The following is a 57,671-nucleotide window of genomic DNA, read 5'->3' as shown; positions in this document are numbered from 1 at the left end:
TTCCGGCAACAATAACACATCCAAGGAAAAACAAAGCGATATTTCTGGACCAGATCTCATCAGATATCAACAGTGACCAGATTAATCCGGCTGCCAGAAATCCATTGTATAAACCCTGGTTTGCAGCCATGCTTTTGGTCGGAGTAAAAAGTTCTGCGTTCAATAAACCTTTGAATGTTTTTTTACCCAAAGTTTCCCACGCGAACATTTCCATATACAAAATGTAAAGATGCTCTATTGCGACAAGTACGATTAATAGTTTGGAGATTATTTCTATCATTTTTTTTCGTTTTTATTTCCCTAAAAGATCAAATGCTTCGGTAAATTATGAAGCAGTTCTGTATTGATGATTTCCGCACAAATGCTTGGCTTTTCCCAATGTCCATTATGTCCACAATCTACAATGTAAGATTTAATATTCGTTTTATCCGGAAGATTTTGGATAGTTTTTTCGCCGGTCATCGCGGTGTCGTGTTTTCCGGTAAGCATTAAGATTTTTCCTTCAAAATTTTCGATTACCGATGCTTTGTCGGTTCTTTCGATCATGCCTTTCACGGCCGCTAAAACTCCGTCGATCTTTGTAGAAAGAGCGATTTCTTTTGCGAGATTTATCTTGCCTTCTAAAATATCCTTTTCGTTTGCGCTGAATAAATTAGGAACTCCCGCACTTACATACTTTGGAAACGCCTCTCTTATAACTCTGAAACTTTTTCTGCGCTGGTCTTTTTTTTCCTCGTCATCTTCTAAATAAGTAGAGAAAAATAAAGTTAGACTTTTTAAAACCGACGGGAATTTTTCTGCAAAAACCAAAGAGACATAACCGCCCATTGAATGACCGAGTAAATGAAAATTCTTAAGCTTTAAATGATCAGTTACTTTTTTTACTTCCTCAGCCATAAATTCCATGGTATGAATTTCATTATAGATTTTTGATAAACCATGTCCGGGAAGATCAATTTTTATTAAAGTAAAATCTTCGGAAAGGTGAGGTTCCATTTCTTCCCAGATCAGTAAATTCTCCATAAATCCGTGGAGCATAACGAGATTTTCTTTTCCTTTTCCGGATATTTCGTAGTTCAGCATATTGTTTCTTTTAGTGATCCATTTTCTTGAGTTCGGACTTTGAAGTAATTTTTACTTAAAGATATCAATATTATCTGCAAAACCAGAAGAATTGACCCTGTTTTGTAATCTCCAGAAATTTGCGCTCCCTTTTTTCGCAAAACTTGTTTTCTTTGATCGAATATCAATTTTACCGTTTTCATTTTCTTGAAGACTTTGCGTGATATTTCCCGTGAAATTGAGATAATCTGCTGAAACCATCTTTATCTCACCTTCGATCTTAACATAATTTTTTCCAGATTTTATACTGCCGGAAACTTCATACAGATCTTTACCGATATTTTTGAAGTTTACACTTCCGTTATTAGAAATGGAACTATGAGTGAACTTGTGTTTCCCGCTAAGATCTGGGAAATGATTTCTGGAATTTAAAACTGTAATGCTGTCGTTGTATTTAGTCCGTACAGAATTAACTGAATCAATTCTTTTTTCGCTGTCGGTTTTTATTTTTTCGGAATTTTTCTCGTTTTCACTGCAGGAAAATAGCGCAGTAAAAAATAAAAGTAAAAGTATTTTTTTCATAGAATTTTATTGAGTCGGTCAAAAATAAAAAATGAGCGTCAAATCACGCTCATTTTTCAACTATTATTATACAATTATTTGCTCGCTGCCATATAAATCTGCTCTTCCGCAGGCTTTAGATCAGAGATGCCGTATCTTTCATTTTTTGTGAGGGTCATTTCATCCAGCATATCTACAAAGTTCTTGTAATTGGCGTCATCTGTGGGTTTAATAATTACCGTGAATTTATCTGGACTCGGTGCAGAATTCTTGTAGGAAGAAATAAGCTTTGAAACGTTGGTTCCCGACATGTTGGTTTCTCGCAGATCGGATGCAGAAAGATCTTTTAAATCCTTTTGATAATAAAAAACCCGGTTGTCTTTTCCCAAAACAAACGTCATCTGATTTTTAAAATTAATTTCAGTCCCGCCTTCACCAGCCGGAAGTCCCAGATCAATAATGTGAGGCTTGCTAAAAGTAGTCGTAAACATAAAAAAGGTGATAAGTAAAAATCCTAAATCCACCATCGGGGTCATATCTACGTGAATAGATTTTTTAGAAACTAATTTCTTGCCTTTGTTCGGTTGGTTCTCAGATAGATTTTCCATAACGGTATTTTTGAAAATTAAATGAATTAGCGAAATTGATAAGAAAACATCAATAAATTAAATTCAGAAATACAAAATACATACCGATATTACGGATTAGATTATAAATTAACAATGTTGCGAATATCAAAGTCTTCACTTTAAACTAAAAACGCTACTGTTTGGTTTTTGAATCCATTACGATGGTCACAGGACCATCATTCAGTAGAGAAACTTTCATGTCTGCACCAAATATTCCGCTTTCTGTTTTTAGTGCAGATCGGGATAATTCCGCTTTAAAAAATTCAAATAATGGAATTGCTTTGTCGGGCTTTGCAGCTTTAATGAAAGAAGGTCGATTTCCTTTTTTATAATCGGCAATTAAAGTAAATTGGCTGATACACAGGATCTCTCCTGAAATATCTAATACAGAAAGGTTCAATTTCCCATCCTCATCTCCAAAAATCCTCAGATTAAAGATTTTTTGAACAAGCCAGGTTGCGTCGGTCTGCTCATCTTCTTCATCAATACCAATAAGCAAAAGCAAGCCTTGCTTTATTGCACCTACGATTTCACCATCAACTTTTACGTGGGCTTCGGATACTCTTTGAATTACGACTTTCATTCAGAAAAAAGATTAAATATTATTGATGTATTTCTAATCAAAAATAGAAAGAGTATTAGAATTTGAGTCGAAATTATACCGATAGGTTTTAGGTGCAATTTGCGAGATTTTGGTAGGTTCACCTGTAATAAGGATCCATTCTGCACCGTCTTTCGGACAAACGACTTTAATGTTGCCTTCCACCACTAAAGTTGTGTTTGTATCTGGGCAAATATGAGGTGCGTTTCTGTCGTAAATTTTAAATCCATTCGTAGTTTTCACCACAATTAATCCCCGTGTTCCAGATTCCTGCTGATCAACATAAATCCATCCATTTACACTTTGCAAATCGTAATAAGCCGGAAGGTTTAAGTTTAAAACAACATTAATGGGAACCTTGGGGAAACAACTTACGGTTTCTTCGCGATTATTGCATGAATTAAGATTTAAGGTACTGAAAATGAGGAATATTGACCAAAGTAAGATTGAAAGATTTCTTTTCATCTAAAATAAATTTATATATTTGTAAAACAAACTAACGAATAATCATTGTCCGACAAATGTCGGATTATTTTTTTATACTAACGATAAATACAAGAACTTATGGCAAGCTTTATTACCCAAGATGGTTTAAATAAAAAGAAAGCTGAACTGGAATTGCTGGAAACCATCGAAAGACCAAAAATTACACAGCAAATTGCTGAAGCTAGAGATAAAGGTGACCTTTCTGAAAACGCAGAATATGATGCTGCAAAAGAAGCACAGGGAATGTTAGAAATGAGAATTTCTAAAATCAAGAATTTAATCGCAGACTCAAAAGTTATTGATGAAACGAATTTAGATACTTCAAAAGTTTCCATTTTAACCACGGTGCGTTTAAAGAATATGGCAACAAAAGGGGAACAAAAATTTACCTTGGTTCCCGATAATGAAAGTGACTTAAAAGCCGGAAAAATTTCAATAAATACGCCAATCGCAAAAGGTTTGCTGGGGAAAGTCATTGGCGACACTGCGGATATTGTTCTTCCAAACGGAAATAAACTGTCATTCGAGGTTTTAGAAATTTCTATATAAATATTTGAGAATAGAGAATTGAAGTTTTAGGACTTTTTTAACATCCACTTTTTTAATTATATTGTAAATTTGCACCTTCAAATAGGACCGAACATTTTCTGAAGATTCTGGTCTTGCAGATGAATGTTTTCAAATACTAAAATCATGAGTTCCATCTTCACGAAAATTATAAATAACGAAATTAAGGCTTACAAAGTTTCAGAAGACGACAAGTTTGTCGCTTTTCTAGATGCGATGCCTCTGGTGAAAGGTCACACTTTAGTGATTCCGAAAGAGGAAACAGATCTTATTTTTGATTTAGAAAACGAGGATTTCAAAAACCTCTGGAGTTTCGCACAAATGGTGGCAAAAAAAATGCAAAAAGCATTTCCAGATAAAAGAATTGCAGTTGCGGTGATTGGTTTAGAAGTCCCGCATGCCCACATTCATCTGATTCCTATTACTAAAATGGAAGATATGAATTTTAAAAATGTTCGTTTGAAATTTTCAGATGACGAGTATAAAAAAATTCAAAACGCCATTCAAAATTCCTAAAAAATACTATTTTGTCAGAGTTTTATACTTTGACAAAATTTTTTAAAATAACGCATAACTTATTATTACGATATGAATTCAAACGAATGTTCTTTCTGTGGAAGAAAACGAACTGAAGTTCAAATGCTGATCTCTGGAAACAATGGATTTATCTGCGAAAACTGCATAGAGCAGGCGCATGCTATTGTGAAAGAAGGAGATTCAGATTCAGGATTTTCCCCCGCGGAAAGTATGGAAGATTTAAAGAAACCGAAAGAGATCAAAAAGTTTTTAGATACTTATGTTATTGGCCAGGATCAGGCAAAAAAGCAGCTTTCGATCGCCGTTTATAATCATTATAAAAGAATTTTACACGCCAAGATCGAAAACCGCGATGTAGAAATTGAAAAGTCCAATATCATCATGATCGGTGAAACGGGAACCGGAAAAACACTCCTTGCAAAAACGATTGCCAAAGAATTGAATGTACCCTTTTGTATTGTTGATGCTACTATTTTGACGGAAGCTGGTTATGTTGGTGAAGATGTAGAAAGTATTCTTTCGAGATTATTGATGGTTGCAGATTACGATGTAGAAAAAGCGGAAAAAGGCATTGTTTTTATAGACGAGATCGACAAAATTGCCAGAAAATCCGATAATCCAAGTATCACTCGTGATGTTTCCGGTGAGGGAGTTCAGCAAGGTCTTTTAAAATTGCTGGAAGGAAGCATTGTGAATGTTCCGCCACAGGGAGGCAGAAAGCATCCGGATCAAAAATATATTCAGGTTAATACTCAGAATATTCTATTTATTGCAGGTGGTGCTTTTGATGGCATTAAAGAAATTATTGAAAGGCGTTTGAATAAGCAAGCAATTGGTTTCAGTATGGACAAACTGAATAAAGTTGATGAAGATGACTATATTCTAAGACAGATCAATGCGATCGATTTAAGAAAATTTGGTTTAATTCCAGAACTTTTAGGACGGTTTCCAATTGTAACTTATTTAGAAAAACTCACCAAAGATACTATGATCCGGATTATGAAAGAGCCTAAGAACTCCATCATCAATCAATTCGTAGAATTATTTAAGATGGATGAGGTTTCTTTAAAATTTACAGATGAAGCCATTGAGAAAATCGTGGAGGAAACCATGGACAAAGGTCTCGGAGCTAGAGGATTGCGGGGAACAACTGAAAAAGTTCTGGAAGATTATATGTTTAATATCACTGCAAAAAAGAAGATTGTTTTAAATAACGAAAATATAAAATTTTAGGATTTAGGTCAGTTTTCTTTTTATATAAAAAAAATTGTGATACATTTGTGCGTGAATTAATTTTCACAAAAACACAAAACACACAATAATGAAAAGAAATCTACTAACTGTAGCGCTCCTCGCGCTGAGTTTATTTATTGATGCCCAAAACGTTATCTGTCATCTTGATCCCAATGCCATATTTTATGTTGGGGAAAATGCCTTGGTCTATAACGGTGGTGGAGTCGAAACGAAGGGTAACGGAGTAATTGATATCCGTGGAAATGTAATGGTTGTTGGAACTTCTTCGGATGGTTTCAGAACTTTGAATGCTTCTGGAGTAGGAACCAAAACAGATGGTGGTAACTTTATTTTAAGATTAAATACCCCTGCGAGTTTTGCCTCTTCAACATACGGTCAGCTATTCATTACGGGCCTAAGCCAAGCAAATATTTCTGGGGTGGTTGACAAAGAATTTCGTGCAAAAAAACACGGAACTTATCAGCAAATCGCCTTACCTTTTTATAATAAAACAATTTCAAGTCTTTCAGGTACTCCTTCTACTATTGGAACATTCGGAAAAACTTTTTCCAATTCCCGATATTCTAAAAATGAGGTTTTAACCTGGAACAATACTACGGCTGTTTCCGATAATTTAAGTACGGCGTCGCTAACACCAAAAAATTCCACCTATTATATGTTGGGTTCTTCTGGTCTTGATACCAGCTTGCCTCCAGCATCAATGCCCGCAAATTCTCCTTCCGCAAACGGAACTGTTTATACGTTGAAGGGTACGCCTTTCACTAATGGAGGTTCGGAATTGCTAAGAAATGCTGCGAACGGTGTAACTTTCGGAACTGGCGGAAATGCTACTAATTCTTACAACGAACGGTATAATACTTATCTTCAAGACGATTGGGATTATGCAACAAATCCTACAAATCCGTGGTCTCAAACAACATTCGGTAGAAATATTTATCAGTTTGGTAATCCTTATTTTACGAATCTAGATCTTAGTTTAATTGGTATTACTGAAAGTGGAACGATAACCGATAACAATGCAATTTCATCTATTCAGGGAATTCGATATGATCCGGGAACAGTAGTTTCTTCAAATACAGCAGGTACCTATTCTGTTGCTGCACAATTTATAAACTTTACTGCAGGTTCACCTGTACCAGTTGGCGATGTTGGTTTAATCATTAAGCCAATGCAGACTTTTGTTATTAAGCTTAGAGATAATGCCGCACAAGTGGGTACAAATAAAACGCTAAGTTTTGATAATTTAAGAAGATTTAAATCGACTCCGAGAGCAAACGGTACTAATTACTCCGTAACTGCTGCAAGATATGCGAGTGAAAATAATGGTACCGTAAAACAATTGGGTATTATCGGATTAGATGAAAATGGAGAAGAACTGGCAAGAACTTATTATGCCGTTTATCCTACTGCAACAACAGGTCAAACTACACAGCCGACGGTACAATCAATATTAGGAAGCGGGAATATATTAGGAACGTACGAGGAAGATATTAATGGTGGCGTTGATGCTAACTATGCAAATGCTTATTGGTTGTATATTAATGAAGCTAACGAAAATGACTTTTTCGGAAAGGCAATTCCTTTGGCGTTGTATAGTAGCGGAATTAAATCTTTGAAATTTGAAGTAAGAGAAAATACAGACCTCATTGAAGACGGGGCACATAATTTGTCAACAGGAATTGGATTTTACTATAAGGCACAGAATGGAGCGATCTCCGAAATTGCCCAAAACCAAGTAATTCCGGTAACTGGTGATCAATATAGTTTATATTATGGAAAAACGCTTGTATTAGGTACGGATGCAGCTACGAAACTTTCCCGAACCATGGTTGTTTACAACAGCGGTATCGATAAGTTCGTTGTGAGATTTGATCCTTTATGGAAAAAATCAGACGTCAATGTTTATGATATGAGTGGAAAACTAATCGTTTCGCAGAAAAATGTTTCAACGGATCAGGATTTTGAAATAAATCTTTCCAAAATGAATTCTGCATATATCGTGACTGCGGTTTCTGAAAAAGGCGAAAAAATTAGTTCCAAAATCATTAGATAATATTAAAAACACAAATTATGAGACTTATAAATAAAACTTTATTATTTGCATTCCTGATTATAGGCGCATTTTTACGGGCTCAACAGGGTCCACCATCTCCTCCGCCAGGTGGCGGTGGCGGCGGTACAGGTCCTGGACTTCCCGCTTCTCCGATTGATATGTATGTTTATGTTCTTGCTCTTATAGGATTTATTTTCATTATCTATTTTAGCAGAAAACAACAGCGAAAAATTATTTAAGCAATTATTAAATTGATACAAAACCCGTCAAAATTCGATGGGTTTTTTTATATTTACATTATGAATAAAATTTTAGGAATAGTAGGTTTACTTATGTTAAATTCACTATCGGCACAATTTAAAGTAGAGATCGAAGCTCCGGCAACTTTTACCCCGAAAGAGGTGTATTTATATACCTTAAATGGTTCTAAAGATTTATTGGAAACCAAAGAGGTCAGAAAAGGCAATTCCTGGTCAATTAATGTGGCCAAGCCCTACACTGGAATGATGAAACTATACTTCCCGGAAAATAACATTTCCATCAACTTCATATCAGAGAATAAGAATGTCAAGTTGAAGTTTGATATGGAAGAGAATAAGATTGCGAATGTTCAATATCTTGATGAAAGTAATTTTGTGATGAATAATTTGCAGGATGTTCAACAGAAAAAAGAATATATTCTGCCCGCACTTTATCAGATGAAAGAGTATTATAAAGGCAATACCGAGTTTGGAAAATCACTGGATACTGAAATCCTTCGATTATCAAATGGTTCGGAGTCGCTTGCCAAATATCCTTTCGTTAATTTTTACAGCACAAATTATGCGAAATATCTGGAAAAAAATGCCACCAAAAAAACCTTAACCCATGCGGAAATCATAGATTTTCTAACGAAATCGAACGATATGCTGGAAACTTCTTCACTTCTTAAGCCGATCCTGATCGCCTATCTTAATGTTGGACCAAGCAGCAATGTTTCAGCTGATATTGATACGCTGTTAAAAGCGGTTAATGTTGAAACTCCTCGTGGACAAACCGTCCTTTCCGAGCTTATTGAAATCTTTGATACGTACGATATGAAGGATTTGAAAAACAAATACCTCACGGAAGCCAGTAATTTAAAATGCACGATAAACGACAGGCTTTCATCAACGATCGCAACGAACAAAAACACCGAAGTTGGAGCAATGTTTCCCAATCAAATCTTTACTCAGGCTACAAACACTAAAGCGAAGTCTTTAACAGAAGTTAAGGCAGATAAAAAAGTTATTATCTTCTGGTCCTCAACCTGTTCTCATTGTGAAGCAGAACTGCCAAAAATTCTGGAGAAATACAACGCTATGAAAGCTCAGAATATTCAGATAATTGGTCTTTCTTTAGATAATGAAAAAGCACCGTACGAAAATAAAGTTAAGAATCTACCCTGGATCAATGATTCAGAGTTAAAAGGGTGGTACAGCTCTTATGTAGACAAATACAACGTGCATGCGACACCAACTTATTTTGTTTTGGACGCTAATAATAAGATCATCGCAAAGCCGGATCATGCTGCTGATGTAATTTCTTATTTAAATCTGAATTAATTTTTGCTGCGTTACAAAATATTTCTATCTTTGCACCACCAAAAAGGCGAGGTAGCTCAGTTGGTTAGAGCGCAGGATTCATAACCCTGAGGTCACGGGTTCAATTCCCGTCTTCGCTACTCGAAAAAACCCAAATTATATTTGGGTTTTTTTTGTGCTCTTTACGGAATTTTTTCAATCAAGTAGTTCATTTGTGCTTGAATAAATACTAAACTTTATTAATATTCAAGACATAACATTAAATAATTGTTAATGATTTGAGTAAATCTATATGAACTTAAAAATTATTAATTATTATATTTGTTGATCTGTTAATCATAATCAAGAAAATAGATTTGTTTAGCTTTTTCTTGTCGGATTAAAATATTAGTATTACTTTTACAGTGTTGAAATGATAGCGAAAGTTATCACTTTAGCAATAAATTTTTTTTCATCATTTGTGTTGAGAATCGCATTGCAAAATGCGATTCTTTTTTTATGTCTAATCCTGAGTTCTTTCGAAACGAATCAGTAAATCAATGAAGTAGGAGTAGGTGACACTACCTTCCTGTTGGTTGCTCTTTAAGAATAAATCATTTGTAAAACCAAACACTACATCTAAAAAGCCTTCGTGTTCCTTCACAAACTGCTTTTCAGCCAAACGGTCTCTTTTCATACCTGCAGAATAATTTTGAACGATTTTCCGCACAAATTCGGGATTTTTTTCTGCCAAAGCGTTTAATAGCGACTTTAACACAAAATATTGCGTGCTGTATTTCAAGTCTGCGTTGAGCGCATTTTTGCCAACCAGGTAACCAGTAAAGTTGGCTTCCTGTTCACGGGCAAATCCGAACTGATGCATGCTCTCGTGAGCCAAAGTAAAGGGAAGGTAAGTTGCAGGTAATTCGGAATTGTACTGTGCTTCTGCGGTAAAGGGATTATAATATCCCAAGATTCCCGAATAACTCATTGCTCCTTTGTATAAACTTGGTTTGAAAGCATTAATATTTGAACCTTTTTTTGAACCGATCAATACAGGAAGATCGTTTTGGTTTTTTAGAATTTCTTTTTGGATGACTTTTACATCTACGATCTTAAAAACTCCGTTCCTATCTTCCTCAACAAGATCGCGGGTTTGTTTGCATAGATCAAGATATTTTATTGCGAGGTTTTTCGTCTCCTTTAGCGTAATTTCCTCCTTAGACAGTTTTGCAATAATAGGTTCCTGAAAGTACAGCATTCCCCAAAAAATTTGATAAATAAAATATAAGATATTGAATAAAATCAAAAATCGAAATATTGCTGAATTTCGGGTCTGCTTCCTGAAAATTTTTAATGTTAAATAAAGCATGCCGCTTCCAAGCAATATATAAAATACATCTCCGGCTGAAAAGGGAACAAATGAAAAGATCTTTTGATGAATTCCTTTCTGAACTTCAAAAAACCTTTCAAACAAATTCACAACATGATCTATTTTAGAGAAAATGAAGAACAAAAGAAATTGGGCAAGTAAAATACCTGCCCAAAATCTTTTTTTTCTATAAAAATTCAGTTTATTAGTGTCCACTTTTGCTTTTCACTTGATCTAATTCAATTCCCTGAGCTTTTAGAATTCCGCTTACCCGAACAGCGTAGAACGCGAGGTATGCAAAACAAATTACTCCAACGATATAACTGACATGAATATTCGTCATGTCTGCTAAGGTTCCCTGCAGCCAGGAGATAATTCCACCACCCATGATCATCATAATTAAATATCCGGATCCTTGATTGGTATGTCTCCCTAAACCATTTATAGCTAATGCAAAAATACACGGCCAAAGAGTAGAACAGAATAATCCAACACTTGTAAAAGCATAAACCGAAGTCATTCCAGAAGTCATCATCCCAAATATTAAAGCTAAAATTCCCATACAGGAGAAGATCAGAAGCATCCGAGCTGGATTTCCTTTACTTGCGATATCGCAGGCGATCATTACCAAAATTATCAGACCATAAATGTAAAAATGCGACAGATCATGTTTCGCAATGGCGTTCACCAAAAGGAAAACTCCAAAGGCAAGATAGGGTGCTAAAAATCTCAAAATCTTCTTGTATCCAGCACTAATATCGAACGCATCAACAGCACCGGTCCATCGACCGATCATTAACGAAGCCCAATATAACGAAACGTACGGTGCGATATCTTTTGTAGTAAAGCCCAGAGATTTTTCCATGTAAGCCGGTAAATTACTTGCTGTAGAAACTTCAACACCAACATAAACAAAAATTGCGATCATTCCCAAAACCAACTGTGGATATTTTAATGCAGAATCTCTATGTTCTCCAACAATAACTTCATCAGTGTTTTCAATAATTGTAGGTGTTATTTGGGGTAGTGACGAAAACTTTAATAAAATTGCTACTAAAATAAATGCTCCACCCAAAACCATATACGGGATTTTAACGGATTCAATGCTTGCTTCGGTGTTGGAAGCTGTGGCAGATCCAAAAATTGCAAACGCTACGATCAAAGGTCCTATTGTGGTACCCAAATTATTAATTCCGCCTGCCATTGTAAGTCTTTGGGATCCAGTTTCTGTTGGTCCAACTTCGATTGCAAGCGGATTCGCTACAATTTGCTGTAAAGAAAATCCTAATCCTAAAATAAATAATCCCGTGATCATCAAAGGAAATGAGCCCAAATTGGCGGCTGGATAAAAAAGTAATGTTCCGGAAGCGGAAATTAGAAGTCCTACAATTAAACCGTTTTTGTAACCGATCTTGTTAACCAGATCCTGTTTGATCGCTTTTGATATAAACATGTAAATAAGCGATCCAACGGTGTAAGCCACATAAAATGCAACAGATACCAACTGACTTTGACTTTGCGTGAGATCAAAAGCTTTTTTAAAAACCGGAATTAAAATATCGTTGCTGGCCGCAACAAATCCCCAGAAGAAAAATACAGTGACCAAAGGAACGAACTGACCCCAATTGGTTTGTTTTGTATAAATTGTAGACATTTGTTAATAATTTCTTAAAAACAAATATAACTATTTATTTACTCAAATGGGGTTTTCCAAAATCTTTTTTATTTCAGCGTGAGACGCCTTTTTTAAATCATTCATGGCCTGTTTAGGCTCCAAAATATCATTAAAATAAACCTTCACTTTTCCGGGATATCCTTTAGAATAATTGAAGGGAAACATCTCCTTTAGTCCCACAAAAGTAAAAATTAATATGGGCGAGTTATGTTTTGCTGCCAAAATAAATGCGCCGTCTTTAAAATCATCTAAAATTACAGATTCATCATCGGGAACACCACCTTCCGGGAAAATTACAATACTTTGCCCTTCCTCCATTCTTTCCTCACATCTTCGGTAAACATCGGCTCGACTTTTTGCAGAACTTCTGTCCACCATCACGCAGATCCTTTTATAGATTGTACCGAAAATAGGAATTTTCACCAGTTCTTTTTTACCAACGTAACAAAGCGGATGATTGGGCATCAAAATGCATGGTAACATAACGTCCATTATTGAAGTGTGGTTAGAAATAAAGACGTATTGGATATTCTTATCGATTTTTTTATCTGTCAGATTCTTCAGTTCATACCGAAATCCCATTCCATAGAACATTCCGATACACCAAAACCGAATAAACTTATAAGCATATTTATAATGCTCTTTTTTAATGCAGAATAACATTACCGGAATTCCCATTACGATCGTAAGAACAGTTCCCAGAAGCATCATCCAGCCACGCCATATATAATTGAGGATTTTTTTCATTTAATTTTTTAGAAGTTAAGTTGATCAGCTCCAGTATTATCCATTAAAAATAACTCTCTTTTTTACGGTATAATTAAGGACAGAAACCAAAACGATCGCAGAAATTTTACTCAGCATTTCCTGACTGAAGACGAAGAATCCAACATTTATATGATCCACGAAAACAAAACGGAAAAAAATCTGAAAAATACTTAAACTCACAATGGTCGATAAAAAGGAGACAATCATAAAGTAAGCGAATTCTTTTTTCTTCGAATGTTTACCTCTCTCAAAAACAAACCAAATACTTAAGAAGTAGTTTGTGAATATCCCGCAGCTTGTCGAGAAAATATTACTTAGCGGAAAGTGGATACCGTGATAATTTGTTTCCTGTAAAAAAAAATGAGGCAACTGGACACTAAATATTTTAAATGATCCGATTTCGACCACAGCACTTAGTGCTCCGGCAAATGCGAAAAGTAAAATCTGTTTTTGTTTGAGTAAAAGTTCTTTCATCGTAAGTAAGATGCAAATTTAAAATTATATGTTAAACAATCAGAAAAACTTGTTAAAATATTTTTTTGTCTCATTTTATTGTCTACATTTATTTTCTCTTAGCATAGTCCTTTAACATAATAATTTCATTTTCAGAAAGTTACGCAGATTTTTTCACCGTAATTTATATTGATTTCATTTATTTTCATAATGTATTTTTTAAACAAAAGAAAAGAATCATGACCACAAACAGACCTTTCAGAAAATTTATTCCGCAGCAGCAAAAAATTGAAGAGTTAGAAAAGAAAAGTCCCAGGTTCAAAAGAATTTATTCTGAATATGAATTGATGTCTGATGAATTATGGAATTTAGAAAATAACGGTGCCTCAAATGTTCCCGATGATTTTATCGAAGCCGTAAAGATCCAGACCGAATATTTGGAAGTTGAGATCGATAATTGGCTTTTAGGGGGAAATAATAATTCGAATTAAAATATTTACGGAAATCTTCGTCAACCAAGTTTTAAATAACCAAGGTAAATTATCAAAACAGAAAATTAATTCAGCAGAACTTCGCGCCAACGTTCTGTAACATTCCCATTATTTAGGCAGTTGAGATCGCAGTTCGTATTTTTTTTATTAATGATAATTCCGGGTTCAGCCGCAATAACTTCCGTGATATTTTCATGCATTCTTTCCAAGGGTAAGGCCACAAAACGTAAGCTGTTCCTAAATGGTTTCCGGTAGCAAAATCATAAGTTCGTTGTTCGCAATTATAATAGAGAAGATGACCTTTAGAAACCGGAAGGTGATCGATGTGATTTTGTAATAACCCGTAAATCCGGATTTGGACGAAAAAGATTCTGGCACAGAGTCAACTTTTTAAGATCTTTAAAAGCATTGGGATTTTTCTGTAAGATCTGCTTTCTGTTTTGGTCATTCTCATCGTTGAGTTGCAAACGCTGTCCTTCGGTCAAGCAATCTCATTTCTTAAATTTCACCGAAGTAAAAACATTCTTATGTGGAATCACTTTGGTGTCCGAGCTCAGTGTTGATTTTGAATGTCGAATTTTTCTTATGTCTGTTGAGAAACCATCGTAGCTGGAAGAAAGAGCCAAAGAACTATATTTTTAGTTTTCATGATTGTAGTTTTGCTTGTCAAAATTAAGAAAGGTTGTGGTAAAAGGTCGTGATAAATGTTGTCGCAATTATTGACACGTATTTTTTTGAATTAAAACCTCCAAATCGCAGAAAGTATTTTCGCTAACTACTATTTAACTCGAAAGTGGCTTTTCTGATTACGTTTTTCATTTTTCCCAACTGCTCTTTTCCTTATCTTTGCAAAAATAAAATCCGGTCTTCGAATTTCGGACTTATCGCTTATGAACATTAATCTTACCCAAAATAAAAATCTTAAACTTTTCAAACTTATTTCAGAAGTTGCGGAAAAAAATGACCAGACCGCTTTTATTGTTGGAGGTTACGTTCGCGATCTGTTGATGAAGAGAAAAGCGCCTACCGACATCGATTTCGTTACAGAGGGAAATGGAATTGATCTGGCCAAAGCAGTCGCGCAGGAAATTAATTCCGGTTTAAAGGTTTCAGTTTTTAAAAATTATGGAACCGCCATGTTTAAAAATGACGGATTAGATCTTGAATTTGTAGGAGCAAGAAAAGAAAGTTATGCAGAAGATTCCCGTAAACCTTCCGTGGAAACTGGAACTTTGGAAGATGATCAAAAACGCCGTGATTTTACCATCAATGCTTTAGCGATCTCTTTAAACAAAGAAACTTTTGGCGATTTGATCGATCCTTTCGACGGAGTTTTGGATATTAAAAACAGAATCTTGCGCACGCCTTTAGAACCGAGTCAGACTTATTCCGACGATCCGTTGCGAATGATGCGTGCGATTCGTTTTGCCTCGACTCTAAACTTTAAAATTGAAGCAAATTCTTTAGAATCCATTAGAAAAGAAAACGAACGAATAAAGATCGTTTCTCTGGAGCGCATCATGGTGGAGTTTAACAAAATCATGCTTTCGGAAAAACCTTCGATTGGTCTAAAATTAATGGAAGATACAGGACTGATGCAGTTAATTATGCCCGAACTCACGGCTTTAAAAGGCATTGAAGAAGTAGAAGGACAAACGCACAAAGACAATTTTTGGCACACTTTGGAGGTTGTAGATAATATTTCCCAAAACACGAATGATCTTTGGCTTCGATGGGCAGCTTTGTTACACGATGTCGGAAAAGCACCAACGAAGAAATTTGTGGATGGAATTGGCTGGACTTTTTACGGACACGAATTTTTAGGATCCAAAATGGTGAAAAATATTTTTTACCGCCTAAAACTTCCTCTTGGAACCGATATGAAATATGTGCAGAAATTAGTTAAACTTTCTTCCCGACCGATTGCTTTGGTTGACGATGGAACTTCTGATTCTGCGCTTCGCAGGCTTTTATTTGATGCAGGTGAAGATCTGGAAGACCTGTTTATTTTGAACAAAGCCGATATCACGACCAAAAACTCCTCAAAACAGACGAAATTCAAACGAAATTTTGAAGAAGTTGCTATAAAAATTAAAGAAGTTGAAGAGAAAGATCAGGTCCGTAATTTTCAACCACCGATTTCCGGCGAAGAAATTATGGAGCTTTTCAATTTAAAACCCGGCAGAGAAATCGGGATTTTAAAAGAGAAAGTCAAGGAAGCTATTTTAGAAGGTGAAATTGGCAACGATAAGGATGAAGCCAGAAACTTCGTTATTGAAGAAGGAAAAGCACTTGGGCTTATCTTAGCATAAAAATGGTTTTAAAAAAGTAAAAACCCTTTTAAATGTAATATTTAAAAGGGTTTTTTAATGAAAAATTTTCTTCTTTTAATTCTTATAGAAACCGTTTGTAGCGATTCCTGTAGCTAATGTTTTTACAACAGTTCCGGTTGCATTGTAAATTTTTACGGTGCTGTCTCCGGAGAATGAAGCATCGGAAATATATACCTTTCCATCAATTACATTAAATCCGTAGGCATAGCTTGCAGTTGCTGTAAACATAGAGTTTGGCGTATTTCCCGTCATATTATAAACCTTATTTTCCGACGTTAAGAAATACAGTTTATTGTTTTCTATGGCTAATTTTTGTGCGCCACCAACTCCTGGCAATATTATTTTTTCTACCGTTCCGTTTGCCGAATTAATTTTATATAAGTTAGAATTCGTAAAATCTGATGTTACAACGTAAACATTAGTTGCATCTGCAATCATATCACGAATAACCAAATTATCATCAAGCGTAATGGTTTTGTCAACATTGTTTGTCGCTGGATTAATTCTTGTGATCGTATGACCTGTTGCTAATTCATTGTAAGCGGCATCATAAGTTAAACCATCGGTTTGTACATAAACAAAGCCATTAGAAGTGGAGATTTTTTCTGCATAGCGGTCGAAATCGATGCTTTTAACGAAATTATTAGCATTATCGTAGATGTTTACTTTTCTTACGCTGAAGAAGTCATGATTCGTGATATAGGTATTCGTTCCAGAAAAAGCAATATATCTCGGCGTACTTAAATTTGAGGTAATCGTTCCGGTTTTTTTGAAAGTATAACGGTTTACTACTTCTACTTTATTTGGAACATTCAACACAAGGTAAGCCAAATCACCTTTGAAACCGATAGACTGGAAAACATTTCCTAATACATCACCACTATTATTTTGTCCGAAAACATTATTTTCCTGTTTAGAAAAATCGTTGCTCAAAAAAGAAACGGAAGAGGTTGGCGTTGAGAATCCACCTTCATTGGCGATGATGATTCCGTTTTCGTAAGCCCCTTTTGGTAATTCCGGCTCAATAGGATCGTCGTTTGTTCGGCAAGAAATGTTGAATAATAAAGTCAGCGCAAAAGCTGAAGCAAGGATTTTTGAAAATTTCATAATTTATTTTTAAAAGTTAATTAAAAGGTTGGCGCTGTAATTTCGTTTCGGTAAAGGATAAAACGCGGTGGTCTCATAGATCTGGTCAAAAATATTATTGACTTTAAAGCCGATTTTATAATGTTTAAATACCGAAATGTTGATTCCTGAATTCGCAACAAAGTATGATTTGATGGCGGTGTCTAATTTTTCGTAATCGTTGGTATAAGTCAATCCGTTATACATTCCCTGTACAAATAATTCTATAAAATCATAACGGTAAGTTGCATTTCCATAGATTTTATGTTGTGGAACGTAAGCTAAGAATTTATTGGTTTCCTGATTTTTAGATTGCGTGAAAATATAACTTAAAGAGAATTTTGCTTTGTTTTTGCCGAAATATTTTTCCCAGTCCAGCTGCGATTCTAATCCGTAAGATTCAACTTTGTTCGTGTTGATCGGTGACCAGATTCCTTTCGAGTTCGGCAACCAACGAATCATATCTTTAATATTGATATAATAAGGAGTCAGATTTAATTTAAAGTTTCTGTATTTAAAGCGGTTTCCTAATTCTGCCTGATGAGAAATTTCTGGTCTTAAATCTAAATTTCCGCCAGGTTGCCAGTACAGATCGTTGAAAGAAGGATATCGGAAGTTCTTAGAAATATTAAAAACCGTTTCGTACCAATTGCTCACCTTCATCTTTCCAGAGAAAGAAAAGAGAATTGGAGCTTGAATTCCTTCTACAAAATCTTGTTTAATACCGCCTTCAAAGTTAAATGTCTGCGTAGGATTCCATCGCAAAAGACCTGCTACAGACCCTGCATTTCTTTGAACAGAGGTAATTCCAGATTTGTAGCCTTCTCCTTTATTCAATTGATATTCACCGATAACGTTCAGCGCGATCTTATCATTAAAAACAAAATTGAGATCATTTTTTGCTAAATAAGTTTCTGCAGTTCCGCCACTGCTTTTCGGTCTGTCGATGTTATCGAAATATTGAAATTCATCTTGAAAATAGGCCAGTTTAAAGCTATTTTGAACTTTTTTGTTCTTAAAATCCCACGCAACTAAACTCCGGAAAGTATCGGAAAAATATTTTGTTTTCGTAAAAAGTTCAGAGGTAACAGGAAAGTGTTGAATGCCATCGTATATCTGGGTTTGCCAGGAAACCGTGTTAAGATGATTGATCTTATATGCAGCTCCTAAATTAGTAGTTCGGTTGTCGTATTCACCGTTTAAATTAATGTATTTTTTTTCTGGAACTTCGTAGTAATTGTCGCTTTTCACAAAATTTCCGGAAACTTTTACAGAGAGCTTCTCGTCACTGTAAGAAGTTTTTAGAAAAGAATTATAAGTGTCGAATGAACCGCCTTCTAAAAATAAAGTCGTCTTAAAGCCTTTGTTAAATGAAAGTTCGTTATTTAGATGAATCGTTCCACCAATTGCGCCACTGCCGTAAATTACGCTCCCGCCACCGGATTTTACTTCGAGTTGATCGTATCCGAGAAGATTCAAATTATTCACGTCTCCTTGGCCTAGAAAAATCGAATTGATATTAATTCCGTTCCAGATGAAAGCCGTTTGTTGTGCGGAAGTTCCACGAAATGAAGGGGATGAAACCATTCCCCGTCCATTTTCTTTGATATAAACTGGCGATTGAAAACGCAGAACTTCGGAAAGATTGGTGGTGTTTTTTAGCAGATCTTCCTCTTTTAAAGTCTCAATTTTTTGGAATTTTTTGGAGGTCTTCAACTGATTATCGAAGATGTAAACCGTGTCGATCTCTTTTTCCTGAGCGAAACTCAAAAAAAAGCAAAAAAACAATGCCGACGAAAAGTGGTATTTTAGTTTCATTATTCAGGCTCTTCCTCCGAAAGCGATTTTAAAGTTAAAGCTCTCAGCAAGGTCTCCTGACTTTCACAAAACTGCACCTTCCCGATTTCTCAGTGGTTGTATTGCAGTTTCCTTATGGTGATTTACAGTTGCGGGGACAGTCCGTGATTTGCACACGATTCCCTTTTCTAAAAGCACTGCAAAGATAGACAATAATTGTGAATGGGTGAACGGTAAATTTTGTTTCCTGGAGAATTCCAAAATAAAAAAGTCTCCTATTATGGATAAGTCGATGAGTTTTCAAATTGGCTCTTTTTACTTTTTCATTGGCTCTTTAAATCTTTTCCTTGGCTCTTAAATACCGGTAAGTTTCGATCTGGGAACGATTCTTTCCATCGCCTTTAACATATAGATTGCTTAGTTTCTTGTCTAAGATCCGCGCTTTTACATTATCGCTTAACTGAATATCGAGCAGGTCTTTAATTTCTTTCTTCAGATTTTTCTGAGTGATCTGTGCCGCAACTTCAATGCGGTAATCAAGGTTTCTCGTCATCCAGTCTGCGGAAGAAATATAAGTGTTTTCACTGCCTTTATTGTAAAAATACATAACTCGTGCATGCTCTAAATATTCATCAATGATACTGATGGCCGTAATTTTTTGCTTGAATTCTTTTTGATTCACCGCGCAATAAATTCCACGAATAATTAATTTCACCACAACTCCAGCTTTTGCAGCATCATAAATTTTTTCGATCAGAGCTCGGTCGCTTAATGAATTTGATTTGATGATCATTAAAGCTTTTCTGCCGGCTTTTGCTTCTTCGATTTCTTTATCAATGTGACTCATGATTTTCTCCCGCATAAATTGCGGACAAACCAAAAGATTTTTACAAGATTTGAGTGCTGGCAAAAAATCATCTTTCGGTTTCCTTAAAACATTAAAGATCTTATTAATGTCTGCCATAATTCCGCGGTCAGAAGTCATAAGCAAATGATCGCCATAAATTTTTGCAGTTTTCTCATTAAAATTTCCGGTGCTTACAAAACCATATTGAACCGTTTTGTTGTGCACTCTTTTTTTGATGATGCATATTTTTGCGTGTACTTTTTTATTCGGAATTCCGAGCAGGACTTTTACGCCTTCCTGTTCCAGAATTTCTTTCCAGCCCAGATTACTCTCTTCATCAAATCTTGCCCGAAGCTCCAGCATTACCGTAACGTCTTTTCCATTTCGCACGGCATTGATCAAGGCATTAATTACCTTTGAATTACTGGCAAGGCGATAAGCCGTAATTTGGATGGATTTAACATCGGGATCCATCGCAGATTCCCGCAGAAGATCAATTACAGGAGTGTAATTATGATACGGAAAAGAGAGAAGAATATCGGTATTTTGAATAACGTCGGTCACTCTTTTTCCGATAAAGTCGGGATGATCAAAAGAAGTTCTTTCTTCCGGTTTTTGGTAGGCTTTAAACACATCAGGAAATTCCATAAAATGCCGGAAATTATGAATTTTACCGCCCGGAATAATGCTGTCTTTTTTTGATAAATGCAGCTTTCTGATGAGAAATTCCAGCAGCGCTTTATCCATTTCCTTATCGAAAACAAAACGCGTCGGTTTCCCTTTTCTTCGGGATTTAATGCCTTTTTCAATTTTTTCTGCAAGTGTCGTTTTAATGTCGTTATCAAGATCAAACTCTGCATCTTTAGTGACTTTAAAGCAATGCGCTTCATATTCATCATAACCAAAATAGGAAAAGATATGCGGCAGATTATAAATAATCACATCCTCCAGAAGCATTACGTTTTTGGAATCATCTTGCGAGGGCAGCAAAACAAACCGGCCAATAACCCGCGACGGAATTTCGATGATGGCAAATTTACTTTCGTACTGCCAAAGTTTTTTTCGCATCGCTACGCCAAGATAAAGTGATTTATCCCGCAAATAAGGCATTGGTGAATTTTCGTTCAGCAAAATTGGAATCACGCTGCTTTCTACCACTTCATCAAAATAACTGATGACGAAGGCTTTTTGCTCTTCCGTTAAATTTTTCGCCGTTCGGATAAAAACGTTTTCTTCAGCCATTTCGATCTGAATTTTTTTCCAGGTTTTATCGAAATTTTGCTGTTGTTTGATAACGACTTCATTGATATTCTGTAAGATCTTTGTTGGTGGCTGATAAAAAGATTCCGTGATATATTTATCTTTAAAATCCATGGCGCGTTTTAATCCTGCAACCCGCACCCGAAAAAATTCATCTAAATTATTTGAGAAAATTCCGAGAAACCGAATCCGAATATGAAGCGGAACTGCTACATCCATTGCTTCCTGTAAAACCCGTTCGTTAAAAGCCAGCCAAGTAATATCTCTTGGATTAAATAGATTCGCCATTATGAATTAATTATTCTTCCTCAAAATTAAGAAATTTTGAGCAGTTGTTTATGATCGGAATCATAGGTTTCATGATAAATTATCGTTAAATTTGAGACAAAGTTAAAATATGTTCTCCAAAGAAATTTTGCTGAAAAATAAAGTTCCGAGTCTCCTTTTCAAGAAAAAAGATACGCTTTTTCGGGAAGATCAAATCGCTCTAAATCTTTATTATTTGTTAGAAGGCGAAATTAAAATTTACAACACCGATTCGGAGGGCAAAGAATTTTTGATCAGCACTGTAAATGATCATACATGTTTAGGTGAACCTCCATTTTTACTTGGTGAAAGATATCCGGCAAATGCCATTATTACAAGTGAAACTGCAAAAGTTTTCAGTTTTAACAACGAACTTTTTGAAAAATTCATGTATGGTAATCCCGAGATTTTAATTGAATTTACAAAACAGATCGCACGAAAAGCGTATGAAAAAACGATGAAGCTTAAATCCATCGTTCATTTAAATCCCAACGAAAGAATTCTGAATTTTCTTAAGATTTACAAAAGAGGTCTAGGATTAGAGATGGAACAAAAAACAATCATCGATGTGACCCGAAAAGAAATGGCCAATTCAACTGGTTTAGCGATAGAAACCGTGATACGCGCGGTTAAAAAAATGGAGCGCGAAGAGAAATTAGAATTAATTAACCATAAAATTTACTACTAAATGCAACGGAGCTTTTTGCTGAAATTTTCAGTATTCAATTTTTTTATTGTCGCACTTCTTGGAGTGATCATGCGTTACAAAATAATATATTCGTTGCCATTTTTGGATCAGAAACATTTGCAGGAAGGTCATTCCCATTTTGCTTTTTATGCCTGGATCACGAATGCGATCTATGTTCTTATTCTGCATTATTTGAGCAAAGTAAATCCAGAGATCAAGCTGAAAAAGTATGAGAGTTTGATCATCATCAATCTGATAGCCTCCTTTTTTATGCTGGCTACTTTTATTTATGGTGGTTATTTTTGGGCTTCCATTGCAGGATCTACAACAGCTTTGCTTTGCAGTTTTGTTTTCTTTTATTTTTTCCTTCGGGATTCGAAAAAAATTCAGGATGGTTCGAAAATATGGTTTCAGGCAGGATTATTCTTTGCAGTGATTTCTTCGCTTGGCGTTTTTAATTTAGGATATATGATGATGTCTAAAAATATATCGCAGGATATGTATTTAGCATCAGAATATTATTATCTGCATTTTCAATACAATGGGTTTTTCATATTTTCCTGTATCGGCTTGCTTTTATTTTCTTTGAAAGAAGCCGGTTCCATGATCTCAGAACAGAAAAATAAGTTGATCTTTTGGCTCATGTTTTTCGGCTGTTTGATCGGTTTTGGACTTTCCGTTCTCTGGCTGAAATTGCCCGTTTATATTTTCGCAGCGATTGTACTCGCAACTTTGGCGCAAACCGCAGGTGCTGTAATGCTTTACGGTTTCGTAAAACAAAGCTGGACAAATGTAGTTTTGAAATGGTCGCCGATGCAAAGATTTGTGCTCATGTTCGCAGGATTTGCTTTTGCGGTGAAGATTGCGTTGCAGTTAGGATCTAATATTCCGGCACTGAATCAGTTTGCGTTTGGCTTTAGAAATGTCGTGATCGCTTACTTACACTTGGTATTATTAATGTGCATCGCTACTTTTTTAATTAACCAGATTTTAGCCACGAATTTTTTTACGATCACAAAACAACTTTTATTGGGAGTGAAATTATTGCTTCTCGGGATTTTTCTTAATGAATTTATTTTGGGTTTGATGGGCGTTTTTTCTATTAAATATATTGCGATCCCGTACGCGAATCACATGTTGTTGTATGTTTCTTTATTGATGTTTTTCTCCATTTTCTGGATCTTCTTTAATATGAAGACAAAGAAAAAGCTTTAAAATTTTTTGAATTAGAAGAATAATTTGTTCTCTACAAATCCAGTTTATCAGCAAAAAAACGACTTTCAAAAATATTTTTGAAAGCCGTTTCAACACTAAATTCAATAAACTTTTAACTCTATTTTCCCGGCAGAAGTACTTCGTCGAGTACATAAACAATTCCGTTAGAAGCAGGAACCGTTGCTACGATTTTTGCTTTTCCATTGATGATCGGTTTGCCGTCGACCATTGTAATTGTAATGTTTTTTCCGTTCACCATTCCGAGGGTTTGTCCATCGCTCATTTGATCTTCTTTAATAACACCAACATAAGTGTGATAACCCAGAATTTCGGATAAATCATCGACTTTTTCCGGTTTTAAAAGTTCGTCAACCGTTCCGGCAGGTAGTTTATCAAAAGCCGAATTTAAAGGAGCGAAAACTGTAAAAGGTCCGGCGTTACTCAAAGATGTGGCTAAACCGGCGGCTTTAACTGCCGTAACCAAAGTAGAAAGATCTGGATTTTTGGAAGCCAATTGCACGACATTTGGACTTGATTCATCATCTTGAACTCCCTCCTGACCATGGCCAGCTTCTTCTGAGATTGCACCCGAATCTGCGCGGGTAATTGTTTCGCTTTTTGTGCAGGAAACAAGGGCAAATCCAATGATGCCCATCATGAGGAATACTTTTTTCATATGCTTTAATTTTATATAAAGCTACGCCGGAAGCGGTTAGTTTTTTATGACGAGAGTCATATTCAAGATGTTGATTCATTGATATTTATCACCACCAAAAAATTCAAACAAAAGCTTTATTTTGGAATTTATCGGATCTTAAAAATCGTAGATTTTCGTAAATTTTTAGAAATAGCTTTCTATTAAAGATCTTTCTTATTGAACTTAATTAAAGAAAGTATGAAAGGAATGATCGCCCAGATAAGCAGGATCAGCATAGAAATTCCCATTCCGCCACCGGAACCGAAAACCTGCTGGAAAACCGCTCCCGAATATCCCAACATCGCAGAAATATTCAACTGTAACAAAACAAAAATTCGTGATAATCCGACAGGATTTAATCCCGCTAAAGTTGCCATAATCCCTTCAATAGGATAATCTGCAAACTGAAACATCAGAATTAAAAGAATACCGTCATAAATAATACTGAAGAAGAGCCAGATGAAAATTGAAATTCCAATTCCTTTCGCACGGTCTCGCGTCAAAATTGCCGAAAGCATCGCAAATGAAGTGAAAATCACAGAAAGCAAAATTCCAATAATTATAAGAGAGAATCCGGTTTCAATGGAAGAGTAGAGCAGGATCGGAATTCCACAACCGATCAAAAAAGCCAGAACTAAAGCCGTCGAAAGTCCCAGAAAAATATTAAACCAAACCTTCACTCTCGGAACGGGCTGACTTAAAAGTAATTCGATGAACTGACTGCTGTTGTAGGCGTAGATCGTCGAAAATATGATGCTTACCAAAGGAACGACGAGTAAAACGACATTCAGCAAACTCAAAGTTGCTTTCGTATAATTGCTTTCGAGGCCGAGAACCGACCAGGAAATGATGAAAAGGAGGATCGTATAAAAAATAACGATCTTGTTTTTTAAAATATCAAAAAGGATAAAGCGTGCTATCTTGTTCATTGTTCCTATTTTTTGGCTGGTGCCACACGATTTCTATATTATTACAAGTTTCGGTTTCTATTTTCGAAGAAATTATTTGGAATTATTTTTCATTTCCTTTAAAATGCTCACAATAGAATCTGAAATTTTTTCGGATTTTCTTTCGGTCATCAAATCTGTAACCGATTGGTGCACGATGATCTTACCTTCATTGATGAAAACGATCTCACTTATGATCTCGTCGAGTTCACTTAATAGATGCGAAGTAATGATGATGAGTTTGCCTTTATTCTTCTCCTGAATAATTTTATTTTTTAAAATTTCTGAAGCCAAAGGATCAAGACCTGCCGTCGGTTCATCGAGAATAATAATCTTGGGATCGAACATAAATGCTAAAACGGCGCTCACTTTCTGCGTGGTTCCGCCGGAAAGATTGCCCATTTTTTTGTCGTATATTTTTTCGAGTTCGAAAGCTTCAAGAAGTTCATTATCTAAATGCGTTTCCGAAATTTTCCGGGTGTCCTTGATCATTTTAATGGTTTGCCCGATCGTCATATTCTCCGGATAGCGACCGATTTGCGGCATATAGCCGATTTCTTTCCGGTAGAGATAATCGTCTTTTACACTTTTACCATCAACCAGAATATCGCCGGTTTCAATAACATTTAAGCCTAAGATACATTTGATCAAAGTGGTTTTTCCGCAACCGTTTGGGCCGATTAATGCGATGGATTTTCCGTCGGTAAACGATAAATTTAAATCATCTAAAGCCGTAAACCGATCGAATTTTTTTGTTAAATTTTTTACTTCTATCATAATACTGTCGAGAAAAAGTTTTGAGAAGAGGAAAGCGTTTTTTAAATCGTTACTTTCCGCATGAGTGGCTGTTTATCCACGAAGTTTTCCGGTGTTAGACTCGGAATGATCTTTTCTGTTTTATCTAAAAGATCGACAAAGAATGTCCTGAAGAGAAGCATAACGGAAGGATTATTTTCAACCAAGACCGCATATAAACTCAAAGGATGAAAAGGCACGTCGCCAATTTTATCCCTGTTCAGATCGTAACCTTCGTATTTGTCCCAGTAATTTTTTTTGAAATCATTCATCGCCATTGTTCCCGTTGTACTCACATCAAAAACATTGTTGATGAAATTATTATTGATGATCTTATTTTCCATGCAGTTGGAACTGATTTTCATTCCCCAGCCGTTGTTTTCGAAATCATTTTTAAAGAAATCAATTTTACTTACGCCATCTAATAAAATTCCGGTCGTATTATTATCAAATCGATTGTGTTTAATTTTGCTGAAACTTATGTCCTTCAAAAGTAAACCATAACTCGCGTCGCCCCAATTGTTGATGAAATTATTGCCGACCATTCCCACGTTATTGCTGTACATTACGGCAACTCCGGCGTTATTGTTATCGAAAGTATTATCCACATAAACGTTGTTATCGGCAAACATAAAATGCAAACCATACCTTAGATTTTTCTTGGAGTAATTGTGGTAAACATAAGTATTGATGACTTTTTCGAGGTAAATTCCATCCTTGTGACCTTCTATATAATTATTTTTGATCCAAAGTTCTTCGCTCACCCAGGCGTGAATTCCATCGCCGCTGCGTTCCTGAGAAGTTGCTCTGGTTGAGGTAATTCTATTATTTTGAATCAAACATCGGTAACCTCTCTGAATGTAAATTCCGAAATAATTATTCTCGAAAATGTTATTTTCAATGGTGGAAAAATGACTGTCGTACATGCGAACTGCGCCGATATTTACGATTTCATCTTCTCCGGAATTAATGATTTTAAAACCTTTCATTAAAATATGATCCGCCCGAAAAGACAGGATCTCATATTTCATTTCGCCATCTAAAACCGGTCTTCCAATCCCAATTAGTGATAAAGGTTTGTCGATACTAATGTTGCCTTCTTTATAAATGCCACTTTCAACAAAAATACTATCGCCACTTTTGCAGGCGGCGACAGCTTGTTTGATAGTGGTGTACTGTTCGTTTTTTCCAACTTTTAAAACATTTGAAAATACAAAAAGAGGAAAAAAGAAAAGAATGAATTTGAACATGAAATAGTTAGTTAATTAAAGTAGCTCCCAAAGTTGTCGCCGCTTTCTGAGCTTCATCTTTGTTTGCAAAAGCTTGAGTATTACCGCCCATTGGGGATTTTATACTTCCGCCTTTTATTAAAGTTGCTTTGGGTAATTCCACAAATTTTCCGGTTGGAACATCGATGACATATTTTTTTGCATTCTTCACTTTGTCAGCTTCGGAGCCTTCATACATCGTCATGCAGCTAATGTCATCAAATTTATAAACTCTGCCTTTCTCTGTAATCAATTCTGTGGCGTAATTAATATCGGCAATAGTCATTTTACAGTTATCGCACTGATCTTTTTCGAGAAGAAAATCTTTTGGACCACTTTCCTGACAAGACATCAAGGCGAAAAATGGAAGAGCGAGAAGAATGTTTTTTAGAAATTTCATACTTTTTAAAATTTGATATTTTAATAATTTTTATTGAATATTCTGGATAATTTTAGGCTTCCGAAACTCAATAAATGCTAAGATAGCCAAAATTACAGCGACGCCAATCATAATGCCACCGCCAATATTGGGATAGGAATAGGCGACAAAATTAAGAAGTTGTTTAGAACCAAGTAATGGAGGTTGGTAAGACATTCCTGGTACGATGATCGCAGCATGAGGATCTAAATTATGACCATAATTATATTCCCACATATAGAAATCGACCATAAATGCAACCCCAAAAATGAGAAACAAAACAGTAGTAATATAAAGCCAAATCTTCTTATCCAAGTAGGCTGCAAGTAAACATAATACGGCGAAAAACCCAAGTGCATACGGTAAAATTTTAAATTCCCAGAAATCTTCTTCGTGAATGGTCTTCATGCCGATGTAGTGATTCAGTCCGTTGATGATCGAATAATCTCCTGTAATTTTGTTAGACCATAAAAACATGGCTAAACCTTCCGGATACTGTGGCGCCTGGAGATAAATGGACCACATGGGAACAAAGATAGAAACGCCTAAGGCAAGACCACAAAAGAGGAGTGTAAATCTTGTCAATTTTTTTAACGAATTAGTTTTCATTGTTTTGGAATTAAAAAGGGCAGAAAAATCTGCCCTTATTTTTAATTATTTAGTTTCTGCTGCTTTCACAGGGCTTTGTGCATTGTCTTTTTTATTATTCAAAGAATAAATAAGCGGAGTATTGCTACCGGCGGGGGAAACTCTTACATAACCCTGCATTTCCTGGTGAAGTGCACTACAGAAATCGGTACAGTACATTGGATACATTCCGGCTTTTTTCGGAACCCATTTCAAGGTGCAGGTTTCTCCGGGCATAATAAGGAGTTCTGCATTTTGATTTCCTTTAATGGCAAATCCATGTGGTACGTCCCAATCCTGCTCGAGGTTTGTTACGTGGAAGTACACTTCGTCACCAACTTTTACGCCTTCAATATTATCCGGCGCAAAGTGAGATCGGATGGAAGTCATGTAAACATGAATTTTATTTCCTTCCCGGACGACTTTACTTTCTTTTTCTCCTTTGGTTACATACGGGTGTTTGTTATCTTCAATTTTGAAGAATTTAACCTGATTTTTTGAGAGCATTTCTGCAGGTAAAGCCTGAGCATAATGCGGCTCCCCAAAGGTTGGGAAATCTAAGAGCAGTTTCATTTTGTCTCCTGTAATGTCGAAGAGTTGTGCAGACTGTGCTAATTCCGGGCCTGTTGGCAGGTATCGGTCTTTCGTGATTTTATTGTAGGCAACTACATATTTTCCGTAAGGTTTTTTAGTATCTCCTCCTGGGATCATTAAGTGACCTGTGGAGTAATAAGTAGGAACCCTGTCGATAACTTTTAAATCTTTAATATTCCATCTTACCAATTCAGAGGAAACAAACATCGAAGTAATTGCATTTCCCTGACCATCAAATTCTGTATGCAAAGGTCCTAAACCTGGTTTTGGAACTTCACCATAAAGTGCTGCTTCATATTTAATTACTTTTACGCCGTCATATTCTCCGCTGAAAGCTTTGTCAGCGATCGCTTTCTGAATTTTTGAAAAACTGAAAACAGGAATTAAGGCTGCTAATTTTCCGGATCCTACAATATATTCTCCAGTTGGATCAACGTTGCAACCGTGTGGAGATTTAGGACAAGGAATAAAATACATAGCATCTTTCATATCTTCAACAGAAAGAACCAAAACTTCTTTCTTCATGGTTGAAGTTGCAGAGTGCGTACTTTCATCCCATTTATTATGAACGTATTCTGTGGCAACTTTTCTGCCTTTTCCGGCTTTTGCTAATTCTGCAGCTTTTTTCCAGTTCACTGCCATAATAAAATCTTTGTCATTTTGTGACGCGTTCACTTCAAGCAAAGTATTGGCTTTTTCAGAATTATAGCAGGAGAAGAAGAACCAGTCTGCGGATTTTCCTTTACCAGCGTGAGAAAGATCAAAGTTAATTCCCGGTGCTTCAATTTGGAAAGAAATATCCATCTCGCCACTTTTCTGATCAATTCCAATAAAAGAAATTACTCCTTTGAAATTTTCTTTGAAAGAATCAATTGGAACATCACCGTTTTGGTCGTCTGTTGGAACTGCAAATCGAGTTCCCGCAACTACATATTCGGTATTCTCCGTTAAGAAAGGAGAGGAGTGATTGCCGGCAGAATTTGGAATCTCCAAAATTTCTACCGTTTTGAAAGTTTTTAAATCCAAACGGGCAACTCTGGGAGTATTGTTTGCATTTGCGAATAACCATCTTCCATCTATTTCGCCGTTTGTTTGCGAAAGTGAAAGGTGATGCTGATCATCCCACGGAATAAAACCATGAGAAGTTTCTAACATCGGTTTTGTTTCTTCGCTGTAGCCGTAACCGTTTTCTGGGTTTACTGAAAATACAGGAAGTACTTTTAATAATCTACCACTCGGCAATCCGTACACATTTACTTGTCCGTTGAAACCTCCGCTGACAAAGTTGTAAAACTCGTCATATTTACCGGGTGCAACGTAGACTTTTTGTGCGGCGTCCCCGCTCACGGCGGTTTCGGTACCTTTTGGCTTACAACCTGTTAGCGCAATTAAGGCAACAATGGTAGTGAGTCCGAATAATTTGAGACTTTTCATTATAAATATTGATTAAATTTTTGCTAAAGAAGCTTACTTCGCGCCGTCGATTTCTCGCATGTATTCAAGTACTTCTCTTCCTTCAGTATCAGTTAAACCCTGGTTCGGCATTCTTACCAAACAAAGTTCTAATTGTTTTTGTAATTCCGGATCAACATCGATCATTGGATCTGGATTAGAGATGAAATTCATGATCCATTCCGCTGGATGTCTTTTAGTAACTCCTAACCAACCTGGACCAACTAATTTTTCGTCTGTAGGTTTGTGACAGGAAGTACATTTAACTTCAGCAACTTTTTTACCTGCTGCAGCCATTGTTGGATCAAATTTGCTTACATCGATGTTCTCATGTTTTCCAAGGCCTCTGTTTGGATCATATTTTGCTGCAGTAGCCTCCATTTCAGCGGTGCTTGGATCTGTGGTTGTAGCCGTAGTTTCGGTTGAACCTGTTGGGATAGAATCTGTTTTTTTGTCACCACCACAAGAGAAGAGTGTGAAAGCCAATGTTGCAAGACCTAACGTTTTTAGTGTTTTCATAATTTTAACTATTTTTAGTACTCAAATGTACCACATCTCAAAGTTCTTTTAGTATGATCGCAATCATAAGGTTAATATGACATATATCTTCATATTTGTTCAAGAAATTGTATAGTTTTGTAGAAAATAAAATCAATGAATAAATATTTGTTAATCTGTTCGATGTTGGCAGTCGTTTCTTGTGGAAAAAACCAAGTTGATCCCAATAAAGAAAGTAATGTAATGTTACCAGAACCGGTAGTAACAGTAGTGGATTCTGCCGCTGCAGGAAAGCATGCAGGTCTAGTCCTTATAGAAGGAGCAGACTGTTTAACCTGTCATAAAATGGACGCCCGGTTAGTGGGACCTTCTTACCAGGAGGTTGCAGATAAATATTCAGAAGGTGATGTTGAAATGTTAGCCAGTAAAATTATTGAAGGCGGTAAAGGCAACTGGGGAGAAATTCCGATGACGCCACACGCTGGAATGAGTAAAGATAACGCGAAGAAAATGGTAGAGTATATTCTTACCATGAAAAAATAAAAGCATTTTAATTGTTTAAGAAGGCATCCTGTATTTTACAGGGTGCCTTTTTTTTATAACTGAAATTTACCGTCAATTATGAATGTTGATGTTTTTTTAGACATTCTGTCAATTTGTCACAAATTTTTACTTGGTATATTTTTGGAGAAAGTCATACCAATAAGTTTAAAACTAAAAATATACATACTATGAGTAAAATAATTGGAATTGATTTAGGAACAACAAACTCTTGTGTTTCTGTAATGGAAGGTAAAGATCCGGTTGTGATCCCAAATTCAGAAGGCAAAAGAACAACACCTTCAATCGTTGCATTCACCGAAGATGGTGAAAGAAAAGTAGGTGATCCTGCAAAAAGACAAGCAGTTACGAATCCTACGAAAACTGTTTATTCGATCAAAAGATTTATCGGAACGCATTTTAAAGATGATGCGAAAGAAGTTTCCCGTGTTCCTTATAAAGTAGTGAGCGGACCAAACGACACCATCAAAGTAAAAATTGACGACAGAGAATATACGCCACAGGAAATTTCTGCAATGATCCTTCAGAAAATGAAGAAAACTGCGGAAGATTATTTGGGTCAGGAAGTAACAAGAGCAGTAATTACTGTTCCGGCTTACTTTAATGATGCTCAAAGACAGGCGACAAAAGAGGCTGGTGAAATCGCAGGTTTAACCGTAGAAAGAATTATTAATGAGCCTACAGCAGCAGCTTTGGCTTATGGAATGGATAAAGCACATAAAGATCAAAAAATTGCAGTTTACGATTTAGGTGGTGGTACGTTCGACGTTTCGATCCTTGATTTAGGAGACGGCGTTTTTGAAGTGTTATCTACAAACGGAGATACGCATTTAGGTGGTGATGATTTCGATGATGTGATCATTAACTGGATGGCAGACGAATTTAAAGCGGAAGAAGGCGTTGATCTAAAAACAGATCCTATCGCTTTACAAAGATTAAAAGAAGCTGCAGAAAAAGCAAAAATTGAATTGTCTTCAGCTCCACAAACAGAAATTAATTTACCTTATGTAACAGCGACTGCAACCGGTCCGAAACACATGGTAAAAACTTTGACAAGAGCAAAATTTGAGCAACTGGCTGCTGATTTAGTAAGACGTTCTATGGAGCCTTGTAAAAAAGCGCTTTCAGATGCAGGACTTGCAATTACTGATATTGATGAGGTAATTTTGGTAGGTGGTTCCACAAGAATCCCGATCATTCAGGAAGAAGTTGAAAAATTCTTCGGTAAAAAACCTTCTAAAGGAGTGAATCCAGATGAGGTTGTTGCCATTGGAGCAGCGATTCAGGGTGGAGTTTTAACCGGTGATGTAAAAGACGTTCTTTTATTAGACGTTACGCCACTTTCTTTAGGAATTGAAACCATGGGTTCTGTATTCACTAAATTAATTGATGCGAATACAACCATTCCAACTAAAAAATCAGAGGTATTCTCTACCGCAAGTGACAACCAGCCTGCAGTTTCTATTAGAGTAGGACAGGGAGAACGACCAATGTTTAATGATAATAAAGAGATCGGAAGATTCGATCTTGCTGATATTCCACCGGCACAAAGAGGAGTTCCTCAAATTGAAGTAACCTTCGATATTGACGCAAACGGAATCTTGAGTGTTTCTGCAAAAGATAAAGGAACAGGAAAAGAGCAAACGATCAAAATTCAGGCAAGTTCAGGACTTTCAGATGATGAAATCCAAAGAATGAAAAGAGAAGCTGAAGAAAATGCTTCTTCTGATGCTAAGAAAAAAGAAGAAGTAGAAATTTTCAATAAAGCGGACGGATTGCTTTTCCAGACAGAAAAACAATTAAAAGAGTTCGGTGAGAAACTATCTGCAGATAAAAAAGCAGCTGTTGAAACCGCTCATGCTGAATTGAAAACAGCTTTCGAAGCAAAAGATATGGATACTGTGAAAACAAAAACTGAAGCATTAGATGCTGCTTGGATGGCTGCTTCAGAAGAAATGTACGCTGCAGGAAACCAAGGACAACCTGGAGCTGATCAAGCACAGGGAAATCCAGAAGCTAATTCAGGAACAGAAGATGTTCAGGACGCTGATTTCGAAGAAGTGAAATAATTAGCAATTATCATCGATTAACATCGATTGAAATAAAGTAGTAAATCGCTGTAAACGTAATGTTTGCAGCGATTTTTTTGTTTATAACTTTTTTCTATAATATTCGATTTTAATCAATTTTTATCGTATTATTGTATCTTAATTGTACCGCGTCTTAATAGCAGACAATCTGCTTCTTATTATGTCTTATTTAGGCTAATTTGATTTTTATTTATTTAAAATAGTGGAATTATGGGCTTTAGTAATCTTAGGATACCAAAACTTTGTGAATTTTGTGAGAAACCATTTGAAGCAAAAACAGTTACTACAAGATTTTGTAGCAAACTTTGTTCGGAAAAATCTATAAAAAGACAAAAAAGACTAGTTCAGGAAGTAGAAGCGAAACAAGTTTTATTAGAAAAGTCAATAAATAAAATTGCGGAAATTCAAACTCGACCCTATCTTTCTGTAGGTGAAGCTGCTGTATTTTTTGGAATGTCGAAGGATACAATTTATAGATTAATCAAAAGCAATAGAATTTCAGCACATAATTTTGGTGAAAGATTAACCCGAGTTTGTAAGTCGGATTTGGAATCAATATTTACTGAGGTAAAAATTGCGCCGGAAAAAGAAAAGATTGAGGAAAAACAAGTTTTTGAAATAGGTACTTGCTATACAATTTCAGAAATTAGTGCAAAATACCATGCTGATCCGGGAACGGTAAATAGTGTCATTAAAAGAAACAAAATCCCAACTAAAAAGGTGGGAAGTTTTGTGTACGCACCTAAAAATTTAATTGATAAAATTTTTGACGGAAAATGAAAGAGTTATTAAAAACCAAAGTTACCGTACGATTGCGAAAAGCCGAATTCCGAAAAGAGTGGTTTATTTATTTGGAAAGTTACCCCGTGATGATTCCTGGTAAAAATGACGTTCAAAGAATTCGGGAATATTTGAACCGAAGCGTCACAACCGTAGATTTTGACAAGAAAAGACCTGCGCGAACAACACAAAATTCAGTTTCATTCAAACCCAAGCGAGATGATAATGGAATTATTGTTTGCAAAAGTGAAAACGACCGCGAAACAATGTTTTACGCAGATTCCATGCGTAAATTACGTCAGAGAGAATACGATAATATTGAACTTTATAGTGAACTCGACAAAATTCAAGTAGAACAGAAAGAGAAATCTGAAGAGAATTTTGTTAGGTATTTTGACCTGCTTACTAGCAAACGACATAAAAATAATTCCGAATCTATTCAGGTAAATTGGTATCGCTCCATAGAATTTCTAAAAGATTTCGGAGGTGATGAAATTATGTTTTCACAGATTAACACAAAATTCTGTGAAAATTTCAAATCGTATTTGTTGACTGCAAAAAGTGGTAGCAATAAAGAAGCGATGATTTCTCAAAATACAGCTTCAACCTATTTTTCTGTTTTCAAAGCTGCATTGAAAGAAGCGTTTATCGATGGATATTTTACAACTGATATCTCCGCAAAAATAAAAGCAATTCCGCACGAGGAATCGAGGCGAGAATATTTAACGCTGGAAGAACTTAATACTTTAGTGGAAACACCTTGCGAACTCGATGTTCTAAAACGTGCAGCACTTTTTTCTGCGTTAACAGGTCTGCGACATTCCGATATTCAAAAATTAACGTGGAATGAAATCAATATTGAAAACGATCAAGCAAGAATAAACTTCACTCAAAAAAAGACAAAAGGTGTGGAATATATGCCGATGTCTAAACAAGCTTTACAACTTTGCGGTGAAGCAGGAGTTCCAACTGATTTGGTTTTTAAAGATTTGACGAACCCAGCTTGGATTTCCCGACCACTTAAAAAATGGATTGAAAGTGCAGGTATAACCAAGAAAATAACTTTCCATAACTTCCGTCATACTTTCGCTACATTACAACTTTCGAGTGGAACTGATATTTACACCGTCAGTAAAATGCTTGGTCATACCAACGTAAAAACTACGCAGGTTTACGCAAAGGTTGTTGACGAAAAGAAGAATAAAGCTTCGAAGGCTATTCATTTGAAAAATTTATAAAATGAATTTTAAATATTTTGAACATATAGTAAAACATTTACCGGTAATTTCTGCATGCTTATTAGTAGGTGCTTTAGCAAGATTGGCTTTTCTTGATAAAGGTGTCGATGATTACACTGCAAATATTATCTTCTGGTGCGTGACTGCATTAGGTATAATCCTTTATGCATTAATAGTTTTATTTTTAGACGGAATTATTAAAAATAGAAAAATACTACCTCAAAAAAACAGTTCTATAAATTCTACTAAAGATGATATTCCAACTGAAAATCTTGAAAATATAAAACAAGAGCAACAAAGCATAATTGATCAAAATGAACAAGGCAAAAAAGATATTGCGATAAAATATACCCAAAATCAGTTTGCATTGTACACTTCGGAAGATGATTTAAAATCACTTTGTAATTACGTTGTGCTCTATTCTGAGAAAAATAAATTGGACAACATTAAACCAATCAAAATCGAGAAATTATCCAACCTAGATTTATATCATTTCGGGTGGAATATATGGAAACATTTTAATGTGCGAAACCAATTCGAAACTGCTGTGTTTCTAAAAAATATATTTTCAGAATCTTTGAAAGACGTCGAACCTGAAAGTATCAAACGACATTTAAAAGACGATGAAATGAAAGGAATAATTACCATCAAGGAATCTCTTTCTGATTAGAAAAAATTACTAAACGCTGTGTTTTTAAAGTGTTTTCTCCGTGTACCATGCGACACAGGGAAAACACTTTTTTTATTTGCACCATAACAATTATAAACGATAAAGTTATGGAAGTAAATGAAATTTCATTTGAAAACCTGCCTAGAGCAGTTGCGCATCTGGTTAGCGAAATAGCCGAAATTAAATTTCTTGTAGAACGGAAAGAAATCCCTCCAATTCCTCAAAAAAGAATTCCAATAGATATTGTAGAAGCTTGCCGAATAATCGGTAAAGCGAAACCTACAGTTTACACACTTGTGCGGAAAAGATTGATTCCCTGCTATAAAAATGGTAAGAAACTCTATTTTTTTGAAGACGAGTTATTGGAATGGATTACTAAGGGGAAGAAGAAAACACTTCAGGAAATTCAATCTGAAGCCGAAGTTAATTTTAAAAAAAATTGTAAAAAGGTAGTAGGGGAGTTTAATCAAAATCTACAAAAATGAGTAAAAAAATCCCCTATATAAGAGTTGGAACCACTTACTATAAAATAATAGAACGGCCACTGATTTCTGGAGATAAGACCTCTGTTTTGGTTCGCTGGAATAGAGAAACGATCGTTGCTGATCATGGAAAATCTTTTCTTTCATCCATCCCAAAATATGATGGCTTTTGCTGTATTCCTGAACATTTAGATTATCAACAGATAGTACAAAGTTTCTATAATATTTACAATGAAATTCCATTTTCTCCTTCATCTGACAATGGAAACTTGAAAAACTCAATCCCTTTTTCTTTGAATTTTGTGGAGCATATTTTCGGCGAACAATTTCAGTTGGGTTTGGATTATTTGAAAATTCTATTGCAATATCCTACTCAAATCCTCCCAATTCTCTGTCTGGTTAGTAAAGAAAGATCTACAGGGAAATCAACTTTCATAAAATGGTTGAGAGAGATTTTCGGGTTGAATATGACTTATATCAAAGGAGATTCATTCGGAAGTCAATTTAATTCTGATTGGGCAGCAATGTTGGTTGTAGCAATAGACGAAGTGTTCTTTGATAAAAAAGAAATTACGGAAAGATTAAAATACCTGTCCACAACCAACAAGGACAAATTGGAAGCAAAAGGAAAAGACCGGGAAGAGATTGATTTTTTCGCCAAGTTTATTTTGTGTTCCAATAACGAAGAAAATTTCATTCAAATTGATGAAAATGAAATCAGGTTCTGGATTCTAAAAATTAATCCTATAAAAACTGAAAATACCGAGTTTCTAAATAATCTTATTTCAGAAATCCCTCATTTCCTTCAGTTTTTAATTGAAAGACCGTTTTCAACTCATAAAAAAACAAGAATGTGGTTTTCTGCGGAGGAGATCAGAACAAAAGCACTTCAAAAATTAGTTTTCAAGAATAACAATAAGTTAGAATCGAAGATTATTGAATTGCTGTATGAGTTTTTTGAAAGCAACGACGACGAAGAAATTAATGTGGTTCCGCAAGATTTACTGAATATGATGAACAGAATGTTCAGACCAACATACTGGACGAGAAATGACATTCGAAATGTTTTAAAAGAGACCTGGAAATTAAATCCACAAAATAATGGCTTAACCTACATCAGATACGACATTGATTTTGCGGGAATATTTTATCAAAATAATTCAGTTGGACGCTATTTCACTATAAAAAAGAATTTTATCCTTAATAAATATGTTGAATTGTTGAATTGATTGATAATGAAAAGAAAATCAAATACTTAGCTCTCAACAAAGTTCTCAACAAACTTTTATACCCTCAATTTTGTTGAGCGTTTGTTGAGCAATAATACTCAAGTTTGTTGAATTGTTGAGCGTTTGTTGAGGAAGTAAATGTAATACAATCAATAAGTTATATAGTTTTCTCAACAATTCAACAAAAAATCTCTCACCTAAAACCCGGAAATTTCACAACTATGAATTGCAAACAATTTAATACAATATTGTTGGAAGAAGTCCTGCTTTCTCTCGGACACCTTCCCACAAGACAATCGGAAAAAGAAGCGTGGTATCTTAATCCATTTTCCAAAGAAAACCACGCCTCTTTTAAACTCAATAAACGTCTAAACATTTGGTATTTATTTTCCGAAGGAATCGGTGGAAACAATATCGATTTTATGAAGAAATATTTCAATGCTTCTATAAGTGAAGTTTTAACATGGGCAGAAAATCAAAATTTTTCTTGTTTTCAACATCAAAGAATTCCCAACCGAAAATTAGAAAATCTTGATAGAACTTATGATATAACTGAAGTAAAAAATATTCAACATCCTGCACTTTTTGAATATTTGAAAGAAAGGAGAGTAGAAAATCAAACTGAATTTTTAAATGAAATTCATTACCGAATGAACGATAAAAATTATTTTGGAATAGGTTTTAAAAATGATTCTGATGGATACGAAATCCGGAACGCTTATTCTAAAATCTGTTTGGGTAAAAAAGACATTTCAACTATAAATAATGGCTCCAATTCAATCCGAATATTCGAAGGCTTCTTTGACTTTCTTTCCTTTAAAAATGTAGAAAAATTTTTAGAAAAAGAACGTTCAGATTATATCATTTTGAATTCAGTTTCAATGGTTAATAAAATAAAAAATAATCTAGGTAATTATCAAAATATTGAACTTTATTTTGATAATGATGGAGCAGGAAATCATGCCGTTGAAATGATAAAAAGTAAAAATGAAAAGGTAAAAGATTGTCGGATTTTATATTCAAGTTTTAAAGATTTGAATGATTGGTTAATTCATAAAAAGCCGTCGAATGAAAGGCAATTGAAATGCAGGAGAAGGTGATTTTAATAATAGCAGATAAAAATGATTTTTAAAAATTGTATGAGGTTTAAACCTGTGTTCTTTTTACTCAGGTGCAACCTACAATAACCTGCGTAAAACAAATTCTGGTGAAATATGGTAGGATGGTAGTGCAAAAAGTACCCAATGTTTACAAAAAGCGTAGGACGCTATTTTGCAAAAATTGGATTTTTTGATTTCTTCCTGTCGTCAGAAATACAATTGAAATAAAATAATAAAAACATAAAATGGAAAATAGGAATAATGATTTTTTAAAGAATATAATCACAAAATCAACGGAGCAAAAAATGCAAAAAGTTGCTGCTGAAAAAAGAAAAAAATACTTCCAGGATTTAGGTCGAAAAGGTGGTTTGAAAAAGAAAAATAATTCCCAATTGGGGAAAATAATTTCATTTAGATTGAGTGATTTTGAATATGAGGAAAGCTTAAAAAAAGCTCAAAAATACAACCTAAAATTATCGACTTATTCAAGAATGGTTCACCTTGAAAAGGAACTAAAAATAAAGGAATATCAGACGGATGAAATATTACTTCAATATGCAAATAACTCCAAAAAGATAACCAATCTTTTGCGTCATCGAGAGTGGAGTGTGTTCAAAAATAAGAAAGAAATTTTAGATAAAATTGAAACTACAAATGATTTAATGTATCAATATTTATATTCAAAAATGCATACAAATGAATAATTCCGCAACAACTAGAGCCATTTCAAAAATTGCTTTAGAATATAATGGGAATGATAAAGGAATGGCGATTGGTGCAGCATCTAATTTTCTTTTGAGCAGCAATCCGGAACATCAATACCAGGAAATGAAAACGGTAGCCGATAGAAATTCTAAAGTGAGAAAATGGGCTTTAACGGGGTATATTTCACCACCTACTGAAAACACAAAGCAATTATCAGATGAGGAACTAACAGATGTTGCAATTGAAGCATTGCAGAAGATTGGAGTTACAGACAGAAATCAATACCGCTTGGACATCCACAACAGCACGAAGCAGAAACATATTCATTTCATTGCGAATCGGATTGACATCAATGGAAAATGTACTGTAAAAGCGCACGATGTTGGAAAGCGATTCGGTGATGCGATTCGGCAAATTTGCAAGGAGAGAAATCTAAAAACTGACGTTGAGATTGGAATTGAAAAGAAAGCATTTATGATGAAAAATCTTACTGCTAGTTTGAAATGCTCCAATAATTTTGATGAACTAATTTCAGAAATGAAGAAAAGAGGTTTTTTAACTGAACTTTCTAAAAATGAAAAAATTGGAATTTCGGGAATGCGAATCATTTTGGAGAGCGATATCAATGGTCAGACACAAAGACAATACAAACCAGGATATAAACTTTCGGAAATTTCTTCAACACTCAAAATTGCTGAAATCAAGAATATTTTTGATTTAAAAAATATCGTGGATCAGGAATTAAAAGCATCTTCTATTTTGAAAGAACTCCGGGAAAGGTTGTATCGAGAAGGATGGGCAATAAAAGTTCAGTATAAAACCGAATTCAGATCAAATCAAAAGAATGAAGTTCAGGATATCTGGATCAAAAGAAGGGAAGTTACAACTGGAAGCAAAGATAAAGTTGGCTTTTTTTATAATAAATACGATGGTTTTTCTCTTTCTGCAATTGGTGTCGATTATCAAAACATTGAAAATTTAGTAAATGCTGTCGCACAATCATCAGTTTTTTCCGCCAATAACAAGAATGAAAATGTATTAGAAATTGCTTTGGATGCAGTCGAAGACGTTCTAAAGCCAAATTATGTTTCACAAGCGGAAGATGAATGGTGGAAAAAGAAGAAAAAATTTAAACGATAAATCAAAATAAAATTTAATAACAATGGAAAACAATAATCTTATTGAAGAATCTAAATCGGATGGATTGGAGCTTTTAGAAAATGTAATCAGATCAAACGAAGAGAACATAAAATCGAATAACGATAAAATTGAAATCTATACAAAATTGGCATTTATGTTTGAAGATCATTTAAATATAATGGGTCAGACACAATTAGATTTTTATGCAGTGGGCGAAATATACAAGGATGCAATGAAATTTCATGAATTAGAATCTGTAAAAAGAACTGAATTTTTACAAAATATTCCAACGAAAATCGAAGCATTTCTTGCGCCAGAAACTGTAGAACATTTGGAAGTGATAGATTCAAAAATAAAAGAAATGAAGATCTTAACATGGTCAGGATTAGGAACGATGGTTTTAGGAATTATGATTTTAGTTATTTCTATCAACTTTGCTACGAACTGGTATAAGGAAAGCATTAAAGCGAAAAGTGAACTTCGTCAAAATATTTTAACAGAAATTGCTGGTGAAGGAAAAAAAATCTATGATGAAAATGAGGTGAAAGCTTTGAGTGAAAATACTAAATTGATGCAATTATGGATTAAGAATAATCCTAAAAAAGCAGAAGATTTTTTGAGATTTAAAGATGGGTATGAGGCGAATACGAAGTAGATTAGAAAAGTAGCTTAAGTATTGATTGTTATTTCATACAAATAATGTATTTTTGTATGAAATAACAAACGTTATGAATAAAAGGCAACAAATAATCCTTCCGAAATTCACACAGTTACTTGAAGAAATGGGCGAAAATATTAAGCTTGCAAGAAAGCGACGAAAACTCACCGCAATTCAAGTGGCAGAAAGGGCAGGAATTGCACGTTCGACATTATATTTGGTTGAGAAAGGGGATGCAAGTGTTTCTATGGGAGCATATTTTAATGTTTTAAGAGTTCTAGGACTGCAAAATGATTTTCTGAAATTGGCTGCAGATGATGAGTTTGGCAGAAAACTTCAGGATTTGGATTTACTTAAATAATTGAATAATGAAATCGCTATTAACCAACTTGGTTAGCAAACACTAATGAAGATTTCGCGATACCATATGGCCTTAAAAAATATAAATAACTACATATGAAAAAAGGAAAATTTGATATTTATGTTTTCGCAGACTGGAAAAGCCTTTCTGAGCCAAAATTAATGGGGATTTTATCTGCACATTATGGAAAAGGAAAAAAGGCATTCAGTTTTGAGTATGACCAAAATTGGTTAAGTACAGAAAGTCAACGCTTGATCGATCCAGATATTCAGTTTTTTTCTGGTGTGCAATTTCCAAATAATAAAGAAAACTTTGGAGTCTTTCTCGATAGTATGCCCGATACTTGGGGACGAACTTTAATGAAAAGAAAAGCCGCTCAACAAGCAAGAGAGAGAGATGAAAAGCCACAAATGCTTTATGATATTGATTACCTTTTAGGCGTTTATGACAAAACGAGAATGGGTGCTTTGAGATTCAAAACTTCTTTAGATGGTTTGTTTCTCGATGATGATGAAAATAATTCAACCCCACCTTGGTCGTCTATCCGGGAACTGCAATCCGCAGCAAAAAACCTTGAAGATGACGAAAATGCTAATGTGAAAAAATGGTTAGCGATTCTCATGGCTCCAGGATCTTCCTTAGGTGGAGCGAGACCAAAAGCCAATATTGAGGATGAAAATGGTGAATTATGGATTGCAAAATTCCCTTCAAAAAGCGACACCATAGATAAAGGAGCATGGGAATTTTTAGCCTATCAATTGGCAATTAATTGTGGAGTTGAAATGGCTGAATGTAAAATCGAGAAAATTGCAGGAAAATATCATACTTTTTTTACGAAAAGATTTGATAGAGAGGGCAATCAAAGAGTTCACTTTTCTTCTGCGATGACGATGACTGGAAACAATGAGGAATCATTAAGATTTTCAACAGCCAGTTATCTTGATATAGCTGAATTTATGATGAACCTTGGTGCTAATGTCGACGAAAATCTTAAACAATTATGGCGAAGAATTATTTTTAATATCTGCATTTCCAATACTGATGATCATTTAAGAAATCACGGTTTTATTTTAACCGAAAAAGGATGGATTTTATCTCCGGCTTATGACTTAAATCCTTCCATTGAGAAAGACGGTTTAGCCCTAAATATCGATATGGACGATAATGCCTTGAATTTGGAATTAGCAAAAAGCGTTGGTGTTTATTTTAGGTTAAATGAAACCGAAATGGATTCAATAATTCTTGAAGTTCAAAATGCAGTGAGTAATTGGAAAAGTATCGCTTCAGAAGTCGGAATTTCACGATCAGCACAGGAATTAATGCAGCAAGCGTTCAAGTTTACTTGATAATTTATGCTTTTATTAAAATGACATAAAGTCTTCATTAGATAAATGTCCAGTTTTTCAACTAATAAACTTAATTTTTTTTCTTGATTTTGTTTTTTAATAACTTAATGGAAACTGCTCATTATATTGACGGTTTTTTATCAAACCATGGGTCAGTACAAGGATATTGAATAAAATAAATTTAATGGGTTAAATACATTACGATCTGTCATCATACATAATGAAAGACATCATGGATGAGTTCATTAGTCGGTATTCTTAATATTCTTTAATAAATTAAACAAGACCTTTTTTTCTTTTTGATTCAGAAAGAGAGTCGGCATTTTCTCTTTTCGGTACATATTCAGATAATTGAGAAGATCAAAAGATAATTGCTGCAGATGTTCTCCAAATTGAGGGCCGTTTGGATGAGAATAGATTACCAAATCCCACAATATTTTCACATCTTTGATTTCAGCCAAATAGCCAACGGTATCGTATAAACTGTTGATAAGGATTTGTATAAAATATTCATTCAGATCGCTGGGAACTATAGATACCATCGTCGACTTTTCATCATGCTTAATTCCCTTCAGATGTCTTTTATAAATATCTTTAGCCCTGCGATGATAAATAGAAGAGTCATCACAACGATAGGTGTCATCTCGACCCCAATGAATTTTCGGATGAAAATCATTAGTGTAAATCTTATGGTCATTATTCATCAATGTTCTTAAAAAGTGCTGCGATTGATACAGATTTTCCTGAATCCACAATCGGGTATGGTAGATAATGGTAAATTTTAAATTTGGTGGCAGATCTTTATTTATTTTTTGAAATACGCGCGTTGCTTCTTTCATATTTTCCTTCGAAACTACTGCTAACAAGTAATAATGTTTCAGCTGGAGGTTGGCTTGAATGCTGGTAATTTCATGAAATAAATATACTTCCTCCAGATGAGCCATTTGCAATAAAGGGCGCAATACTTTTTTGATGGATGGGTCTTTCAAAAACTGATGAGATACAATAGGTTTCAGGTGATTGTTTTTGGGTTGCTTTACCCTCATATTTTGTAGAACAAAACTTTTCATCTGATTCTTGATTTTACGGATGAAATGCTGATATTCATCCATATATTCAACGACATCCACATTCTCGATTTGGCGCAAAAGATAGTACAAATCACCATCCTTTAAAAAAAGCTTTTTAACCTCCGGAATAAAAGCTTCCATTTGATGCAGTCGTTCTGTTAGTGTGAAATCTTCAAATGACTTTCCAAACCGCAGATATTCCAGAAACTCCAGATCATGCTGTATATTTTTTAAGGAAAATAAGGTAGCTCCCACCTGTCCGTCCACCGTCAGTTCCTCCGTATATTTCATAAGGAGTTGTTCCGTCTTCAGATACCTTTCTCTTAGAGATCTGAGATCCGATTCGTTAACGATAAATCTCCCGTAATTCTTTTCCTCCCCATAGATCTGATCTTCTTTTCGTGCATACCTGTGAAAGAATAAATTCCGGTCTTCCCAGTGTTGTTCCAGATCAGCATCGTCCAGAATAGAAATCGGCAGACGGTCTTGTTCAAAGGTATTACCTATGAAAAGATACTCAAATGTCCGCTGGAGCAATAGTTTGTCTTTACACAAAATAGTGAGCAGCGAGCCTTTTTGATGCTCTTGTCGGTACAGCCACACGCATTCAATATTTTTCCGTTCCACCTCCGCCATGAGCATTTCAGTAAGCTGCTTCGGAAGTTTTTTCTCCTTGATTTGATTGATACAATTTTCCATAATGAATAGTGTTTAAGATAATTCTTGAGTGATATTTTGATAAAGTTGACTGCAACATGCCACCGCTTCCTGAAAAAGCAGGGTAGAAGCTTCCGACGACCTTGACGCTGCACCCGGGAAATTTTGATCCGGCTCCTTCACATAAGAAATGATTTCTTTCATAGGGCGGTTCATTACCAACCTTTCCGGAACCTCTGGTGCGAAAAAAGAAATAAGCTCCCACAGATAATGAAGATTGAGCGTATTCGGAATATAATGCGAGTAGTGATAAAGTGTTCCGAGAAACAATTGCTGAAAGATACTGCGTAGGTAGATGATGTGGGTCTCGTGAAAGGCGTGGCAGCCAAACCCGATATTCGCCCAATGCACTTCAATAATTTTTTTCCGATCCTTCCAGTAATTCCTCACCAAAAGATCCCGCTCTTGTTCAATTTTTTTCGGAAAGTTAAGAACAGCACGGCGCTGATCAATCAGGTGGTCCCGATGAAGATACCGGTCGATAAATCCGTAGAACAAAACATAGTGTTTCTTAAGCCACTCTGTTTTGTGCAGGATAATGGTGAACTCCTGTTCCGGAAAATGAGGGTTGATGAGGTGCTGAATTCCCTGCAAATGGTTGATTTTCAATTGTTCCCCTACTATAATCACTAGGGTCTTAGATCTTTTTCCTGCTTCACTTTCTAGATGATGGAGGAAGATATAATCAGATTTAAAGTGCTCGTTAATAATTTGGGAAATTGTACTCGGAAGATCAGGTACAGACTTTTTCACTACTGCTTTAGGTGGGTCATACACCGAAGCGTACTGATTCCAAGATAAGGTTTGTGCCAATTTGCGGTGAAAAAGATTCGACAGGTGATGTTCTAAGACCTCCTTTAAAAAGCCGACATATTTAAGTTGCTCATCGATGCGATCCTGCGTAATGTTAAGTGGTGTTTCAGTTAAAAATTCGGCGATCGCATCAAGTGAAATTTTACGCATCGGATGACCTACACCAGGAATATAATGTTCCATAAAAGCCAGTATTTTGACCCCTTCAAAATTTGGATGCTGCGGTCTGGGCATAAAAAAGTCACGGAAAGCGGAAAATAGTTCTGCATAAACCGTCTTGATGCCGGTAGCCACCACCTCAACAGACGAATTCGTGAATTGATTGTTAATAAATTGCTCCTCATACACCCCGCATTGCCTGATAATAGGCGTGATCCACTGTTGAAAAAGTTTTTGATTTTTCGCCTGCTTGTCCGAATACAGATTCTGAAACACGCTGTTCCAACTCTTTTCCGTGCGGGCGTAGATGAGCTGCCGGGTATGACAGGTAAATAGGATGGTACTGAAATGAAGATTAAGCTGCAGTCCATGCGCTGGATATTGGAGGATGCTAATCATAACCTGGTGTTGTTTCAAACTACTCCGAATCCACATTTCCTGCGACAATTTTTCGTTTAATTTATTTTCCGTTTCCTTACCTAAACTGATAATAATGGTGGGCACTGAACAGAAATACTCTCTCGACAGAAATACCATTTCAATAGGATAGTTCATAACCAATTGCTGAAGATTCTTGCAGATTTCTGCTGCCAATTGTTGCTGCGTGATAAGATTAAGATAGGTTTTCATCGTGCTTTATTTTGATGTTGACAAAGCAAAGGAAGGGGAGAGAGTGGGGATAATCTATTCGCGCGGGGAATAAAATACCCGGTGGTGATTCGTAATGTTAGGATTTGAAACAGAAAGGAGTGGGGAAGCTGAAGTGATGATCCGCAGCACGCCCAAATTTTTCTTCGTAAAAAATGCGGATATATTATTCAGTGATGACCCAACAGATAAAAGTGAATAGTAAATAATGCGAGATTTTGCGATAATCTCGCATTATTTACTATTTCTCATTAAATCTTATTTTAATTAAATTTTTTTAACTGCGACACAATTATGATATTTATATCAAAAATTCAAAAAACCAAAGTTTTTTACTATCATATAGGATTGTAAGGAGGTACGTAGTTTTTGGTTATATTTGGCAAAATATCGAATACCCCCAAGAACTTTAATTAAGGATTTAAAATGTCAGAAGAACAAAGACGTCAATTGCAGCAACAACTTTGGAATATCGCCAATACTTTAAGAGGGAAAATGGATGCCGACGAATTTCGGGATTACATTTTAGGATTTATTTTCTACAAATATCTGTCTGAGAAGATTCATTTTACAGCCAACAAAATTTTATTAGATTCTGGAGAAGATATTGATTACAATGATGTTGATGAAAATACTGAAGAAGGAAAAGAAATCGTTCAGGCAATTTATGAAGAGGTTGTAGAGGATTTAGGATATTTCTTAAAACCATCAGAGCTTTTCAGTAATATTGCGAAGAAAGGGCATCAAAAAGAAGAAGGGAAATCTAACTTCATCCTTGCTGAACTTTCAAAAATTCTTACGAATATTGAGCAATCGACTTTAGGAACTGATAGTGAAGATGATTTTGATAATCTTTTTGAAGATCTGGATTTAACATCTTCCAAATTAGGGAAAACAGAAGATGAAAAAAACACCCTTATTTCCAAAGTATTGTATCATTTGGATGATATTGATTTCAACCTTTCCGATACCAATGCAGATGTTTTAGGAGATGCCTATGAATATTTGATTTCACAGTTTGCAAGTGGTGCAGGCAAGAAAGCGGGGGAGTTCTATACGCCGCAACAGGTTTCTACCATTTTGGCAAGAATTGTTACCAGCAGAAAATCACAATTAAGGTCTGTTTATGATCCAACTTGCGGAAGTGGATCTCTGCTTCTTCGTGTTGCTCGTGAAGCGAAAGTAAGCGATTTTTACGGTCAGGAAATGAACCGAACTACTTATAACTTGGCAAGAATGAATATGATTCTGCACGGTGTCAATTACAGTAATTTTGATATCAAGCAGGAAGATACGCTGGAAAAGCCCCAACACCTTGACAAAACTTTTGATGCTATTGTTGCCAATCCGCCTTTTTCTGCGAACTGGAGCAGTAATGCGCTTTTATTGTTAGACGAAAGGTTTTCACAATATGGAAAACTAGCGCCAGCTTCCAAAGCAGATTTTGCTTTTATCCAGCATATGATTCATCATCTGGATGAGAATGGAATTATGGCAGTGGTAATGCCTCATGGTGTTTTGTTCCGCGGTGCAGCAGAATTGGTTATTCGAAAATATCTGATTAAAGAAAAGAATTATCTGGATGCTGTCATCGGTTTACCTGCCAATATTTTCTTTGGTACCAGCATTCCGACCTGTATATTGGTTTTCAAGAAATGCCGAGAGCAAGATGAAGATGTTCTGTTCATTGATGCCAGCAAAGAATTTGAAAAGCAAAAAAATCAAAATGTATTGCTTCCAAAACATATTAATAAAATTGTTGATAGGTACCAGGAAAGAAAGGCAGAAGAGAAATTCTCTCATCTCGCTACGTTGCAGGAAATTGCTGACAATGATTACAACCTAAATATTCCTCGTTATGTAGATACTTTTGAAGAAGAAGAAGAAATCGACATCCAAGCGGTAATGGCGGAAATCAAACAATTGGAAGCCAAACGTATCGAACTCGACAGTCAAATTGAAGTTTATTTAAAAGAATTAGGATTAGTAAGTTAAATTTTTTTGACTTTAGAATATCCTTAATTTTTATAGCAGTAACAATAAATTATCAAGATGACAGAAAAAAATAAAAGTATCAGAAATTTTCCAAATTTGCGATTTCCGGGGTTTCATGGAGACTGGGAAATGAAACAACTAGGTGAAGTTTCGGAAATAAAAACCGGAAATAAAGACACTCAAAACAAAGTTAAAAATGGGATTTATCCATTTTTTGTTAGGTCAAACACTATTGAAAATATAGATAGTTATTCATATGATGGTGAAGCAATTTTAACTTCTGGTGATGGAGTTGGAGTTGGGAAAAATTTCCATTATATAAATGGACGATTTGATTTTCACCAAAGAGTTTATTCAATTAGAAATTTTAAGGAAGGATTTGACGGGAAATACATATTCAGCATTTTTTCAGAAAAATTTTACAACAGAGTAATTCGTTTAAGTGCAAAAAACTCTGTTGACTCTGTTAGAATGAATATGATTTCAGAAATGAAACTTTCATTTCCTATGTTAAATGAACAACAAAAAATCGCTTCATTTCTATCATTAATAAATGAAAGAATAACAACCCAAAAGAAAATAATTGAGGATTTACAAATAACCAAAAAAATTGCGTCTACAAGATTGTTCAAAAAAGGATTTTCTAATAAAGAGCAGTGCAATTTTAAAAAACTTGGAGATTTAACTTATGCAGTTAATAAGAAAAATAAGGAGAATCTTAAATTAACCGTTTATTCAATTAATAATAAAAAAGGATTTGTGAAACAATCCGAACAATTTGAAGGTGTCGATAGTGATGAAAGAGGTTACGACATTTCTTTATACAAAATTATAGATAAAGAAACTTTTGCATATAATCCAGCTAGAATAAATGTTGGTTCAATTGGCTACAGTAGATGTTTAGAAAACATTATTGTGAGTTCATTGTATGTTTGTTTTAAAACAACAGATGAAGTAAATGATGAATTTCTATTTCAGTATCTTAAAACTGATTTATTTAAAAAAGATGTTTTAAGAAATGTTGAAGGCGGGGTTAGAGATTACTTGTTTTATGAAAAATTCTCAAGAATAAAAGTAAATTTACCTAATATTGATATTCAAAATAAAATTGCAAATTTTTTAAAGCTTTTTGATGAAAAACTCACTTTAGAAAATGAATTATTAACAAATTACGAAAATCAAAAAAAATATTTACTTGCCAATTTATTCGTCTAAAACATAGCCTTGACAAGGCTGTTTAAGCAAAAAGATTTGCCAAAAGGTACTTCTTTTGAGTTTCGTATTGAGCTAAAATTTTCTTTTCCGTTTCTATTTTTTCTTCGATGGAAGAAAAAAAGTTTGCTATTTTATTCTGTTCTTCCAATGAAGGAAACGGTAATTCAATTTCAGAGAAATATGCATAACTTATCATCTTACCATCTCTTATTCCTTCAAGTTTTTTATTTAACAACTTGATATAAGATTCTGATTTTAGAAAATATTTATAAAACTGAGAGTTTATTGGTATTTTATTTTTCAATATAATGTAAGCGGGACTACATATACCCTCATAATTAGAGTATTCGATACCTCCTTGGAAACTTCTGAGGCTAATGATAAAATCACCTATTTCAACTATTTTATAACTTTCGACACTTTTGTCGGTTACTGAAATTTTGTAGTCTATTAGACCCCTTGGTATTGCACCGTATTCTTGAGTAATAGCAAGAATTGGTAAATCAGAATTATGATTCTTGTTTGTTACACTCTTAAAGACTTCGTTTCCTAATTTTATTTTCCACTTCGAAAAATCTAAATTTTGTTCATTTTTTAATTTTAGTTTTTGAGTAAAAAGTTTATAAATTACACCTTTGAATAATAATTCTAAGTTGTCAATTATTTTCTTTTGGGTTCGTACACGAGTTTCAATAAGAGACAAAAATATTGAAACTTTACTTTGTTCGGAAAAATTAGGAATTGCAAGTGGGAGATTATAAAAATCTTCACTTTTAACATTCATTCTATCATCTCTTGCGCCATAATTAGCAATACTCCTCATATAATGATGCCATACTTTAGACTTGAACAAATATTCTAAAAATGGAATATCAATATTAATTTCTTTAATTCGAAAAACAGTATAAAGTGGGGAAACTAAACCTGTTAGATTAGTTTTGTTAACATTCATAGCACCAACTTCTGCTGTAGAAGAAAGCCTTGGATTATAAACAAAATCAAAAGGTTCTACGACATAATATCCACCTAGATTTTCCCTGTTTGCAATGCTTTTGTCAAAATAATCGCTTTGTAAAACAATTCCTTGGACCGCTGAATTAGAAAAAATAGTTGCAATTTTATTATCATTATTTTTATTGATTACTTTTTCAGCAACCTCATTTAAATGATATTTTTTCCAATCTCCTGTAAATTCCGAGAACCTCAACTTAGGCACATTTCTCTTATTTGGAAAACTAAAGATTAATAATTTCCAAACTTAAATTCCACAGAATTTTCTTCTCAAATCCTTTATTCATATCTTCTTTGAATTTAACAATTTAATTTAAAATCAAAAAGAAAATTATGACAACACAAAAAACATTTGCACAAATCGTAGAACTATGGAAAAAAGACAAACAACTCTATGTGAAAAAATCGAGCTTTTCGGCGTATGTGCTTTTGCTAGAGAACCATTTGTTACCTAAATTTGCAGAAGTAAATAGCATCGAAGAAGAGGAAGTTCAGCAATTTGTTTTTCAAAAATTGGAACAGGGATTGAGCCAGAAAAGCATCAAAGATGTGCTTATCGTGTTGAAAATGGTCATGAAATTTGGGGCAAAATATAAATGGATTCAGTACACGCCATTTGACATTCAATATCCAACAGTACGTGAAAATCAAAGTATTGAAGTTTTAACCAGAGCTAATCAGAAAAAAGTGATGAATTATATTCAGGAGCATTTTACATTCCGGAATCTTGGCGTTTATATTTGCCTTTGTTCTGGAATGCGTATTGGAGAAATCTGCGCACTCACTTGGGAAGATATTGATACGGATAACGGGATTATCAACATCAGAAAAACCATTCAACGTATTTACATTATCGAAGATGGCAAACGCAGAACAGAATTGCTTCTCGATACCCCCAAAACTAAGAATTCTATTCGGGAAGTTCCGATGAGTCGAGATCTTTTACGAATGTTGAAACCTTTTAAAAAAATTGTCAATCCTTTGTTTTATGTTTTGACCAATGATGCCAAACCCACCGAACCGAGAACTTACAGAAGCTATTATAAAAATCTGATGAAGCACCTGGAAATTCCAGAAATTAAATTTCACGGATTACGCCATAGTTTCGCCACACGTTGTATCGAAAGCAAATGCGATTATAAAACGGTGAGTGTTTTACTCGGGCATTCCAACATCAGTACCACTTTAAATCTGTATGTTCATCCCAATCTGGAACAGAAGAAAAAGGCGATTGACCAGATGTTTAAAGCATTGAAATAAACATTTACCGTAAGACGTTTGTAAGAGATTAAATTTAATTTGTATCTTTGCAGCAACAGTACACACCGCGCTACCCATAAGAACAGCGTCCCAGGGTGTGTCTTTTGCTTTTTAAGAAATAATTCTTGTGAAACTTTTTTGTAGTTTTACAAGAATTATTTTTTTTATGTTCGAAAAGAAACCAACGACGCTTCAGGAACAGATTGAAATTCTAAAGGATAGAGGATTAAGGGTAGAAGATGAAAAATTTGCAAAACATTACCTTTCTCACGTAAGTTATTACCGATTGGGAGAATATTGGTATTCGATGCAATCGGATAAAGAAAATCATGTTTTTAAGGAGGGTAGCAAATTTTCAGATGTGATTCATCTTTATGAATTTGATAGGGAATTAAAAATATTACTCTTTGATGTTATTGAAAGAATAGAGATCAGTCTTCGGACAAAATTGATTTATCATCTTTCTCACGAATTTGATGCGTGGTGGTTTCAAAACTTTGATATTTTTAATGATAGTTTGGCACTCACAAAAACACTTGCTTCTATTGAAGAAGAGGTTTCCAGAACCAAAGAGAAATACATCAAAGAACATTTCAAAAAGCACAAAGATGACCAGAGGTTTCCTCCAGCTTGGAAAACATTGGAACAAACCAGTTTTGGATCCTTATCAAAATTATACGGCAATCTTAAAAATACCGTAGAGTCAAAAAATATTATTGCCGTAGAATTTGGTGCAGTCAATCACACCTATTTACCAAGTTGGTTGCAGTCTATTGCCCAAATAAGAAATTATTGTGCACACCATTCCAGATTGTGGAATAAAAATTTACCAGGAACCCCCAAGCTTTTATCTAATCCTCCTTTTGATTGGATTGAGACTATTCCCAAACAACACGAATTTCCTCAAATCTATATTCATCTTTCCTTAATGAAATATCTTATCAACATCATTCATCCGGAAAATGATTTCACAAAGAAATTAACAGACTTATTTAAAAAATACCCTTCTGTAGATCCCAATGCTCTCGGAATGAAACCCAATTGGGAAAGTGAAAAGCTTTGGAATAAATAATTTAAGAATTTAAAAATGTCCAGTCAACCCGAATATATCCTCGAACAGAAATTAGTAGAGCAATTACTGCAATTAGGTCATAAAACAGTCAAGATTTGCAATGAAGCAGATTTGATTATCAACCTGAAAATGCAACTTGAAATTCATAATAAAAAACAATTTTCCACTAAAGAATTCGAGATGATTTTAAATCATCTTGCCAAAGGAAATGTTTTTGAAAAAGCTAAAACATTGCGGGATCGATTTCAGTTTACAAAAGATGATGGAACTTCGGAATGGATAGAATTTATCAATCAGGAAAGCTGGTGTCAGAACCAATTTCAGGTAACCAATCAAATTGCTCAGGAAGGAGATTACAAAAACCGGTACGATGTCACGATTCTTGTCAACGGATTGCCTTTAGTTCAAATAGAGCTCAAACGCCGTGGTTTGGAAATGAAAGAGGCTTTCAACCAGATCAACCGTTACCATCATCAGTCGTTTAGTACTGGTAAAGGTTTATTCAATTACGTTCAGTTATTTGTCATTAGCAATGGTGTCAACACAAAATATTATTCCAATAATGCCAAGCAGAGTTTTAAACAGACTTTCTTTTGGTCAGATGAGCACAATAATAATATCAGACAACTTGAAGATTTTGCGCAGGCTTTCCTAGAACCTTGTCATATTGCCAAGATGATTACTAAATACATTGTGCTGAATCAAACGTATAAAATTTTAATGGTGCTTCGACCATACCAATATTATGCAGTAGAAAAAATTGTTGAAAGAGTTAGAAATACCGAAAACAACGGATTTATTTGGCATACAACAGGTTCTGGTAAGACGTTGACTTCATTTAAAGCAAGTCAGATTCTGAAAGAGATTCCAAAAGTGGAAAAGGTTGTATTTGTGGTAGATCGGAAAGATCTGGATTATCAAACACAGAAGGAATTTGATGCTTTTGAAAAAGACAGTGTTGATGCTACCGAAAATACTGCACATTTGGTGAAGCAACTTTCCGACGGTACCAAACTAATTGTAACGACTTTACAAAAACTGAATACTGCAATTACCAAAGAAAAACACGGTAAAAAAATAGAGCGGTTAAAAGATAAAAAAGTCGTTTTCATTTTTGATGAATGCCACAGAAGTCAGTTCGGAGAAACCCATCAAAATATCAAAAAATATTTTCAAAAGGCACAAATGATTGGCTTTACTGGAACACCAATTTCGGAAGTGAATTCAGTGGGGAAAATAGAAGGAATTGCTGCAACTACCAATATGCTTTTCAAAGAGTGTCTCCATAAATACGTCATTACAGATGCCATCAGAGATGAGAATGTTTTGAAATTCTCGGTAGAATATGTCGGCAGATACAAGGAAAAAGAGGGAAGTAATACTTATATCGACACGGAAGTAGAGGCGATTGATACGCAGGAATTATTGGCGAGTCCGAAACGATTGGAAAAAATTACAGATTATATCATTACCGAACACGGAAGAAAAACCCATCAGAAAACATTCAATGCGATGTTTTGTGTGAGTAGTATCGATGTTTTACAGAAATATTATGACCTTTTCCAAAAGAAAAAAGAAGAGGGAAAACACAATCTGAAAATCGCAACAATTTTTAGTTACACAAGTAACGAAGATTCAAAAGATGCAGATGGAAATCATCAGGAAGAAGATGAAGTATTTGGAATGGTAGCGGAACCTCGTGCAGAATATGGTTTTAATCACAGCCGAAATATATTGGACCGATACATTGGTCATTACAACCAAATGTTCGGAACTAATTTTTCAACTAGAGACAGCCAAACTTTCTATAACTACTATAATGATATTGCCAAAAGAGTTAGGAATAAAGAAGTGGATTTGATCATTGTGGTCAATATGTTTTTGACGGGATTTGACAGTCCGCAATTAAATACTTTATTCGTTGATAAAAACCTGAAATATCACGGATTGATTCAGGCATTCTCCAGAACCAACCGAATCATCGGAGAGAAAAAATCGCAGGGAAATATCGTTTGTTTTCGCAATCTTAAATCTGCGACAGATGATGCGGTGACTTTGTTTTCTAACAAAGAAGCCATCAAAGAAATCATTATTCAGCCCATTGAAGATTATATTGAACTATTTAAAAATTCTTTAGAAAAATTAAAATTGGTTGCGCCCGAAATTCAAAGTGTAGATGCTTACCAAACAGAACAAGAAAAGTTTGAATTTATCACTGCATTTCGAGAATTATTGAGGGTTTTAAATGTTTTGAAATCCTTTGCGGATTTTAGCTTCGATGACTTAGGAATAGAAGAATTTGAATTTGATGGCTACAAAAGCAAATATCTTGATATTTGGACTTCGCTAAAACATCCTCCTAAAGAAAATGGAAAAGTCAGCATTTTAGACGATGTGGATTTTGAATTGGAACTGATTCATCGCGATGAAATTAATGTGAGTTATATTCTTATGCTTCTTGCTAATCTAAAAAACTCCAATTTGAAAGGCGACAAACTGGAGCAAAAGAAAAAAGAAATCCGCGAAATCCTTTCGGGAGATGCTCAGCTGAGAAGTAAAAAAGAATTGATAGAAAAATTCATAGACGAGAATTTGCCACATATTCCAGACGGCGAATCTGTAAGCGATGAATTCGATAATTTCTGGAGCAAAGAAAGAACTGATGCTTTTGAGAAAATAGCCGTCGAAGAATCTCTAAACAAAGAGAAATTCCAGGAAACGATCGACAGCTTTCTTTTCACTTCCAAAATACCTAAAATGAGCGATGCCTTAAAACTCTTAGAAATTAGACCTCAATTGAAAGAACGAAATAATATTGGAAAAAGAATTATTCAAAAAGTTCAGGATTTTGTGGAGGTTTTTATCGATGGAGTGGCGTCGTAATTATGACTTTAGTATTGTAAACAACATGACGATATGAGTTTGCGTCTCAAAATATAAAATATAAAAAAATATAAGTAATGGCAAAAGAATTTACTTTTGGGTCTGATCAAGTAGCTAAAGAAGAATTATTTTTTACGTACCGTAAAATTAAAAGGGAACTTTATTATGAAAGAGACTATCATTATATAGATAAAATCATCAAATTTGAGCAAGATCTTGATGTAAATATAAATCTTATAAAAATTAATTTAAGAAAGAAGAATAAAGATTTTTTTTTATTAAAAGAAAACCTCGGTAATTCTAATTTTGTTTTTAAGAATATTAAAGTAAAGCCGATTAATGATAAGCTAAAAGTTAAAAGCACTCTTCCAAATATTGAACGCAATTTAGTTGAAATTGAAAAGTGCAGTTTTAGGTATTTAGGAGAAGTTTCAGTTATCTTTCAGATTATAGGTGGGATTTGGTTAAATAGGATAGGTCATAAAATAGATAATGTATTTCCTAAAAATTTATATGGATGTAGATTAAAGAATAATGATAAATCTATTGAATTACCATATTTCAAGCAAAATCATACTATATATAAACCTTACTTTTCAAATTATCAAAAATGGCAAAATGATTTATTTACCTCACTGGATAGTAAAGATGACAAAGATTTCATTGTAGTAACGACTGATTTTAGCAAGTACTACCATTCTATAAAAATTGATGTATTAAAAAGGAAGGTTGACCAACTGATAGAAGAATCAGAAATTAAGTTGACAAAAGCTGACCGATTCATAAATAATTTATTATTTGATATGATTGGTTCTTTTAACAATTTCAATAATAAAAAGTACAGCTGGTTCAAAGAAAATAAAATAAATCCTTCTGAATATGGTCTACCTTTAACTTTGAATGCAAGTAAAATGTTATCAAATCTTTTTCTTTTAGATTTTGATAAAGATATAATTAACAATCTAAAACCTATATATTACGGTAGATACGTTGATGATATTATTTTAGCAATCGAATTAGGTAATGAAAAAGCGGATGAATTAAACTTCAGTGCGATTCTTGATAATAAGTTAAAGAATTTTAAAATTGAGGATAATAATTTGTATGATAAGCACGACCCTAACTTTAAATTGAACTTCAACATAGATAAGGAAAGCATCTTTATTTTTAATAGTACTTATGATAAAGTAGAATTAAATAATCTAAAAAAAGTAATAAATAAAAATTCTAGTGAATGGAATCTTTTTCCAGTTACTGAAGAATACGACGATCCAGGTAAAATCGATTTATTTTATAATATAAATGAACAATGTGAAGAAGTTAGCAGCATAAGAAAGTCAAATGGTTTGGTGATAAAAAGAAATAAATTTGTAAGAGAAATAATAAACTTCGAAACTAATATTAAATTTTATCAGCATAGAATTTGGCAGAAAAGATTAAACAACTTTTTGGATGTTGTAAGCTCCCCCGAAAACAGTACGATTCAAAAGTATAAAAATTATTAACTTTAAATCGTAATTATTATCATGAAAAAAAGCATTTTCAGTCCTG

The 57,671-nt window shown here is 34.7% G+C and carries 55 protein-coding genes, 1 tRNA gene and 1 riboswitch (1 of these 57 running past the window's edge); of the genes, 30 read left to right on the top strand and 26 right to left on the bottom strand.

What is annotated here, in order from left to right:
* The 6 genes from ACZ9HT_RS11170 to ACZ9HT_RS11145 form a co-directional block, all read right to left on the bottom strand.
* A protein-coding gene (locus ACZ9HT_RS11170) for a DUF1304 domain-containing protein (protein WP_476040801.1) crosses the window boundary here: on the bottom strand, positions 1 to 277 show its 5' portion. It extends 89 nt beyond the left edge of the window; the window shows 277 of its 366 coding nt (coding positions 1–277); its start codon is at positions 275 to 277; the stop codon falls past the left edge of the window.
* A 23-nt stretch (positions 278 to 300) separates the two neighbouring features.
* Complete coding sequence (locus ACZ9HT_RS11165) at positions 301 to 1,083, bottom strand: alpha/beta fold hydrolase (RefSeq protein ID WP_476040574.1); 783 nt, start codon at positions 1,081 to 1,083, stop codon at positions 301 to 303.
* A 51-nt stretch (positions 1,084 to 1,134) separates the two neighbouring features.
* Entirely contained in the window at positions 1,135 to 1,644 is a 510-nt protein-coding gene (locus ACZ9HT_RS11160; protein WP_476040573.1) for a hypothetical protein, read from the bottom strand.
* Between the two features lie 74 nt (positions 1,645 to 1,718).
* Positions 1,719 to 2,231 (bottom strand): ExbD/TolR family protein, encoded by a 513-nt coding sequence (locus ACZ9HT_RS11155; protein ID WP_476040572.1) that lies wholly within the window; start codon positions 2,229 to 2,231, stop codon positions 1,719 to 1,721.
* Between the two features lie 154 nt (positions 2,232 to 2,385).
* Positions 2,386 to 2,835, bottom strand: a complete 450-nt coding sequence (gene dtd / locus ACZ9HT_RS11150) for a D-aminoacyl-tRNA deacylase (protein WP_476040571.1) — start codon at positions 2,833 to 2,835, stop codon at positions 2,386 to 2,388.
* Between the two features lie 33 nt (positions 2,836 to 2,868).
* The gene (locus ACZ9HT_RS11145) at positions 2,869 to 3,318 is read right to left on the bottom strand and encodes a hypothetical protein (protein WP_476040570.1); all 450 of its coding nucleotides are present in this window, start codon (positions 3,316 to 3,318) and stop codon (positions 2,869 to 2,871) included.
* A 99-nt stretch (positions 3,319 to 3,417) separates the two neighbouring features.
* Between ACZ9HT_RS11145 and greA the strand changes: the two genes are divergently transcribed.
* The 7 genes from greA (at position 3,418) to ACZ9HT_RS11110 (ending at position 9,452) form a co-directional block, all read left to right on the top strand.
* Positions 3,418 to 3,888, top strand: a complete 471-nt coding sequence (gene greA / locus ACZ9HT_RS11140; protein ID WP_476040569.1) for a transcription elongation factor GreA — start codon at positions 3,418 to 3,420, stop codon at positions 3,886 to 3,888.
* 144 nt (positions 3,889 to 4,032) lie between these two features.
* Positions 4,033 to 4,422 (top strand): HIT family protein, encoded by a 390-nt coding sequence (locus ACZ9HT_RS11135; protein WP_476040568.1) that lies wholly within the window; start codon positions 4,033 to 4,035, stop codon positions 4,420 to 4,422.
* 72 nt (positions 4,423 to 4,494) lie between these two features.
* Entirely contained in the window at positions 4,495 to 5,676 is a 1,182-nt protein-coding gene (gene clpX / locus ACZ9HT_RS11130) for an ATP-dependent Clp protease ATP-binding subunit ClpX (protein ID WP_476040567.1), read from the top strand.
* A gap of 88 nt (positions 5,677 to 5,764) precedes the next feature.
* A complete protein-coding gene (locus ACZ9HT_RS11125) occupies positions 5,765 to 7,750 on the top strand; it encodes a T9SS type A sorting domain-containing protein (protein ID WP_476040566.1) in 1,986 nt (661 codons plus the stop codon).
* A 17-nt stretch (positions 7,751 to 7,767) separates the two neighbouring features.
* On the top strand, positions 7,768 to 7,989 hold the full coding sequence (locus tag ACZ9HT_RS11120) for a signal peptidase (RefSeq protein WP_476040565.1): 222 nt from the start codon (positions 7,768 to 7,770) through the stop codon (positions 7,987 to 7,989).
* 60 nt (positions 7,990 to 8,049) lie between these two features.
* Positions 8,050 to 9,333, top strand: a complete 1,284-nt coding sequence (locus tag ACZ9HT_RS11115; protein ID WP_476040564.1) for a TlpA family protein disulfide reductase — start codon at positions 8,050 to 8,052, stop codon at positions 9,331 to 9,333.
* Positions 9,334 to 9,378: 45 nt separating this feature from the next.
* Positions 9,379 to 9,452, top strand: a tRNA-Met gene (locus tag ACZ9HT_RS11110).
* Between the two features lie 362 nt (positions 9,453 to 9,814).
* On the opposite strand, the gene ACZ9HT_RS11105 is transcribed toward ACZ9HT_RS11110, so the two are convergent.
* The 4 genes from ACZ9HT_RS11105 to ACZ9HT_RS11090 form a co-directional block, all read right to left on the bottom strand.
* Positions 9,815 to 10,774 (bottom strand): DUF3810 domain-containing protein, encoded by a 960-nt coding sequence (locus ACZ9HT_RS11105; protein ID WP_476040563.1) that lies wholly within the window; start codon positions 10,772 to 10,774, stop codon positions 9,815 to 9,817.
* Between the two features lie 94 nt (positions 10,775 to 10,868).
* Positions 10,869 to 12,317: an MFS transporter gene (locus ACZ9HT_RS11100; protein WP_476040562.1), complete on the bottom strand. Its 1,449-nt coding sequence runs from the start codon at positions 12,315 to 12,317 to the stop codon at positions 10,869 to 10,871.
* Positions 12,318 to 12,359: 42 nt separating this feature from the next.
* Positions 12,360 to 13,085 (bottom strand): lysophospholipid acyltransferase family protein, encoded by a 726-nt coding sequence (locus tag ACZ9HT_RS11095; protein ID WP_476040561.1) that lies wholly within the window; start codon positions 13,083 to 13,085, stop codon positions 12,360 to 12,362.
* Positions 13,086 to 13,121: 36 nt separating this feature from the next.
* Positions 13,122 to 13,580, bottom strand: a complete 459-nt coding sequence (locus ACZ9HT_RS11090; protein ID WP_476040560.1) for a GtrA family protein — start codon at positions 13,578 to 13,580, stop codon at positions 13,122 to 13,124.
* Positions 13,581 to 13,798: 218 nt separating this feature from the next.
* Between ACZ9HT_RS11090 and ACZ9HT_RS11085 the strand changes: the two genes are divergently transcribed.
* A complete protein-coding gene (locus tag ACZ9HT_RS11085) occupies positions 13,799 to 14,050 on the top strand; it encodes a hypothetical protein (RefSeq protein WP_476040559.1) in 252 nt (83 codons plus the stop codon).
* Positions 14,051 to 14,115: 65 nt separating this feature from the next.
* Here the strand turns inward: ACZ9HT_RS11085 and ACZ9HT_RS11080 are convergent, their stop codons facing one another.
* Both ACZ9HT_RS11080 and ACZ9HT_RS11075 read right to left on the bottom strand, forming a co-directional pair.
* On the bottom strand, positions 14,116 to 14,250 hold the full coding sequence (locus ACZ9HT_RS11080; protein WP_476040558.1) for a hypothetical protein: 135 nt from the start codon (positions 14,248 to 14,250) through the stop codon (positions 14,116 to 14,118).
* 102 nt (positions 14,251 to 14,352) lie between these two features.
* Complete coding sequence (locus ACZ9HT_RS11075) at positions 14,353 to 14,535, bottom strand: hypothetical protein (RefSeq protein ID WP_476040557.1); 183 nt, start codon at positions 14,533 to 14,535, stop codon at positions 14,353 to 14,355.
* Positions 14,536 to 14,940: 405 nt separating this feature from the next.
* On the opposite strand from ACZ9HT_RS11075, the gene ACZ9HT_RS11070 reads away from it, so the two are divergent.
* Complete coding sequence (locus tag ACZ9HT_RS11070) at positions 14,941 to 16,362, top strand: CCA tRNA nucleotidyltransferase (protein WP_476040556.1); 1,422 nt, start codon at positions 14,941 to 14,943, stop codon at positions 16,360 to 16,362.
* 75 nt (positions 16,363 to 16,437) lie between these two features.
* On the opposite strand, the gene ACZ9HT_RS11065 is transcribed toward ACZ9HT_RS11070, so the two are convergent.
* The 3 genes from ACZ9HT_RS11065 to ppk1 all read right to left on the bottom strand — a co-directional run bounded on the left by ACZ9HT_RS11065 (position 16,438) and on the right by ppk1 (position 21,700).
* Positions 16,438 to 17,490 (bottom strand): NHL repeat-containing protein, encoded by a 1,053-nt coding sequence (locus ACZ9HT_RS11065; protein WP_476040555.1) that lies wholly within the window; start codon positions 17,488 to 17,490, stop codon positions 16,438 to 16,440.
* A gap of 9 nt (positions 17,491 to 17,499) precedes the next feature.
* A complete protein-coding gene (locus ACZ9HT_RS11060) occupies positions 17,500 to 19,326 on the bottom strand; it encodes a TonB-dependent receptor plug domain-containing protein (protein WP_476040554.1) in 1,827 nt (608 codons plus the stop codon).
* Between the two features lie 29 nt (positions 19,327 to 19,355).
* Positions 19,356 to 19,524, bottom strand: a riboswitch (cobalamin riboswitch).
* Between the two features lie 115 nt (positions 19,525 to 19,639).
* Positions 19,640 to 21,700 (bottom strand): polyphosphate kinase 1, encoded by a 2,061-nt coding sequence (ppk1, locus tag ACZ9HT_RS11055; protein ID WP_476040553.1) that lies wholly within the window; start codon positions 21,698 to 21,700, stop codon positions 19,640 to 19,642.
* A gap of 109 nt (positions 21,701 to 21,809) precedes the next feature.
* Here ppk1 and ACZ9HT_RS11050 point away from each other — a divergent pair, with 109 nt between their 5' ends.
* Positions 21,810 to 22,406: a Crp/Fnr family transcriptional regulator gene (locus tag ACZ9HT_RS11050; RefSeq protein ID WP_476040552.1), complete on the top strand. Its 597-nt coding sequence runs from the start codon at positions 21,810 to 21,812 to the stop codon at positions 22,404 to 22,406.
* Positions 22,407 to 23,621: a hypothetical protein gene (locus ACZ9HT_RS11045; RefSeq protein WP_476040551.1), complete on the top strand. Its 1,215-nt coding sequence runs from the start codon at positions 22,407 to 22,409 to the stop codon at positions 23,619 to 23,621.
* Positions 23,622 to 23,739: 118 nt separating this feature from the next.
* Here ACZ9HT_RS11045 and ACZ9HT_RS11040 read toward each other — a convergent pair whose 3' ends face one another.
* The 8 genes from ACZ9HT_RS11040 to ACZ9HT_RS11005 form a co-directional block, all read right to left on the bottom strand.
* A complete protein-coding gene (locus tag ACZ9HT_RS11040; RefSeq protein WP_476040550.1) occupies positions 23,740 to 24,297 on the bottom strand; it encodes a fasciclin domain-containing protein in 558 nt (185 codons plus the stop codon).
* Positions 24,298 to 24,479: 182 nt separating this feature from the next.
* Positions 24,480 to 25,247 (bottom strand): ABC transporter permease subunit, encoded by a 768-nt coding sequence (locus ACZ9HT_RS11035; protein ID WP_476040549.1) that lies wholly within the window; start codon positions 25,245 to 25,247, stop codon positions 24,480 to 24,482.
* 72 nt (positions 25,248 to 25,319) lie between these two features.
* Positions 25,320 to 26,042, bottom strand: a complete 723-nt coding sequence (locus tag ACZ9HT_RS11030; RefSeq protein ID WP_476040548.1) for an ABC transporter ATP-binding protein — start codon at positions 26,040 to 26,042, stop codon at positions 25,320 to 25,322.
* 41 nt (positions 26,043 to 26,083) lie between these two features.
* Positions 26,084 to 27,310, bottom strand: coding sequence for a nitrous oxide reductase family maturation protein NosD (locus ACZ9HT_RS11025; RefSeq protein ID WP_476040547.1), 1,227 nt, complete (start codon positions 27,308 to 27,310; stop codon positions 26,084 to 26,086).
* A 7-nt stretch (positions 27,311 to 27,317) separates the two neighbouring features.
* Positions 27,318 to 27,728, bottom strand: a complete 411-nt coding sequence (locus ACZ9HT_RS11020) for a nitrous oxide reductase accessory protein NosL (RefSeq protein WP_476040546.1) — start codon at positions 27,726 to 27,728, stop codon at positions 27,318 to 27,320.
* A 30-nt stretch (positions 27,729 to 27,758) separates the two neighbouring features.
* Positions 27,759 to 28,355 carry a hypothetical protein gene (locus ACZ9HT_RS11015; RefSeq protein ID WP_476040545.1) on the bottom strand — a complete coding sequence of 199 codons (597 nt, stop codon included), beginning with the start codon at positions 28,353 to 28,355 and terminating at the stop codon, positions 27,759 to 27,761.
* Positions 28,356 to 28,400: 45 nt separating this feature from the next.
* Complete coding sequence (gene nosZ / locus ACZ9HT_RS11010) at positions 28,401 to 30,401, bottom strand: Sec-dependent nitrous-oxide reductase (protein WP_476040544.1); 2,001 nt, start codon at positions 30,399 to 30,401, stop codon at positions 28,401 to 28,403.
* A gap of 33 nt (positions 30,402 to 30,434) precedes the next feature.
* Positions 30,435 to 30,938 carry a c-type cytochrome gene (locus ACZ9HT_RS11005; RefSeq protein ID WP_476040543.1) on the bottom strand — a complete coding sequence of 168 codons (504 nt, stop codon included), beginning with the start codon at positions 30,936 to 30,938 and terminating at the stop codon, positions 30,435 to 30,437.
* Positions 30,939 to 31,073: 135 nt separating this feature from the next.
* On the opposite strand from ACZ9HT_RS11005, the gene ACZ9HT_RS11000 reads away from it, so the two are divergent.
* From ACZ9HT_RS11000 to ACZ9HT_RS10940, 13 genes are all read left to right on the top strand, one after another.
* Positions 31,074 to 31,460 (top strand): c-type cytochrome, encoded by a 387-nt coding sequence (locus tag ACZ9HT_RS11000; RefSeq protein WP_476040542.1) that lies wholly within the window; start codon positions 31,074 to 31,076, stop codon positions 31,458 to 31,460.
* Positions 31,461 to 31,648: 188 nt separating this feature from the next.
* Positions 31,649 to 33,547, top strand: a complete 1,899-nt coding sequence (dnaK, locus tag ACZ9HT_RS10995; protein WP_476040541.1) for a molecular chaperone DnaK — start codon at positions 31,649 to 31,651, stop codon at positions 33,545 to 33,547.
* Positions 33,548 to 33,778: 231 nt separating this feature from the next.
* Positions 33,779 to 34,348, top strand: a complete 570-nt coding sequence (locus ACZ9HT_RS10990; RefSeq protein ID WP_476040540.1) for a helix-turn-helix domain-containing protein — start codon at positions 33,779 to 33,781, stop codon at positions 34,346 to 34,348.
* Complete coding sequence (locus ACZ9HT_RS10985; RefSeq protein ID WP_476040539.1) at positions 34,345 to 35,586, top strand: tyrosine-type recombinase/integrase; 1,242 nt, start codon at positions 34,345 to 34,347, stop codon at positions 35,584 to 35,586. Before ACZ9HT_RS10990 ends, ACZ9HT_RS10985 begins: the two co-directional genes overlap by 4 nt.
* A 1-nt stretch (position 35,587) precedes the next feature.
* On the top strand, positions 35,588 to 36,256 hold the full coding sequence (locus tag ACZ9HT_RS10980) for a hypothetical protein (protein ID WP_476040538.1): 669 nt from the start codon (positions 35,588 to 35,590) through the stop codon (positions 36,254 to 36,256).
* Between the two features lie 107 nt (positions 36,257 to 36,363).
* Positions 36,364 to 36,741 carry a helix-turn-helix domain-containing protein gene (locus ACZ9HT_RS10975; RefSeq protein WP_476040537.1) on the top strand — a complete coding sequence of 126 codons (378 nt, stop codon included), beginning with the start codon at positions 36,364 to 36,366 and terminating at the stop codon, positions 36,739 to 36,741.
* Positions 36,738 to 37,967: a primase-helicase family protein gene (locus ACZ9HT_RS10970; RefSeq protein ID WP_476040536.1), complete on the top strand. Its 1,230-nt coding sequence runs from the start codon at positions 36,738 to 36,740 to the stop codon at positions 37,965 to 37,967. The genes ACZ9HT_RS10975 and ACZ9HT_RS10970 overlap by 4 nt, the downstream gene beginning before the upstream one ends.
* 221 nt (positions 37,968 to 38,188) lie before the next feature.
* Positions 38,189 to 39,067 carry a toprim domain-containing protein gene (locus ACZ9HT_RS10965; RefSeq protein ID WP_476040535.1) on the top strand — a complete coding sequence of 293 codons (879 nt, stop codon included), beginning with the start codon at positions 38,189 to 38,191 and terminating at the stop codon, positions 39,065 to 39,067.
* Between the two features lie 245 nt (positions 39,068 to 39,312).
* A complete protein-coding gene (locus ACZ9HT_RS10960; protein ID WP_476040534.1) occupies positions 39,313 to 39,771 on the top strand; it encodes a plasmid mobilization protein in 459 nt (152 codons plus the stop codon).
* Positions 39,764 to 40,912, top strand: a complete 1,149-nt coding sequence (locus ACZ9HT_RS10955) for a relaxase/mobilization nuclease domain-containing protein (RefSeq protein ID WP_476040533.1) — start codon at positions 39,764 to 39,766, stop codon at positions 40,910 to 40,912. Before ACZ9HT_RS10960 ends, ACZ9HT_RS10955 begins: the two co-directional genes overlap by 8 nt.
* A gap of 22 nt (positions 40,913 to 40,934) precedes the next feature.
* Positions 40,935 to 41,567, top strand: a complete 633-nt coding sequence (locus tag ACZ9HT_RS10950) for a hypothetical protein (RefSeq protein WP_476040532.1) — start codon at positions 40,935 to 40,937, stop codon at positions 41,565 to 41,567.
* 73 nt (positions 41,568 to 41,640) lie between these two features.
* Positions 41,641 to 41,931: a helix-turn-helix domain-containing protein gene (locus tag ACZ9HT_RS10945; RefSeq protein WP_476040531.1), complete on the top strand. Its 291-nt coding sequence runs from the start codon at positions 41,641 to 41,643 to the stop codon at positions 41,929 to 41,931.
* Positions 41,932 to 42,026: 95 nt separating this feature from the next.
* Positions 42,027 to 43,277 carry a type II toxin-antitoxin system HipA family toxin gene (locus tag ACZ9HT_RS10940; protein WP_476040530.1) on the top strand — a complete coding sequence of 417 codons (1,251 nt, stop codon included), beginning with the start codon at positions 42,027 to 42,029 and terminating at the stop codon, positions 43,275 to 43,277.
* Between the two features lie 245 nt (positions 43,278 to 43,522).
* Here ACZ9HT_RS10940 and ACZ9HT_RS10935 read toward each other — a convergent pair whose 3' ends face one another.
* Positions 43,523 to 45,046, bottom strand: coding sequence for a hypothetical protein (locus tag ACZ9HT_RS10935; protein ID WP_476040529.1), 1,524 nt, complete (start codon positions 45,044 to 45,046; stop codon positions 43,523 to 43,525).
* A 12-nt stretch (positions 45,047 to 45,058) separates the two neighbouring features.
* Positions 45,059 to 46,666, bottom strand: coding sequence for a hypothetical protein (locus ACZ9HT_RS10930; protein WP_476040528.1), 1,608 nt, complete (start codon positions 46,664 to 46,666; stop codon positions 45,059 to 45,061).
* A gap of 444 nt (positions 46,667 to 47,110) precedes the next feature.
* On the opposite strand from ACZ9HT_RS10930, the gene ACZ9HT_RS10925 reads away from it, so the two are divergent.
* Together ACZ9HT_RS10925 and ACZ9HT_RS10920 are read left to right on the top strand one after the other, a co-directional pair.
* Positions 47,111 to 48,679 carry a type I restriction-modification system subunit M gene (locus ACZ9HT_RS10925; RefSeq protein WP_476040527.1) on the top strand — a complete coding sequence of 523 codons (1,569 nt, stop codon included), beginning with the start codon at positions 47,111 to 47,113 and terminating at the stop codon, positions 48,677 to 48,679.
* A 57-nt stretch (positions 48,680 to 48,736) separates the two neighbouring features.
* Positions 48,737 to 49,894: a restriction endonuclease subunit S gene (locus ACZ9HT_RS10920; RefSeq protein WP_476040526.1), complete on the top strand. Its 1,158-nt coding sequence runs from the start codon at positions 48,737 to 48,739 to the stop codon at positions 49,892 to 49,894.
* A gap of 22 nt (positions 49,895 to 49,916) precedes the next feature.
* On the opposite strand, the gene ACZ9HT_RS10915 is transcribed toward ACZ9HT_RS10920, so the two are convergent.
* Positions 49,917 to 51,101, bottom strand: coding sequence for a restriction endonuclease subunit S (locus ACZ9HT_RS10915; RefSeq protein WP_476040525.1), 1,185 nt, complete (start codon positions 51,099 to 51,101; stop codon positions 49,917 to 49,919).
* Between the two features lie 137 nt (positions 51,102 to 51,238).
* Here ACZ9HT_RS10915 and ACZ9HT_RS10910 point away from each other — a divergent pair, with 137 nt between their 5' ends.
* From ACZ9HT_RS10910 to ACZ9HT_RS10895, 4 genes are all read left to right on the top strand, one after another.
* The gene (locus ACZ9HT_RS10910) at positions 51,239 to 52,165 is read left to right on the top strand and encodes a tyrosine-type recombinase/integrase (protein WP_476040524.1); all 927 of its coding nucleotides are present in this window, start codon (positions 51,239 to 51,241) and stop codon (positions 52,163 to 52,165) included.
* Positions 52,166 to 52,331: 166 nt separating this feature from the next.
* Positions 52,332 to 53,237 (top strand): Abi family protein, encoded by a 906-nt coding sequence (locus tag ACZ9HT_RS10905; protein WP_476040523.1) that lies wholly within the window; start codon positions 52,332 to 52,334, stop codon positions 53,235 to 53,237.
* Between the two features lie 15 nt (positions 53,238 to 53,252).
* Complete coding sequence (locus tag ACZ9HT_RS10900; RefSeq protein WP_476040522.1) at positions 53,253 to 56,120, top strand: type I restriction endonuclease subunit R; 2,868 nt, start codon at positions 53,253 to 53,255, stop codon at positions 56,118 to 56,120.
* 77 nt (positions 56,121 to 56,197) lie between these two features.
* Entirely contained in the window at positions 56,198 to 57,625 is a 1,428-nt protein-coding gene (locus ACZ9HT_RS10895; RefSeq protein WP_476040521.1) for an RNA-directed DNA polymerase, read from the top strand.
* Positions 57,626 to 57,671: the final 46 nt, after the last annotated feature.

It is taken from the genome of Chryseobacterium sp. UYP7 (assembly GCF_056279225.1).
Note: the sequence above shows the minus strand (reverse complement) of the source record. Positions and strands in the feature narration are given on the sequence as shown.

What these genes read in the sequence shown, in the direction of transcription:
- ACZ9HT_RS11035 (WP_476040549.1), bottom strand. Translation starts at nt 25,247, where the DNA reads ATGAACAAGATAGCACGCTTTATCCTTTTTGATATTTTAAAAAACAAG.
- ACZ9HT_RS10985 (WP_476040539.1), top strand. Translation starts at nt 34,345, where the DNA reads ATGAAAGAGTTATTAAAAACCAAAGTTACCGTACGATTGCGAAAAGCC.
- ACZ9HT_RS11115 (WP_476040564.1), top strand. Translation starts at nt 8,050, where the DNA reads ATGAATAAAATTTTAGGAATAGTAGGTTTACTTATGTTAAATTCACTA.
- ACZ9HT_RS10940 (WP_476040530.1), top strand. Translation starts at nt 42,027, where the DNA reads ATGAAAAAAGGAAAATTTGATATTTATGTTTTCGCAGACTGGAAAAGC.
- ACZ9HT_RS11145 (WP_476040570.1), bottom strand. Translation starts at nt 3,318, where the DNA reads ATGAAAAGAAATCTTTCAATCTTACTTTGGTCAATATTCCTCATTTTC.
- ACZ9HT_RS10945 (WP_476040531.1), top strand. Translation starts at nt 41,641, where the DNA reads ATGAATAAAAGGCAACAAATAATCCTTCCGAAATTCACACAGTTACTT.
- ACZ9HT_RS11065 (WP_476040555.1), bottom strand. Translation starts at nt 17,490, where the DNA reads ATGAAATTTTCAAAAATCCTTGCTTCAGCTTTTGCGCTGACTTTATTA.
- ACZ9HT_RS11025 (WP_476040547.1), bottom strand. Translation starts at nt 27,310, where the DNA reads ATGTTCAAATTCATTCTTTTCTTTTTTCCTCTTTTTGTATTTTCAAAT.
- ACZ9HT_RS10955 (WP_476040533.1), top strand. Translation starts at nt 39,764, where the DNA reads ATGAATAATTCCGCAACAACTAGAGCCATTTCAAAAATTGCTTTAGAA.
- ACZ9HT_RS10965 (WP_476040535.1), top strand. Translation starts at nt 38,189, where the DNA reads ATGAATTGCAAACAATTTAATACAATATTGTTGGAAGAAGTCCTGCTT.
- ACZ9HT_RS10950 (WP_476040532.1), top strand. Translation starts at nt 40,935, where the DNA reads ATGGAAAACAATAATCTTATTGAAGAATCTAAATCGGATGGATTGGAG.
- greA (WP_476040569.1), top strand. Translation starts at nt 3,418, where the DNA reads ATGGCAAGCTTTATTACCCAAGATGGTTTAAATAAAAAGAAAGCTGAA.
- dnaK (WP_476040541.1), top strand. Translation starts at nt 31,649, where the DNA reads ATGAGTAAAATAATTGGAATTGATTTAGGAACAACAAACTCTTGTGTT.
- ACZ9HT_RS11120 (WP_476040565.1), top strand. Translation starts at nt 7,768, where the DNA reads ATGAGACTTATAAATAAAACTTTATTATTTGCATTCCTGATTATAGGC.
- ACZ9HT_RS11005 (WP_476040543.1), bottom strand. Translation starts at nt 30,938, where the DNA reads ATGAAAACACTAAAAACGTTAGGTCTTGCAACATTGGCTTTCACACTC.
- ACZ9HT_RS11015 (WP_476040545.1), bottom strand. Translation starts at nt 28,355, where the DNA reads ATGAAAACTAATTCGTTAAAAAAATTGACAAGATTTACACTCCTCTTT.
- ACZ9HT_RS11070 (WP_476040556.1), top strand. Translation starts at nt 14,941, where the DNA reads ATGAACATTAATCTTACCCAAAATAAAAATCTTAAACTTTTCAAACTT.
- ACZ9HT_RS11095 (WP_476040561.1), bottom strand. Translation starts at nt 13,085, where the DNA reads ATGAAAAAAATCCTCAATTATATATGGCGTGGCTGGATGATGCTTCTG.
- ACZ9HT_RS10920 (WP_476040526.1), top strand. Translation starts at nt 48,737, where the DNA reads ATGACAGAAAAAAATAAAAGTATCAGAAATTTTCCAAATTTGCGATTT.
- ACZ9HT_RS11045 (WP_476040551.1), top strand. Translation starts at nt 22,407, where the DNA reads ATGCAACGGAGCTTTTTGCTGAAATTTTCAGTATTCAATTTTTTTATT.
- ACZ9HT_RS10990 (WP_476040540.1), top strand. Translation starts at nt 33,779, where the DNA reads ATGGGCTTTAGTAATCTTAGGATACCAAAACTTTGTGAATTTTGTGAG.
- ACZ9HT_RS10980 (WP_476040538.1), top strand. Translation starts at nt 35,588, where the DNA reads ATGAATTTTAAATATTTTGAACATATAGTAAAACATTTACCGGTAATT.
- ACZ9HT_RS10895 (WP_476040521.1), top strand. Translation starts at nt 56,198, where the DNA reads ATGGCAAAAGAATTTACTTTTGGGTCTGATCAAGTAGCTAAAGAAGAA.
- ACZ9HT_RS11085 (WP_476040559.1), top strand. Translation starts at nt 13,799, where the DNA reads ATGACCACAAACAGACCTTTCAGAAAATTTATTCCGCAGCAGCAAAAA.
- ACZ9HT_RS10975 (WP_476040537.1), top strand. Translation starts at nt 36,364, where the DNA reads ATGGAAGTAAATGAAATTTCATTTGAAAACCTGCCTAGAGCAGTTGCG.
- ACZ9HT_RS10925 (WP_476040527.1), top strand. Translation starts at nt 47,111, where the DNA reads ATGTCAGAAGAACAAAGACGTCAATTGCAGCAACAACTTTGGAATATC.
- ACZ9HT_RS11040 (WP_476040550.1), bottom strand. Translation starts at nt 24,297, where the DNA reads ATGAAAAAAGTATTCCTCATGATGGGCATCATTGGATTTGCCCTTGTT.
- dtd (WP_476040571.1), bottom strand. Translation starts at nt 2,835, where the DNA reads ATGAAAGTCGTAATTCAAAGAGTATCCGAAGCCCACGTAAAAGTTGAT.
- ACZ9HT_RS11155 (WP_476040572.1), bottom strand. Translation starts at nt 2,231, where the DNA reads ATGGAAAATCTATCTGAGAACCAACCGAACAAAGGCAAGAAATTAGTT.
- ACZ9HT_RS10930 (WP_476040528.1), bottom strand. Translation starts at nt 46,666, where the DNA reads ATGAAAACCTATCTTAATCTTATCACGCAGCAACAATTGGCAGCAGAA.
- ACZ9HT_RS11135 (WP_476040568.1), top strand. Translation starts at nt 4,033, where the DNA reads ATGAGTTCCATCTTCACGAAAATTATAAATAACGAAATTAAGGCTTAC.
- ACZ9HT_RS10910 (WP_476040524.1), top strand. Translation starts at nt 51,239, where the DNA reads ATGACAACACAAAAAACATTTGCACAAATCGTAGAACTATGGAAAAAA.
- nosZ (WP_476040544.1), bottom strand. Translation starts at nt 30,401, where the DNA reads ATGAAAAGTCTCAAATTATTCGGACTCACTACCATTGTTGCCTTAATT.
- ACZ9HT_RS11020 (WP_476040546.1), bottom strand. Translation starts at nt 27,728, where the DNA reads ATGAAATTTCTAAAAAACATTCTTCTCGCTCTTCCATTTTTCGCCTTG.
- ACZ9HT_RS11160 (WP_476040573.1), bottom strand. Translation starts at nt 1,644, where the DNA reads ATGAAAAAAATACTTTTACTTTTATTTTTTACTGCGCTATTTTCCTGC.
- ACZ9HT_RS11090 (WP_476040560.1), bottom strand. Translation starts at nt 13,580, where the DNA reads ATGAAAGAACTTTTACTCAAACAAAAACAGATTTTACTTTTCGCATTT.
- ACZ9HT_RS10905 (WP_476040523.1), top strand. Translation starts at nt 52,332, where the DNA reads ATGTTCGAAAAGAAACCAACGACGCTTCAGGAACAGATTGAAATTCTA.
- ACZ9HT_RS11165 (WP_476040574.1), bottom strand. Translation starts at nt 1,083, where the DNA reads ATGCTGAACTACGAAATATCCGGAAAAGGAAAAGAAAATCTCGTTATG.
- ACZ9HT_RS10970 (WP_476040536.1), top strand. Translation starts at nt 36,738, where the DNA reads ATGAGTAAAAAAATCCCCTATATAAGAGTTGGAACCACTTACTATAAA.
- ACZ9HT_RS11100 (WP_476040562.1), bottom strand. Translation starts at nt 12,317, where the DNA reads ATGTCTACAATTTATACAAAACAAACCAATTGGGGTCAGTTCGTTCCT.
- ACZ9HT_RS11030 (WP_476040548.1), bottom strand. Translation starts at nt 26,042, where the DNA reads ATGATAGAAGTAAAAAATTTAACAAAAAAATTCGATCGGTTTACGGCT.
- ACZ9HT_RS11080 (WP_476040558.1), bottom strand. Translation starts at nt 14,250, where the DNA reads ATGCATGAAAATATCACGGAAGTTATTGCGGCTGAACCCGGAATTATC.
- ACZ9HT_RS10900 (WP_476040522.1), top strand. Translation starts at nt 53,253, where the DNA reads ATGTCCAGTCAACCCGAATATATCCTCGAACAGAAATTAGTAGAGCAA.
- ACZ9HT_RS11125 (WP_476040566.1), top strand. Translation starts at nt 5,765, where the DNA reads ATGAAAAGAAATCTACTAACTGTAGCGCTCCTCGCGCTGAGTTTATTT.
- ACZ9HT_RS11060 (WP_476040554.1), bottom strand. Translation starts at nt 19,326, where the DNA reads ATGAAACTAAAATACCACTTTTCGTCGGCATTGTTTTTTTGCTTTTTT.
- ACZ9HT_RS11000 (WP_476040542.1), top strand. Translation starts at nt 31,074, where the DNA reads ATGAATAAATATTTGTTAATCTGTTCGATGTTGGCAGTCGTTTCTTGT.
- clpX (WP_476040567.1), top strand. Translation starts at nt 4,495, where the DNA reads ATGAATTCAAACGAATGTTCTTTCTGTGGAAGAAAACGAACTGAAGTT.
- ACZ9HT_RS10960 (WP_476040534.1), top strand. Translation starts at nt 39,313, where the DNA reads ATGGAAAATAGGAATAATGATTTTTTAAAGAATATAATCACAAAATCA.
- ACZ9HT_RS11050 (WP_476040552.1), top strand. Translation starts at nt 21,810, where the DNA reads ATGTTCTCCAAAGAAATTTTGCTGAAAAATAAAGTTCCGAGTCTCCTT.
- ppk1 (WP_476040553.1), bottom strand. Translation starts at nt 21,700, where the DNA reads ATGGCGAATCTATTTAATCCAAGAGATATTACTTGGCTGGCTTTTAAC.
- ACZ9HT_RS10935 (WP_476040529.1), bottom strand. Translation starts at nt 45,046, where the DNA reads ATGGAAAATTGTATCAATCAAATCAAGGAGAAAAAACTTCCGAAGCAG.